We start from the raw sequence: 57671 nt of genomic DNA, 5'->3' as shown, positions 1-57671 counted from the left end.
AAGGAGAGTGAAGATATGGGGAAAAAGCGAATTTATGAACTCGCCAAAGAAATTAATGTCTCCAGTAAACAGATCATCGCGAAGGCCGAAGAAAAAGGCTTTCCGGTGAAAAACCATATGTCAACGCTCGGCGAGAACGAAGAACGTCAGTTACGGGCTGCTTTTCAACCGAAGCAGTCAGCCTCTAAAGCAACATCCTCGGCCAAACAACCCGTGAAAACGCAGGCTGCTCGGCCGGCTAACCACGGCAACGGTACCGGGAATCAGACAACCCATAAGGCAACTGCTAATGGTGGCAATAATAACCATCAGGGGAAGCCAGCCAATAGTCGGCAGCACAGCAACAACAGTAATAACAGTGCGGCCAATGGCAACCGGAATGCTAGTGGCAACAATAATCAACAACGCAACAACAATAAAAATAATGGCCAGACCGGCAGTAATCACAGTGAGCAACATAATACCGGTACCGGCAGATTTGGTGGAAGCTTGAATAATAATACAAATAATAGTAATGGTCGGCGGAGTAGCAACAACGGCAATAGCAGCAACAGTCGCGGGGGCCGGAATAACCGGAACAATCGCAATAACCGTCGCCGAAACAATAATAATAACAACCGTTATAAGAAGAACCAACGGATTAAAGACACGAACCAACACAAGGGCGCACCAGAACGTAAGAACAAGGCGTTACCAGAAGTCTTAGTTTATACGGATGGCATGAACGCTCAAGATTTGGCCAAGATCTTACACCGTTCTTCAGCTGAAATCGTGAAGAAACTCTTCATGTTGGGTGTCATGGTCAACCAAAACCAATCCTTGGACAAGGATACGATCGAAGTCTTAGCAGACGACTATGGTATCGAAGCACAAGAAAAGGTTGAAGTCGATGTGACCGACATCGACAAGTTCTTTGACGCCGAAATGGCTAACAAGGAACACCAAGTTACGCGGGCACCAGTCGTTACCATCATGGGTCACGTTGACCATGGTAAGACGACACTGCTTGACCACTTACGTCACTCGCACATTACCGATGGTGAAGCCGGTGGGATCACGCAGGCCATTGGGGCTTACCAAGTCCACTACAATGACAAGCTGATCACCTTCTTGGATACCCCAGGACATGCGGCCTTTACCGAAATGCGGGCGCGTGGTGCCGAAATTACCGACATCACTGTCTTGGTTGTTGCTGCCGATGATGGTGTGATGCCACAAACTATCGAAGCCATTCACCATGCGAAGGCTGCGGGGACGCCAATCATCGTTGCCGTTAACAAAATCGATAAGCCGGGTGCTAACCCGAACCACGTTATGGAACAATTGACGGAATACGAATTGATTCCTGAAGACTGGGGTGGCGATACCATCTTCGTTGAAATTTCTGCGAAGTTTGGGAAGAACATCGACGAATTGCTCGACATGATCTTACTTCAATCCGAAGTGCTTGAATTGAAGGCCAACCCTGTTCAAAATGGTGCTGGTAGTGTGATCGAAGCCCGCTTGGACCAAGGTCAAGGTTCCGTTGCAACCTTACTGGTACAACAAGGAACGTTGCACGTTGGGGACCCAATCGTAGTTGGGAACACCTTTGGTCGTGTCCGGACGATGGTCAACGAACGTGGCCGACGGATCAAAGACGCCGTTCCTTCTACGCCAGTTGAAATCACTGGGTTAAACGACGTGCCAGAAGCCGGTGACCGGTTTATCGTCTTCGATGACGAAAAGACGGCGCGGGCAGCTGGTGAAGAACGGGCCAAGGAAGCCTTGGTCAAGGAACGTGGGAACACTAGCCATGTGACGTTAGACAACCTCTTCGATTCCCTTAAGGAAGGCGAAATGAAGGAAGTTGACGTTATCATCAAGGCCGATGTTCAAGGTTCCGTTGAAGCCTTAGCTGGTAGCTTGAAGAAAATCGATGTATCCGGTGTTCGGGTCAACATCATTCACTCTGCCGTTGGGGCCATCAATGAAAGTGACGTTACTCTGGCGGAAGCCTCAGATGCCATCATCATTGGGTTCAACGTTCGGCCAACCCCACAAGCACGGGCTCAAGCCGATGGCGACAAGGTCGACATTCGCTTGCACAACGTCATCTACAACGCCATTGATGAAATTGAGACGGCGATGAAAGGGATGCTGGAACCAACCTACGAAGAAGAAATTATCGGTGAAATTGAAGTTAAGGATATTTTCCACGCTTCTAAAGTCGGTACGATCGTCGGTGGGATGGTGACTGAAGGCTACGTGACGTCAGATAGTGACGTTCGTTTGATTCGTGATGGCGTTGTCATCTACGAAGGTAAGCTGGGCAGTCTGAAGCGTTTCAAGGACGATGTCAAGCAAGTTAAGATGGGTTATGAATTAGGACTGACTATCGAGAACTACAACGACATCAAGGTAGACGACGTGATTGAAGCCTACGTGATGAAAGAAGTTCCCGTTAAATAAAGATTCGGAGGCAAAACGTCTATGGCACAATATCGAGTTGGCCGGTTGGAACAAGAAATCCAACGGGAAGTTACGGATATTTTACTAAAGCGTGTCCGCGATCCGCGGGTCGAGGGTGTCACCGTTACTGGTGTGGAAGTCACTGGTGACTTGCAGCAAGCCACAATTTACTACAGCATTTTGTCAGACAAGGCGTCTTCCGCTGAGAAGACCCAACAGGGGCTGAACAAAGCCACTGGTCTGATTCGCTCTGAATTGGGCTCACGCTTGAGCATCTATAAGACGCCAGAACTGGTTTTCGAACAGGATTCGTCAGTTCGTTACGGTAGTCATATCGATGAACTCTTAAATGAACTTCATCACCGCGAGTAATTGCGGTATACAAAAGGCATTGGTCGGTTATGATCAATGCCTTTTTTGTTTGCAGCGATAGTTACGTTGGAGGAGATTGCCGCACTCCGGCTGCCAGGGATTCCGCCTGCTGTGGGGACGCTCCGGACTATGGGGCGATCCTCCGACTCTGATTGGTGGCTTCAATAGAAATTGTTGGCTAACGTGCCAATGGTTTGAGCTACCAATGTTATGCGTGACAACTTTGGTGGTTGTTTTGTAGTGGCCTAACAACGTTTGTATAAGCCGAGAGAAGTGTACACTCGGTGATGGTTTGCAAAAATTCACGTCACACCTGTACTGTTTCAATTCGGTTGAATGGAGTGGGCAGGCCATCGTTCAGCCCAGGCTTGGGGAATTTTCCCTGTAGAAAGCCACCAGAGCTTGCCAAAGTAGCGATGAGACGGGAACTTGTGGTAAACTAAATGTTACGCCACGTGTGGGCACGTTTTTTAGTGGTCACTCGTGATCGAGACTGTCACTGAATTGTGAGTCGTGATGACGCATCGGCGACTCAGGTTTAGCGCGATAATTAAAATAATGATTAAAAGTAAAGAAGCGGAGGCTCCATCATGGACGGGATTATTCCCCTGTACAAAGAACGTGGCTTGACCAGTTTTGACTGTGTCGCTAAGCTACGTCACATTTTACACACGAAGAAAGTCGGTCATAGTGGGACGTTGGATCCCAGCGTCGATGGCGTTTTGCCTATCTGTATTGGTTCTGCGACGAAGGTTGTACCTTACCTAATGGGCTCCGGAAAAATGTACCGCGGGACCGTCACTCTGGGCTTGGCAACGACCACCGAGGACCTCGATGGGGATGTTATTGACAAGCAACCGCTGACGCAAGCGTTCACTTTGGACCAGTTGACGGCAGCAACTGCTAAACTGACGGGGACGATTCAACAGACACCACCGATGTATTCGGCGGTCAAGGTGAATGGTCGGAAGTTATATGAGTACGCCAGAGCTGGTGAATCGGTTGAGCGGCCAACGCGGACGATTACCGTGGAGCACTTTACGCTGGCAGACGCTGGGACGTTTGACGCCGACCCTGGTACGCAGACGGTGGCATTTGAAGTGGCGTGCTCGAAAGGGACCTACGTGCGGACACTGGCTGTCGACTTGGGCCGGCAGTTGGGTGTTCCGGCCGTTATGGCCTCTTTGACACGGCATAAGAGCGGTGGGTTTACGTTGGACCAGACGGTGACCTTGGCGCAAGTTGAAGCTGCGATGGCCGCCGATGACCTGAGCACGATTTTACGGCCCATCGACTACGCCCTGCAGGATTACCCGCATGTGGCGCTTTCCGACAAGTTGTGGGGACTGGTCAAAAATGGCGTCTTTCTAACGCCCGAGGAAATGGCTAGCACGGCACCAGTTGTCGCGTTGACTTATCAGGGCCAGACGAAGTGCCTGTACCAATGGGTGCCAGAAAAAAAGCAATATAAACCACTAAAAATGTTTACGGTTAATTAATTCTCAGTAAAGGAAGTCCACCATGGAAGTTATACGCATACATCATCCATTAGATTCACGTCAGATTCCTGATGAGCCAGTCGTCCTCGCCATGGGTTTCTTTGATGGCGTTCACTTGGGTCATCAGGCGGTCATTGAACGGGCAAAAACGATTGCTCAGGCCAAGGGGGTTAAATTAGCCGTATTGACCTACGACCATCATCCGGCGTTGGTCTATCGGCCACTGGAAGCCGATGACCGTAAATATTTAAGCACAACGGACCGTAAAATGCATCAACTGGATCGGCTGGGCGTTGACCGGGTCTTTTTAGTTAACTATACCGGTGAATTCGCTGCGCAGACACCCCAGGAGTTCGTTGACCACTATTTGGTTGGATTCCATACAATCGTGGCCGTGGCGGGTTTTGACCACACGTACGGGAAAAAGGACGTGGCAACGATGGCCCGTTTACCCGAATACGCGCAGGGACGCTTTGAGGTCGAAACGGTTGCCGAAGAGGCCAGTGACCACGAAAAAATCAGCTCCAGTCGGATTCGTCAAGCGATGAAGGCCGGTGACATTGATATGGTCAACCAGTTGCTGGGCTATACGTATCGGTCGACCGGCCTCGTCGTTCACGGTGAAGCCCGGGGACGGACGATTGGCTATCCGACGGCAAACGTGATGACGCCAGAAAATGAGTGGATTCCCGGAATTGGTATCTACACGGCCCGGTTAAAAGTTGGCGCCATCTGGTATCCGGGGATGGTGTCCGTCGGTCATAACGTGACCTTCGGCGATGACCGGCCAATTACGGTCGAAATGAATCTGCTCGACTTCCAAGGTAATCTGTACGGTGAGCCGGTCGAAGTGGAGTGGCACCATCGGTTACGCGGCGAAGTTAAATTCGCTGGCGTTGATCCCCTGGTAGCCCAATTGAAGCAAGATGAAGCTGATACCCGCGACTATTTCCAAGGCGTGGCCAATAAAATTTAGAAATGAGTGAAGTGATTGTCTTTGCGGCCGAGCAGGTCGGTGGAGATGGTCACTTTTTTTATGGAAAGTTATTGGTAGGCCCACTGATTCAATCAATAGGTATGGCTTAGAATATATAATTTTTACCCAGAACAAATTCAAATGCCAAAATAGGCTGTTTGATAGATTAGTGGCAGAATTACTGCCGGTTGGGTAGAATGACACCCCTGAGCTTCTAGAGCCTAGTTTATGCTCACGGATAGGGTTGTTGTAGGCCTAGCTAGAAAGTTTGAGCACACCCAGAATGCAAACTACGTTATGGAAAAAACAATCAGAGCCGTAGGAGGCCAGGGATGTAGCCGGCCGTGGTAATGTTGTTGGCTGGCGTTCTTTGCTAGCCTACAACATGGGCGACCTTGAAGATACGTGATTTTCGTCGCTTCAAATCGAGTCGGAGGACCGCCCCTCAGTCCGGAGCGTCCCTACAGCAGGCGGAATCCCTGGCAGCCGGAGCGCGGCTGTTTTAGTGTCTTTAATTGGAAATACCGCTAATTTCTCGCCAAACGAAACTTTTTTAGCACTTAATAGCAGAGATTGCTAAAAAGTCTACCAGATTTCTTGACTTCAAAACCGGGTTTTGCTACATTATATATGTGTCTTAGCACTTGTATTGTTTGAGTGCTAAAAAAGGGGTGATTGTGATGCTTTCAGAAAGACAAATGATGATTCTGCGAGCCGTTGTCCGCGACTTTACTAACACCGGGGTTCCGGTGGGGTCAAAGGCACTAGCCAAGCAGTTGCCCATCCACGTAAGCTCAGCGACAATTCGTAATGAGATGGCGGCGCTGGAAGAGTTGGGCCTGATTAAAAAGACCCACTCGTCTTCTGGTCGGATTCCTTCGGTCGAAGGCTACCGGTATTACGTCGACCATTTAGTCAAGCCGGATCCATTGCGGCCCAACGATATGGACGTGATTCAGTCGTCATTGGGTGGGGATTTTCATAAGATCGACGAAATTATTTCGCAGTCCGCGACGATTCTTTCCAACCTGACGAGTTACACGGCGTTCACCTTGAAGCCGGAATTAAAAGATAGTCGCCTCAGCGGGTTTCGTTTAGTCCCATTAGGGAAACGGCAAGTCATGGCCATCCTAGTCACCGACAGTGGTGACGTGGAGAACCAGACGTTTGACGTCAACGAGTCCGTCACCGGTGACCAGCTGGAAGCAGTCGTCCGCTTGATCAATGATCAATTGGTCGGCTTGACGTTACCAGAAGTGGTGAAGAAGTTACAGGCAGATATTCCGATGAAGATCGCCAATTATCTCCAGAGTCCTCAAGGGTTCTTGGATATCTTCGGTGATGTTTTGACCAGAGCAGCCCAAGAACGTTTCTACGTTGGCGGCCGGCTCAACCTGTTGAACTTCTCACAGGATAGCGATGTGGATTCACTGAAGTCGTTGTATTCGTTGATCGATAAGACCGACGACATTGCCAACGTCTTGGGCCGACCGGACGATAAAATTTCCGTTCAGATCGGTAACGAGATGACCAACGATGCGTTACGCAACTTTAGCTTGATTACCGCCACTTACGATGTGAACCAGCATGGCCGCGGCATGATCGCCATTCTAGGCCCAACACGAATGCCATATTCGCGAATGCTGGGAATTGTCGGTGCGTTTCGTGAAGAGCTCGCGAAAAAACTACTGGATTACTACCGGTTTTACGACGAGTAAAGAAAGGGAGGTTTTATCGTGGCTGACAAGCAACAACCGTCCACTGATGACCAAACGGCGACTAAAGCCGCCGCACAGCAATCCGCTGGCAAAGCCAAGGATGCGCAAGCAAAAGACCAACCAAAGACCGACTCGAAGGCCGCTACTGAAGCTGCTAAGCCAGTAGCAACGGCTGCCGAGGTCGCTGCACTGAAACAAAAGGCCAGTGACTTTGAAGATAAGTATCTCCGAGCCGAAGCTGAAGTGCAGAACATGCAGACCCGTTTCCAAAAGGAACAGGCCACGTTGATCAAGTATGATGGTCAGCAGCTCGCCAAGGACGTGCTTCCCGTGATTGATAATCTGGAACGCGCCTTGGCAGTGGAAGCAACGGATGAGACCGCTGCACAACTACAAAAGGGTGTTCAAATGACCTATGATCATTTGGAAGACGCTTTGAAGCGTAACAACGTGACGGAAATTTCCGCCATCGGTCAGAAGTTTGACCCCACCCAGCACCAAGCCGTCCAGTCGGTTCCCGTTGAAGACGGGCAAACGGCCGATACAGTGGTCAAGGTGCTCCAAAAGGGTTACCTATTGAAAGATCGAGTTTTACGGCCAGCAATGGTCGTCGTTGCACAATAAATTTATAAATAAACTATAAAAGAGGGAATTTTTGATGGCAAGTAACAAGATTATTGGGATTGACTTAGGGACGACTAACTCAGCCGTTGCCGTTCTTGAAGGTAGTACCCCGAAGATTATCGCGAACAAGGAAGGCGCCCGGACGACGCCATCTGTCGTTGCATTTAAAGACGGTGAAACTCAAGTTGGGGAAGTTGCTAAGCGGCAAGCTATCACCAACCCAAACACGATTTCATCAATCAAGAGTCACATGGGTGAAGCCGGCTACAAGGTGACCGTTGATGGCAAGGATTACTCCCCAGAACAAGTTTCTGCGATGATCTTACAACACTTGAAGGCCTTCGCTGAAGACTACATTGGTGACACGGTTGACAAGGCCGTTATCACGGTGCCAGCTTACTTCAACGATGCCCAACGGCAAGCCACCAAAGATGCCGGTAAGATCGCTGGTTTGAACGTTGAACGGATCATCAACGAACCAACGGCTGCTGCCTTAGCTTACGGCTTGGACAAGCAAGACAAAGATGAAAAAGTCATGGTTTACGACCTTGGTGGTGGGACCTTTGATGTTTCCGTCTTGGACTTAGGTGATGGTGTCTTTGATGTTCTGTCTACGAACGGGGATACCCATTTAGGTGGGGACGACTTTGACCAAAAGATCATGGACTGGTTAATTGCCGGCTTCAAGGAAGAAAACGGTGTTGACTTATCCAAGGATAAGATGGCAACGCAACGGTTGAAGGATGCTGCTGAAAAGGCTAAGAAGGACCTCTCCGGTGTGACTGAAGCCCAAATCAGCTTACCATTTATCTCCGCTGGTGCTAACGGCCCATTGCATTTGGAAAAGAGCTTGAGCCGCGCTAAGTTCAACGAATTGACCGCTGACTTAGTTGAAAAGACGCGGATCCCTGTTGAAAACGCCTTGAAGGATGCTGACTTACAAGCTAGCGACATCGACGTTGTCATCTTAAACGGTGGTTCAACGCGGATTCCAGCCGTTCAAGAAGCCGTTGAAAAGTGGACGGGTAAGGAATCTAACCACTCCATCAACCCTGACGAAGCCGTTGCCTTAGGTGCCGCCGTTCAAGGTGGGGTTATCACCGGTGATGTGAAGGATGTTGTTTTACTTGATGTTACGCCATTGTCCTTAGGGATCGAAACTATGGGTGGTGTCTTCACGAAGTTAATCGACAGAAACACGACGATTCCAACCAGCAAGTCACAAGTCTTCTCAACGGCCGCTGACAACCAACCAGCCGTTGATATCCACGTCTTACAAGGTGAACGGCCAATGGCTGCTGACAACAAGACGTTGGGTAACTTCCAACTGACTGACATTCCTGCTGCTCCTCGTGGTGTTCCTCAAATCCAAGTGACTTTCGATATCGATAAGAACGGGATCGTTAACGTTTCCGCTAAGGATATGGGAACGAACAAGGAACAAAAGATCACCATCAAGAGTTCCGACGGTCTTTCTGACGACGAAATCGAAAAGATGATGAAGGAAGCTAAGGAAAACGAAGCTGCCGACAAGAAGCGTAAGGAAGAAGTCGACACCAAGAACGAAGTCGACCAATTACTCTTCCAGACCGACAAGACGTTGAAAGACGTTAAGGGTAAGGTTTCCGATGACGAAATCAAGAAGGCTGAAGATGCTCGTGATGCCTTAAAGAAGGCTCAAGAAGCTAACAACCTTGATGACATGAAGACCAAGAAGGACGATTTGACGAAGATCATCCAGGACCTCTCCGTCAAGCTGTATCAACAAGCCCAACAAGCACAAGGTGCCCAGGGCGGTGCTGATGCGGGTGCTGCTGGCCAAGCTAGTGGCGACGCTAAGAGCGATGGCAAGGATGGCGACACCGTTGACGGTGACTTCCACGAAGTTAACGACGACGATAAGAAGTAATCCGTTCCATTGGCTTAAGAGAGTTCAGACAAGAAGTCAGAGTCCGTGGGGCTTTGGCTTTTTGTTTCGAGTATGCTATTCTTACTAGTAGCGAAAAATTTCGGAATGGATTGGGAGGAAAAAGATGGCGCAATCGGACTTATATGGCGTTTTAGGCGTTGCAAAAGATGCCAGCCAAGCAGAAATCAAGAAAGCCTATCGGCACTTGTCAAAGAAGTATCACCCAGATTTGAACAAGGCCCCAGACGCGGCTGAAAAATTCAAAGAGGTTCAGGACGCCTATGATGTCTTAGGTGACGAACAAAAACGGGCGAACTACGACCAATACGGATCAGCCGATGGCGCTCAAGGCGGCTTTGGCGGTTTCGGTGGCGGTCAACAAGGTGGCTTCGGCGGCGGCTTTAGTGGTGGCGGTTTCGATGACATTTTCAACCAATTCTTTGGCGGCGGTGGTGGCCAGCGGAATCCTAACGCACCACGGCCTGGTCGGGACCTTCAGTACCAGATGGACTTGAAGTTTGAAGAGGCCATCTTTGGGAAGAAGACCAAGATCAAGTACAACCGTGAAGCCCAGTGTCATACCTGTGGCGGTAACGGTGCCAAGCCAGGCACCACGCCGGAGACCTGCTCACGGTGTAATGGGTCGGGTTACGTGACGACGGTAACGAACACACCACTGGGCCGGATGCAGAGTCAACAACCTTGCCCGGTTTGTCACGGAACTGGTAAAGAAATCAAGGAAAAGTGCCCAACTTGTGGCGGTTCTGGTCATGAAGAAGAACGGCATGAAGTTGAAGTTACCATCCCAGCCGGGGTCGATGACGGTCAACAAATGCGGTTACAAGGTCAAGGTGAAGCCGGTCAAAACGGCGGTAGTTACGGCGACCTCTTCATCATTTTCCAAGTGGAACCTAGCAAGGACTTCCGGCGTGACGGCACCGAAATCTACTTTAATCAAGAGATTTCCTTCGTGCAGGCCACGTTGGGTGACGATGTGACGGTCAAGACGGTTCACGGTGATGTCAAGCTCAAGGTGCCAGCTGGTACGCAAGGCGGGACGACTTTCCGTCTGCATGGCAAGGGTGCGCCTCGTTTACGTGGTAATGGTAACGGGGACGAACACGTGACGGTCAAGGTCATCACGCCAAAGAACCTGAACAAAGGGCAACGTGACGCGTTACGTGACTTTGCGAAGGCTAGCGGCGAAAATGTCACAGGGAGTGGCAAAGGTAACTTATTTAACAAAATGCGCGATAAATTCAATGAAAATTAGTCCACAAACGAAAGTGCGATAATGACTAATCTATCAAGGCTGCTGAAGATTTTCAGCGGCCTTTTTTGTGTCCCACAAGTAATCCCGCATTTTTGAAAAGAAAAGAAAACGTTAAGGTTGAGTAGTGTTGTTTGCAATCCCTTGGTAGCAATGATAACCTCAGAACATAAGGAGTGTGGCAGGGGCCACAGAACTCCTCTTCAAGGACGGGTCATTCGTCGGGGAAAATGAGTCCCGGACTTGAGGATCGATCGGCAGCTAGCTTCGGGGGCGAATGAGCTAGCAAACTTTGGGGGTGAATTTCATGAGAGCAAAGTGGCTGGCTATTTGGCATCAGCCTGTGGTCGCGTTCATTGGCTGGACCGCGTTCTACTTTGTAATTTTGATGGCATTAGTTTATTTATACGGTTACAGTGGGTTAAACAACTCGACATTTATTTACAACGAGTTCTAGTTGTGGGGTCAACAACTAACCATGTAACCGAGGAGTCTTTGGGGGGGATAGATAATGATTAAAAACATGATCACGGCGATCGATGAAATCGCTGTACGTGATCCGCAGCGGATTGCTTATGATGATTTAGGACACACGAACACTTACGGTGAATTAAAACAACGTTCTGATGCTTTGGCAGCCCACTTAGACGGTTTGTCGTTGCCACGTGAAGCCCCGATTATGGTTTTCGGGGGTCAGACGTTTGATATGATGGCGACCTTTTTAGGGGTCGTTAAGAGTGGTCACGCATATGCGCCAATTGATACGCATTCACCACTGGAACGGGTAACGACGATCAACGAAATTGCGCAACCTGCCGCAGCAATTGCTGTGAGTGAGTTGCCAACCACTTTAGGGGCCACACCGGTGATCACGCCTAGCGCGTTGGCCGAAATTTTTGACCAGACCGTGGACTATCAGGTCGACCATGGCGTAACCGGAGATGAGAACTACTATATCATCTTTACGTCCGGAACAACTGGGAAACCTAAAGGGGTTCAAATTTCACACGCTAATCTGTTGAGCTACGTCAATTGGATGCTGAGTGATGACTTTGCTTTACCAGCAGCGCCACGGACGCTCTCACAGGCGCCATACTCGTTTGACTTATCCGTGATGGACTGGGGTCCAACGTTAGCTGCTGGTGGAACGCTAGTGGCGTTGCCAAAGGCCGTTACGGATAACTTCAAGCAATTATTTGAAACCTTGCCAACAATGGACTTAAACGTCTGGGTATCCACACCATCTTTCGTGGATATCTGCTTAATGGAACCGTCATTTGACGCGGCCCATTATCCAAACTTAAGCCGTTTTCTGTTCTGTGGTGAAGAATTAACGCACGCCACGGCGCAGAACTTACACAAACGGTTCCCAGCAGCCCGGATTTTCAATACGTACGGCCCGACGGAAACGACTGTCGCCGTAACGCAGGTGGAAATCACCGAACAAATCTTAGCCGATTACCCCCGGTTACCAATTGGGTATGCCAAGGGTGATACGGAAATTATGGTGGTCGATGACCAACTCAATCCAGTGCCTGTAGGAACTGAGGGCGAGCTGTTGATCTGCGGGCCATCGATGTCCAAGGGTTACCTGAACAATCCAGAGAAGACAGTTAAGGCCTTTGTACCACTAAACGGGCGAACCGTTTATCGGGCAGGCGACTTGGGTGTCCAATTGGATAACGGGTTGATCATGTATCGTGGGCGAACGGATTTCCAAATCAAGCTGCATGGTTACCGCATCGAATTAGAAGAGGTCAACCATTACCTGTCACAAGAAGATCATATTCAAGTGGGAGTGGCAGTACCACGGTATGACCGGAACCACAAGGTGAGTCAATTGATTGCCTGGGTCGTTCCGGCCGACCATAACTTTGATAGTGAATTAGCTTTAACTAAGGCGATTAAGGAAAATTTACAGGGCGGCGATATGATGGAATACATGATTCCACAGCGCTTCGTCTACAAAGAAAACCTACCGATGACTCCCAACGGCAAGGTTGATATTAAATCCATCATTGCCGAGGTCAATCAGTAATGTTGACGTTTGAACCTTACGGTAACCCAACGTATTTCGCCTTGTTGGGCGTGGCATTATTGCCACTGATGATTGGTCTCCTGTACGGCAAACGGTCACGCTTGTACGAAACGTTGATTTCAATCTTCTTCTTGGTCTTAACCTTCGGGGGTTCGAAATGGACCCAAGGGGTGGCCTTGATCATCTACATTTTGTATGAGGTGGGATTGACTTGGGGGTATGCCGTTTACCGGAGGCATAAAAATTCAGGACCGTTCTTCTACCTGATGGTCATTTTGGCCATTGCACCGCTAACCATTGTGAAGGTGACACCGGCTGTTGAAAATGGGCAGTCGTCGCTGATTGGCTTCCTGGGAATCAGTTATCTGACGTTCCGGGCGGTTCAGACCATTATGGAAACGCGGGATGGAACGTTAAAGAACTACAATCTGATGACGTTTCTGCAGTTTATGCTTTTCTTCCCAACGATTTCTTCAGGACCAATTGACCGTTACCGGCGATTCGAAAAGGATTACCGGTCTGTGCCAAGTCGTGAACAATATTTGGGAATGTTACAAAAGGGTATTCGCTATATTTTCGTGGGGTTCCTGTACAAATTCGTTCTGGCGTACTACTTTGGGACGATGCTGATGCCAAAGCTCCAACTGATGGCGATGCACTCACGGGGCGGGTTCTTGGACCTGTCCTGGCCAGTGGTCGGGTACATGTATGCATACAGTGCCGACTTGTTCTTTGACTTCGCGGGTTACTCGTTGTTTGCGGTGGGGACATCCTATATCATGGGAATTGCCACACCGATGAACTTCAATCAACCATGGCGGTCACCGAACATCAAAGACTTCTGGAATCGTTGGCACATTACCTTGTCCTTCTGGTTCCGTGATTTTATCTACATGCGCCTGGTCTTCTGGTTCATGAAGCATAAAATCTTTAAGAAGCCGACTACGACCGCTAACGTGACTTACATTATTAACATGTTAGTCATGGGGTTCTGGCACGGGGTGACATGGTACTATATCGCTTACGGCCTGTTCCACGGGGTAGCGTTAATGGTCAACGATATGTGGTTGCGTTACAAGAAGAAACATCGTAAGAGCATTCCACATAACGGGTTCACTCAGGTCTTCGCCATCTTCTTGACGGCTAACCTGGTCTGCTTTAGCTTCCTAATCTTTTCGGGGTTACTCAACAAATTGTGGTTCAACTAAATTAGGTTATTAATTTCATCGAGGGGGAAATTATTATGGATATCAAAGAAACTGTATTGGAAATTTTGAACGATTTAACGGGGAACGATGTTAGTGGCGCAATGGACGACAACCTGTTTGACAGCGGGTTACTCGACTCCATGGGGTCCGTTCAACTCTTATTGCAATTACAAAGTGAACTGGACGTTACCGTGCCAGTTTCTGAATTTGAGCGGTCAGAGTGGGACACGCCCAACAAGATCATTGCGAAAGTGGAAAGCCTGGCCTAGCCAATGGCAAAGCGACTTCTACGGATCTTTGGTCCGTTAATACTCGCGGCAATTCTGGTTTTTGCGGTGTTGGCAATGCCCGTCAAGTTAGGCCTCAGTAAGGTCAGTGCCAATCGGGAACGTCAAGCGGCCGTCTCACTTTCTCCGAATGTGATGAAGGGCAAGTACATCAAGGAAGCAGCGTTAAAGGGAAAATATGTGCCATTCTTCGGGTCATCGGAATGGTCACGGTTTGACCCACTGCATCCGTCCGTCTTAGCCCAGAAGTACAATCGAAGTTACCGACCATTTCTACTTGGTGCGCGGGGATCACAATCCCTTACCCAATACTTTGTGATGCAAAATATTCAGGGCGAATTGCGCAACAAGAAGGCCGTCTTTGTGATTTCGCCGCAATGGTTTGTTAAAGATGGGACGCGTAAGGATGCCTTTGGGTTCTACTACTCACAACTCCAAACGACTGAGTGGTTGACCCACTTCCGTCACGATGCCATAGATCAGTACGCGGCTAAACGGCTGTTACAGATGCCAGTGGCCAACTCGGATCACTTTATTTACCAGGCCTTACAACGAGTCGCAGCTGGGAAGAGTTTGACTAAGTATCAGCGGTTCTACTTGGAAACACGGAAGAACATGCTGACACATGAGGACCAATTCTTCTCTGGCATTGACTTACCATCGCAAAACCTGAACCGAGTCAACAAGCAGGCCGAGAAGTTACCCACTCATTATTCTTACTCGGCACTGGATGAACTCGGTGGTCGGATTGGGAAAGCGGAAACGGGGAATAACCCGTTCCGTATCAGTGATAAGTTTTACAATCACGGGTTGAAACAAGAATTGAAGAAGGGGAAGTTGAAGGATTTCCAGAAGAACTTGTCTTACACCGAGTCACCGGAATTCGCGGACTTCCAACTTTGTCTGGATCAATTTGCCCGGTTGAACACGAACGTCATGTTTATCATTCCGCCAATCAATGCTAAGTGGCAGAAGTATACCGGACTTTCGGCGTCGATGCTGAAACAATTTGACCAGAAGATTCACTATCAACTGCAATCGCAAGGGTTCAACAACATTGTTGACCTGAGCGACAAGGGAAACGTGCCGTACTTTATGACCGACACGATTCACTTGGGTTGGCGCGGTTGGCTGGCGGTCGACAAGCGGGTAAATCCGTTCTTGACCGAACAGCAACAACAACCAACCTACTCGATTAGTGATAAGTTCTACTCAACCAAGTGGCAAAATTTAGCGCCGTCTCAATTAAAGCAGTATGAAAATGATACGAAATAAACACGTTAAGTAAACGGGTTCCTGCCGATAGTGGTGGGAACCCGTTTTGTTAGGGGCTGAGTTAATGCAGGCAGGTTTGTCTATGGATGCTGTCGACTCTGGCTGCAGTGGCCATTTTCTCAAGTAATCTTAGCTACTTTAGGTTTTCCGATGAGTCTATGGCCCTCGTTTATGGGTCTGACCAATGTAAGCTGAGAGGCTGCCAGATATGGGCTCAGGTGCGTCCGCACCATTTCAGCCCATATCTGATGGCCGGTAAGTCGAAGGAGACAAAGCCAACCAACGTCAAGTTTGTACTTAGGGCGGCTGGTTTGGTATAATTGTCGAGACATGGCGTTTAAGAAAGTAGGAAATCAACATGGATCTTGAGAAATTAAAAAACCATCAAAAATACATTCGCAACTTTTCCATTGTGGCGCATATTGACCACGGGAAATCAACGTTAGCAGACCGTATTTTGGAGCTAACGGATACCATCTCCAAACGCGATATGCAAGATCAAGTGTTGGATAACATGGACCTGGAGCGTGAACGAGGCATTACCATCAAGCTTAACGCGGTGGAATTGACCTACCACGCAAAAGACGGTCACGACTATGAGTTTCATTTGATCGATACCCCGGGGCACGTGGACTTCTCGTATGAGGTCTCACGGAGCCTGGCAGCCTGTGAAGGAGCCATCTTGGTCGTTGATGCCGCTCAGGGTGTCGAAGCGCAGACGCTAGCTAACGTGTACCTGGCGTTGGACGACAATCTGGAAATTGTACCGGTCGTGAATAAGATTGATTTACCAGCCGCTGACCCCGAGAAGGTTAAGCAGGAGATCGAAGACGTGATTGGTTTGGATGCTTCCGATGCCGTATTGGCCAGTGCTAAGAAAGGAATTGGGATTCCAGAACTCTTGGAACAGATTGTCCACAAGGTGCCAGCACCAACCGGTGATTTGGACGCGCCGTTGAAGGCCCTGGTCTTCGATTCCGTTTATGATGATTACCGTGGGGTCGTGCTGAGTGTCCGGGTCTTTGAAGGCACCGTTCAGCCGGGCGATAAGATTCGCTTGATGAACAGCGGCAGTGAGTATGAAGTGACCGAGGTCGGCGTCAACTCACCTAAGCCGATTTCCAGAGACAATCTGATTGCCGGCGACGTGGGTTACATCACGGCTAGCATCAAGGATATCACCGACACCCGTGTTGGGGATACGGTCACCAATGCTGCTAAACCGGCCGAAAAGGCACTGCCAGGCTACCGGGAAATGAGTCCCATGGTGTATGCTGGGCTGTACCCAACTGACAATGCCAAGCTGAACGATCTGCGCGAAGCCTTGGAAAAATTGAAGTTGAATGATGCCGCGCTGGAGTTTGAACCAGAAGCTTCACAGGCGTTGGGCTTTGGGTTCCGATGTGGGTTCTTGGGGATGCTCCATATGGACGTTATCCAGGAACGACTTGAACGGGAATTTGATTTAGACTTGATCACCACGGCGCCATCTGTTACGTACCACGCGTACTTAACGGACGGTGGCATGAAGGAAGTTGAAAACCCAGCAGAAATGCCGGAAGCTTCCGCCATCAAACGCATCGAAGAACCCGTGGTCAAGGCCACGATTATGGCGCCTAACGATTACGTGGGGGCCGTCATGGAACTCTGCCAACACCGTCGGGGCCAATTCTTGACGATGGAGTACTTGGATGACTACCGTGTGAATATTATCTACAACATGCCGTTGTCGGAAATCATTTTCGATTTCTTTGACAAGTTGAAGTCCAGCACGCGGGGTTACGCGTCATTGGATTACGAAATGAATGGTTATCAAGCGGCCGACTTGGTTAAGATTGACCTGTTGCTAAACGGCGACAAGGTCGATGCACTGAGCTTCATCGCCCACAGAACGTTTGCGGCACAACGGGGTCGTGAGATTGCCTCTCGTTTGAAGAAAATCATTCCCCGTCAAAACTTCGAAATTCCAGTCCAAGCAGCCATCGGGGCAAAAATCATTGCCCGAACGACCATCAAGGCCTACCGGAAGGACGTTACCGCCAAGCTCTACGGTGGTGACCGTACCCGGCGGATGAAGTTGCTGGAGAAACAAAAGGTTGGTAAGAAACGGATGAAGGCTGTTGGGAAGGTAGACATCCCTCAGGAAGCGTTCATGGCCGTTTTGAAGACTGATGAGGATGAAACTGAGTAGTAGCAAGGGCTTAAGAAAACTGCTTCTTCGGTATCCGACCGTTATCCTACCTGTATCCGACGAATATTGTGAATTAATGTTAAACTTGAAAAATATTTTCAAATGGTGCACTGTCGTTTTCTTTAGGCAGTGTATTTTTTTGGAAAAATTGCGTACAAAATTGACACTTTTAGGATTGTTTCAGTAATCATTAGCAATCTATTTGTGCTGTTCATAAAAGACAAAATTAATCTTTTTACAAGAATAATACATGGAATTAATCATATGTTTACATAATCTCTGTATGCTAGTTCAAGTAGCAAAAAATATATAGATGGTCTTCATACGTAGCAATTATAAAGGGTCCCTTTACCATTTTTGTTTTAGAGAAATCGGCGTGTATATTTATTATTTGTACATGGACAATCAGACACAATTTATATTATTTGACAACTAAATTTATTAAAGGAGAAAGTATCTATGAAAGAAGATATCGTTCTTTATCCAGCCGTTTTTAGTGAAGATGGTAATCGTACTTTGATTCGAGTTCCCGATTTACAGGACAGCTATATGCAAGGTGCCAGTGTTGCTGAGGCTGTGACCATGGTAGAGTCTATGATTGGAAAACGGTTGGATAACGAGAAGACGTACCCGGAACCTTCGAGCCCCAAAGATATACAGTTACAGGAAGGTGAGAGCTTAGTTTACATTACTGTTAACATGGCTAGATTTAGAATTAAAAATTCGAGAACAGTTAAAAAGAACTTAACGATTCCAGAATACTTGAATATTATGGCACTAGAGAGAAATATTAACGTGTCACAAGTCTTAACGGAAGCATTACGTACTAAATTTGAGGTTTAGTTAAAGACATTTCCACTAGCTATTCGATACTTGGAATTTTACACAAACCATGAAGAAGATTTAATACATCTAATATTAAGTTGAATGATAAGATTCTTAATTTACTACAGCATAAATGATTGGGGCGTTACCGAACTGAGAATTTCAGTCTGATAACGCCCTGTTAAAAATAACAGATTTTCAACTATTACAAGAATTATAAACTAACTAAGAGTAGCTCTGGTACGTCTGTAAAAAGTGTTTGTCCGTTCATGAGCTCTGCCGTGACACTCGGAACCTCAGAATAATCGGCAGGGGTTACACTTATAATTTCGTTTATATCGCTTTCTGGTGAATAGATGTTACCGGAACCTTCGTTAGCTAAAATGCTATAGAATCCAGGCCTGATATCAAGACCAACTTTCCATTTTCCGGGAGTGAGTTTTCTTTGAAAGTGTCGCTTAATGATCGGATTGAAATCTAATTTTTGAATTCCAGAGATTTTTAGACGTTGATCAGTTTCTAGGTCAGTTGTATAAGAGCTAATTTCAAAGCTTTCTGGATGATGACTGAGAATAACGTTTATGTCATCACCTGTGAGATTGCCACTTCCTGCCGGTGCTGTGATTTTGTAACGGCCAGGCGTAATGTCTCTGCCAACAAAGTGGAGTCCAGTTGTTACGGAAAAAGGTCTTGCCAAAGGAGCGACGACAATATTAGCTTCGGTAACTGTTTCCGAAACTAACTGTATCTTCTTATCTTGGGGCGGGAACTCAACACTACTTTTGGGAAGATAGAATTTTGTTGTATCTACTGGTAGCAATGGCTCCTTTTCAGATGATTTGTTTCGTTCAGGTTTAGAGTCAATTCTTGTTGTGGTAGGTTGTTCCTGGTTCCATTTGGAGGCAGATGAGTCGCTACTGTTTTTCAGCAAAGGATTTCGTCGTTTAAAAAAGATAATCGTTTTATAAATGGCGAATACAATTATCAACCTTATAAGTATGAATAGGAAGTATTGCCAAAAGGCAAGCGCCACAGCTACGATGGCTACGGCAGATATATTCCAGATAACGGGATGTTTATCCAATATTTGGCATCTCCATTCTAGATTGTTCTCAGGTTATTTATGCACGATTTGACTTTGAGCCGGCTAGTTTAATATTGAGTATAAGAATGAACACTAAAATAGCAAAAGATTCAAAGTGAAAAATAGTCAGATGTACGTTTGATAGGCTGTCGTTCTAATTTTCCAGTTTCCTCTTTCACTTATTGTGTTTTTCTATATACACTTTTTATTTTAAGCGTATATACAGAGAAATTCTAGGATAATTGAGCCTGAACACCATAATCTATAAAGATTTAGTGGAACGAGATGTTAAAAAATAAGTAGCACTGTTTTCCTTGGAGAATTAGATGAGGAGTTACTAGTCGCATACAATTATTCCCAGTCCGTTAGTTCGTCAATTGCACTATCCAGACAAGAGTTATCCTGTGCATGGTCCTAACAGTAAATGGTAAGCTACCCTTATCAGTAGGACACCTGTGACTACTAAGGGGGAGTACCAATGACTAAAGGATTAATGTTTGCGTTTCATGGGGGACCGACGGCATTTATTAACCGTATCAACGATGTTGTTGATCAGCTTGATGATGTCGACTTGGATCTGCTGGAACGGCTGTGCGAATGGTCTAAGGACAATGGGTCCATTATTCCAATGGGGAGTCTTGAGCTGACGGTGGAGGATGTTCAATTTCGGTTAGATAAACTGGAAAAATTAGAGCTAATCGACTTTGGCGTCCGTATGTAGGCCAAGCAAAAAGGTCTGGGATTTTCCCAGACCTTTTGCGTCTCTAAATTTATATTGGTGCACTCTAGGATTCGCGTTCAACGTCTTCAGCCAGTTCCAGCCAAATCGTCAGTGGTGAGGGGATGTAGTCTGGCCAGACCTCCATCTTCTTCGCACATCGATCGAGTAGGTGACTCTGACCATCTTCGGCTAAGTCGGTGAAAACGGTCAACGCCTGGATGTTGTCTTCCAAATCAGTCATGAGTGTCGGGACGTTATGTTTCCATTCTTCAATCAAGTCTTGATAAATGACAATGCGGCGAGCCTGCAGAATCGTGTAGTCAACGCCCTCGACGTGTAGTCGTTTGACGAAACGGTCGTATTCATTGAATACCGCCGTTTGGGCACGTTGCCAGTCCGTCTTCGTAAATTCCGCTCGTTTTTCCTTCATGCTGTTCGACCTCTTTATCTCGTGCTTAATTTCCAAAAGTTTAATAAAATCTTTTCCCTATCTTTGAGAAATTGCATCTTTTATCAGTATAGCATTTTAACGAATAATAGTAAGGTATCTTTACATGTTGGCCAGTTGGCTAGTCGTAACGGCGCAAATTACTGGATACAAAAACGGGGAATCGATTTGCTCCCCGTGGTTGACGCTATTTTTCCCAACCGCACAGCTTGTAGTGGGTATGTTTAGCCCATTTCAGCGTGACGTGCTTCAGCTTGCCGGCATGATTCAAGCCCCGGCAGTGCTTGTCGTAGTGATACTTCTTGCCGTGGTTCGGCGCAATCCAAACTTTGGTGGCCTTGGCTTCGGCAGTCGTAGTCGGGGCGGTCAGTGGTTCGACCATCCCGCCAAGTGTAAATGAAACGGCAATCAGCGCCATGGCGCGACGTAATGTCTTCATAGTATCCTCCCTGGATATGTAATGGTGGCAGCTTTTTTCGTCTTCAGCAGTTGGACGATGACTTAGCTCGCTTGGCTATAGCCGGTCGCATAGTCAATGGTGTAACCGGGTTCGATGTTAAAAATATAAACGTTAAATCGAATGGCGTTTGAGCCAACGGATTGGGCCCGCATCTGGACACCGCGAGCCACCAGTTCATGGCCCTTAAAGACTGGCGTGACGGTGTAGCGAACGTAGTGACTCGAACTGGATTTCAGGTAAGTGGCCACGTCCATTTCGTTATGGAGCATGCTGGGATTGTTCAAGGTCCGCGTCCCAGTCATCAGGTTCTTGGGGTTATTGTTCTGCCCGGTAAATTGATAACCGATTAAATGGCTACGATTATACAGCCAACCATGATGGGTACGCTTGTTGTGCCAACCGGTGGGATCAAACGTCAAGGCCTCACGCTTGGCACTAGGCATCAGCGACCGATTCAGCAGAGCCGCTGCTCCAGTGACCCGGTTATACCCGTCTAGGTTGTGGTAAGTCTGCCACGGCCCTTTTTTCGTGGAAAGTTGCGCCTGACTAAAGTGGGGATTATTGTGGTCAATGGTAATCTCCTGTTGCCCACTGTAGGTTAACGTGGCCAGATTGGTCTTAGCCTTTGGGGTCGTTGAAGATTTTTTCACAACCTTTTTGGCCTTCGATTTGGTCGTTGCCCGCTTGTGTTCGTACGAAACTTGTTGCTGAGAAATATCGTCTTTTTGACTGGATAGACGTTCCTTTTCCGCGGCGTTGGCCTTCTCCAGCTTAACGGCCTTTTTTTCTGGTGAGTGGTCGTAGACGACCTTAGTATTCGTGGTGGTCTTGGCCGACGACTTAGTGGGGGCACAACCACTGACGCCGATAGCGAAGGTGCTGAACAATGCCAGCGTTAAAACTGTTATCTTTTTCATTAGCGTAATGCCTTTCTATAGCCGGCCGCCTTGGCCTGTGCTTCCGTTTGGAAGTAGACCGCGTTGCTACTATTCATGTGGTAGCCCGCTTGGTCCGGCGTATGATAAATTTTGGAATTCCGATTGCCAATGATTTTACCCGTTTTACGCGTGTCGAGGTCACCCTTGGCGTGAGACGATGTTGAGTGATGACTACTGCTACTGGCAGCCGCTGCCCGACTCGTGGACGTTGCTGCCGCTTGACTCGCCGCCACAGCGCGTTCCGATTCAACCTGGCGACTGGCACGACGACTCGCTTGCTGACTGGATTCTTCAGAACTTGCCTTAGATGAGGCGGCAGATGACGAACTGATCTTGTCGGCTAGGGCCATGCTGGCGTCGTCTTGATGACTGGCGGTGGCGGCTAATCGTTTGGATTCGGCCTTGGCTTTGGCCAGCCGCTGACTACCAACATGAATCGTTTTGGTGGTTACGATCGTCTGGGGCTTCGCGTTAGCCGTTCCAATCGCGTAAAAACCACCAGATAACACTAAAATAATACTGATAATACCCAAAATCAGGTGACGCCTTTGGTGCTGATGTGGTCGGCGAAAGGCCCAGTAAGCGCCGCCAGCCCAAACCAGCATCCACAGAATACTCCAAATAATAAGATGACCCCCTTCATCAATAGTTTTTCAGATTTAGCTGTGAACAATGAGCGGTAAGTAATAAACGCCCAACACTAATTTTATGGGGGAAGCCATGGTTTTGCAATGCCTACTTGTTCTTTTTTGGTAAAGAATGGTTGTTTAAAAAAATATTTGGACTATTTTTACGCACGGCTAATTTTGATGGCAAACAAAAAGGTCGCCCGCCAGGACAATGACCAGCGGGCGACCCACGAAGAGTCGGTTTATTTTTTCTCTTTTAACAAGTCTACAATTTCCTTGAGATAAACTTCTTCTTGCGAGGGGGCTTCATCTTCATCGGGTTCCTCAGGTGCGGTTGGAACCAGCTTATTGATAAATTTAATCAATAGGAAGACGACAAATGCGATGATCAAAAAGTTAATGACGGAGTTGATAAAGGCCCCGTATTTAAAATGGGCGCTGCCAATGGTCAAGACGAGATTGGAAAAATCAATGTTGCCAATGAAGATACCCAGCAGCGGATTGATCAGATTGTCGACCAGCGATTTGACGATGGCAGTGAAGGCGGCCCCAACGATGACCCCAACAGCCAAGTCCATGACGTTGCCCCGGGCGATGAATTCCTTAAACTCTTTTAACACGTGTGCTTCCTCCTTTAAATAACGATAACGGTTATCTTCTATTTTTAACGATTACGTTATAAAAAGCAACAAAAACGCTGACGAGAATTTCACGGGAATCTTAGCTTTTTACTCAGAAACTAAAAGGGAGTGTGCTATAATTGTAAGTGGTTTCAAAGTAGTCAATGGGTGTCTGAAATCCGTTACATTGGTGCCTAAAAAGTGGGCCTTAGCAAACGTTTTGCTTGCATTCCATTTCAAAATCAACTATTATCAATTATTGATACATTTTAACCCGTTTGGGACAACCGAAGTGGTTTTAAAATGTTTTGAGAACCGAGTAGATTGTCATTATAGGAGGTGATTACCATGCTGAGTCGAACCAAAGAGTTTTTACGGCAACATAACTATCGTTACGAAAAGTCGTATATTCGACCATTGATGGCGCCAGAGAGCGTTTATGTATTTAAATTCGGTCAAGATTCGCTCAATAATCGGGTAATCATTCGTTATGGTCATACGTGGACGGGCCGTCAGCGAATCAACGAGATTGATTTGCGACTGCACAAGCAAAAGCATCCACGCGTCTTTCAAAACGAAGCGGATATGCTAGATTATTTAGAATCGCACATTTCCCGCGAGCAGCGAGACCCTGACCACACGACCGATGCCGAAAAAGTTTAAGGCCGTTCTATCAATTCTTTAATTTAGCGAAGAGCTGGTGACAATTTGAGTTGTCATTAGCTCTTTTTCTATAGAACAGAGTGAGCTAGAAGGCGCTTAGCTGGTGAGCATTAAGGCTGATAGCTGAATAATCCCGGGTTTGGATTGTTTGGCTATCAGGTTTAAGCGGAGCCGGCTGCCTTTTAGCACACGTTTCGACAAGCTGAAATTCAAGGGTCAACCTGTTTTGTGACCGGCTATCATTGGCTCTTTTTCTATAGAAGCACTTAAATCGAGCTGTGACTGTTGCACTCCCCGCGGTCGACCTTTAAACTGATAATTAAAGGTTGAAAGTTCGGCCAGTCATTGCCGTATTTGCTAGGTTGTCGATTTGATGTGAGGGCTTCTCAAGTCTAAGGCCTGAGATTACGGCGTGGTTTGAACTCTGCCATGATAAACGGTTACTATGGGTTCGTCAGTGTCGACCGGTAAGGCGAATTGACCGCTAGTCTGATTTTATTACTTAGTAAATTAATTGAAAGAACCGTATTAATAAGGAGGAAACAAGTCACATGCAATGGACCGAAGTGAGTGTCATCACCACCAATGAAGCGGTGGAAGCCGTTAGCAACATTCTCCAAGAAGCCGGGGCCAGCGGCGTTAAGATCGACGATGCAGCCGACTACGACCATCTGAAGGCGGGAAAGTACGGTGAAATCGTCGATTTGAAGACGATTCCGCACCGCACCAGTGGGGCCGAAATCAGTGCCTACTATCCCGAAACGATTTTTGTTCCCGAAATCTTACCGACCATTAAGCAGCGAGTCAGTGATCTGACGAAGTTTGGTTTGGACCCGACTCCCGGAACTGTCACGACCAAGGCCGTCGACGATGTGAGTTGGTCGACCGCTTGGCAGAAGTATTACCATCCAGTTCGCGTGACGCGCTACCTAACCGTTAGCCCCAGCTGGGAGAACTATCAACCCGTTCAGCCCGACGAACACGTCATTCGCCTCGACCCGGGGATGGCCTTTGGGACCGGGACGCATCCAACCACGCGGCTGTCCATGACGGCACTGGAAATGGTAGTTCGTGGTGGCGAAACCATGTACGATGTCGGCACAGGTTCCGGTGTCCTGAGCATCGCGGCAAAATATCTGGGTGTGAAGCAGATCACGGCCTTTGACCTGGATGACATTGCCGTGCGTTCGGCCAAGACCAACCTGGACTTGAACCCGGTCGCCAAGGATATCGTTGCTAAGCCCAATGACTTGCTTAAGGGAATTCATCAGCCGGTCGATCTGGTCGTGGCTAACATCTTAGCTGAAATCATCTTGCCATTGATTCCCCAAGCCTGGGAGAATTTAAACGTTGGCGGTTACTTCCTGACGTCTGGCATTATTGCCGATAAATTGGACGAAATCGTGGCGGCACAGGAGAAGCAAGGCTTCATTATCGATAACATTTTACAAATGAAGGATTGGCGCGGGGTGATTGCCCACAAGCCAACGGAGGATGAATAGGTTATGCAACGGTATTTTCTAGAAACGGCGCACCAGACGGGCGACCACGTGGCGTTGCCTGCGCCGATCGCCCATCATTGGGTGACCGTCTTGCGAGCCGCACCGGGTGCTGAAGCGGAGTTCGTGGATAACACGGCCCACTTGTTTCACGGTCAGCTCGACGCGATAGAGCCCGCGACAGTCACGCTGACGGCCGTCACTACGCCAACCGTCGAGCTGCCGGTCGCGGTCACGATTGCATGTGGCCTGCCGAAGCAGGAAAAGGCGGAGTGGATCACGCAAAAGGCGACCGAGCTGGGCGTTGACCACATCATTTTTTACGCCGCGGATTGGTCCGTGGCCAAGTGGCAGCCTAATAAAGTTGCGAAAAAGTTAGCGCGCCTAACTAAGATTGCCCACGGCGCTGCCGAACAGGCCCATCGCTTGCGGCGGCCCGAAGTCAGTTTCGCCAAGAGCCTCAAAGAAGTCGTGGACCAGCCAGCCGATGTGAAGCTGTTGGCGTACGAGGAGTCGGCCAAGCAAGGCGAACAAAGCGCGCTAAACCAGCAATTGCAGACCATTCAGTCGGGACAGAGTCTGCTCGCTATTTTTGGTCCTGAAGGTGGCATTAGTCCGGCCGAGGTCCAAACGGCGCAGGCCGCGCAAGCCGTCTTAGTTGGGTTGGGGCCCCGCATTTTACGGACCGAAACGGCCCCGTTATTTCTTCTGTCAGCGGTTTCAATGGTCTTGGAACTGCAGCAACCGAGATAACAGGGTGAAATCTCATCTGAAACATGCTAAAATAATTGCAATATAAAGAGAGATAGGTGAGAGATAGATGGCAGTTTTAAATAAATTGGGGTGGCGGTACTGGCTCGTCGGTATCGTTATGGGCCTATTGCTCCCGGCAGTCGCAACCTGGCTGAATATTAGTCCGGTCATGCGATTTGGCGGTCTGCTTCTGTTAGTGAATGGTGGCTTGGCCATTTGGTTGGGGAGATTCATCTATCGGCACACGCAGCCCGGCTGGTGGCTCTTGATTTGGCCACTGGTCTACGTGCTGGGAGCCTACTGGTTCCTGCCACAGTATACATTGTACTTTGCCGTGGTTTACCTGTGCCTGTCCTACTTGGGATACGGGTTGACCCAAACGAAAATTGAAGTGAAATCATAATTTAAATCTAAGGGTGGTGGCGTCCAATATGACCAAAGAACGTGTCTGGACGGCTGAAGAAGTAATTGCCAGAGTCGGTAAATATATGAATGCGCAACACGTTGAAATGGTGGTCAAAGCCTGTCATTTCGCAACGGTCGCGCATAAAGACCAAACGCGACAATCCGGTGAGCCCTACATTATGCATCCCATTCAGGTGGCGGGAATTCTAGCCGACTTGAACATGGACCCCGAAACGGTTTCGGCTGGTTTCTTGCACGATATTGTGGAGGATACTGGCGTGACGCTGAGCGATGTGCAGGAGTTATTTGGCGACGACGTGGCCCTGATTGTGGATGGCGTGACCAAGTTAGGGAAAATTAAATACAAGTCTAACCGGGAACAATTGGCGGAAAATCACCGTAAACTCCTGCTAGCCATGTCCAAGGACATTCGGGTCATGATCGTCAAGTTGGCCGACCGCCTGCACAACATGCGGACGCTGGAACACCTACGACCGGATAAGCAGCGGCGAATCGCGAACGAAACGCTTGAGATTTACGCGCCGCTAGCCGACCGGTTGGGGATCAGCACCATCAAGTGGGAGCTGGAGGATATTTCCCTGCGCTACCTGAACCCGCAGCAGTACTACCGCATCGTCCATTTGATGAATTCGCGGCGTGACCAGCGGGAACAGTATATTGCGGGTGCCATCAAGGATATTCAGTCGTCCATTCAGGATCTCAAGCTGTCACCTGAAATCTATGGACGGCCGAAGCACATCTACTCCGTTTACCGAAAAATGAAGGATCAGCACAAGCAGTTTAGCCAAATTTACGACCTGCTCGCAATTCGGGTAATCGTTGATACCATTAAGGACTGTTACGCGGTGCTCGGGGCCATTCACTCGCAGTGGAAGCCCATGCCTGGGCGGTTCAAAGACTACATTGCGATGCCTAAAGCTAACATGTACCAGTCGCTACACACCACGGTCATTGGGCCAGAGGGCAAGCCGCTCGAAGTCCAGATTCGGACCAAAGAGATGCATGCCGTGGCTGAATACGGGGTTGCCGCGCACTGGGCCTACAAGGAAGGTGTCAAGGACAAGGTTCAAGAGACCAATTCCGGTGACAAACTGAATTTGTTCAAGCACATCATCGAACTCCAAGAGGACACGGATGATGCGTCGGACTTCATGGACAGTGTTAAGGGTGAACTCTTCGGCGACCACGTGTACGCGTTCACGCCCAAGGGGGATGTCTTGGAGCTACCTAAGGGCGCCGGGCCGTTGGATATGGCCTATGCCATCCACACCGAGGTCGGTCACCATACGACCGGGGCAACGATCAATGGTAAGATCGTACCGTTGAACTATGAGATCAAGAATGGGGACATCGTTGACATTCGGACGTCCTCGAGTTCCGCTGGACCCAGTCGTGATTGGATGAAATTAGTCTCAACACGGCGCGCGCGGAACAAGATCAAGCAGTTCTTCCGGCAAACGGATCGGGAACAAAACATCATTGCTGGTCAGGAAAGCGTCGAGCGGACGATTCGTGATTTGGGCTATGATCCGAAGTTATTGATGACCAAGGAAAACTTGGACCGCGTCACGGCGAAGATGCACTATCAACACGCCGATGACCTTATGGCTGCTATTGGTTTTGGCGACATGCAACCACGTGGCGTCGCCAACCGGTTGACGGAAGGCGTGCGGCAAGCCGCGGAAGACGAACGGCGCCGTCGTGAAGAGCGAGAATTGCTGGAAGAACACCAGACGATTAAGAACGATAATGATAATGACAAGAAGGATCGCAAGAACAAGGACTCCGATGGCGTGGTCATCGAAGGCGTTGACAACCTGTTGATTCGGCTGAGCCATTGTTGTTCACCCGTTCCTGGCGACGATATCGTGGGCTACATCACCAAGGGCCGCGGGGTCTCCGTTCACCGTAAGGATTGCCCGAACGTTCGCAACGCCGAAAAGAACGGCGAACGGATCGTGGCGGTTCGGTGGGGCAATATGGCTGGCGATAAGACCAACTATAACGCCGACATCGAGGTGCAAGGCTACAATCGGAATGGTTTGCTTAACGATGTGTTGCGGACCATCAACAACAATACCAAGTACCTCACGTCCATCAACGGGAAGGTCGACCACAACAAGATGGCCACCATTTCCATCAGCCTGGGGACGCGAAATCAATTAGAATTGCAACGAATCTTGGATAACATTAAAAATATTCCGGACGTCTACGTGGTCAAGCGGGCGTTCCATTAATTAGTCAGAAGGGTGAGTTAGCATGCGAGTCTTGCTTCAACGAGTCAGTCGAGCCAGCGTGGCCATTGACGGCCAAGTTCACGGTGCCATCGACCAAGGTTTTCTCCTACTGGTAGCTGCCGAGGATAGCGATACCAGTGAACAGGTCGACTATTTGGTGCATAAGATCAGTAAGCTACGGGTCTTTCAAGATGACGCGGACAAGATGAATCTGAGTCTAGCCGATGTGCACGGCAGCGTGCTGTCGGTCTCCCAATTCACGCTGTACGCCAACACCAAGAAGGGCAACCGCCCGAGCTTCGTGGCAGCTGGGGAACCTACACACGCTAAGGCTCTTTATGAAGAGTTCAATAAAAAATTAGCGGCAACGGGACTCACGGTCGCCACGGGGGTCTTCGGGGCCGATATGGAGGTCGACCTAGTCAATGATGGACCAGTGACGATTTGGTTCGACACGGACGCCAAATAAGATTAAAAATAGCGGGTAGCTTCTGTGATGGAAACTAGCCGCTTTTTAGGAGGAAAACCATGCGTTATCAGCAGTATTTTTGGGACTTTGACGGCACACTAGTGAACACGTATCCGGGAATGGTCACGGCCTTTGGGGAAGCTCTCGTGGCCTCCGGGGTCAACGACTTTGAAATCGACAGTGAAGAAATTTATAAAACGATGCGGCAACACAGTTTGGGGACGGCCCTGCAACGTTTCGCGGCAGAGTATCAGCTCGACCGGCAGCGTTTGGAAAAAATTTATCGGTTGCAAGCGGCGCCCAAATTAAAGGATGCGCAGGCCTTTCAGGGCATTGGTGAGCTGTTGGCACAGATCACAGCGGCTGGTGGCCGCAACTTTCTGCTGACGCATAAGGATCACCGGGCAATGGATCGGTTGGAGCAGTTGGGGCTCGCACAAGACTTCACGGGTGCCGTGACGGCGGATGACCACTATCCGCGCAAGCCCGATCCAACGAGCCTGCTGGCATTGTGTCGGCAATATCAGGTCGACCCGCAAACGGCAATCATGATTGGTGACCGGAATCTGGACGTCACGGTTGGCCACAGAGCGGGGATGGCCGGGGCGTTATTTGACCCTGAACACCTCATTGTTGATGAAAGCCAACCAGAGATTCGTGTGATCAATTACGACGAACTACGGGATTGGTTAATGACGGATTAATCGTTTAGAAATTCTGGTTGTTGTGTTGAAATTGAGCAGCCTAGTAGAGGTCATCGCCTTACCGGTCGACAGATATGGGCTGGAACGGTGCGAACGCAACTTGAAGCCTCGAAAGAACCGAGTCTATAAGCTTGGTTTTCTACTAAGCCAGCGGGTAAATTCACCCGCTAACTAAGTAGAACGACGCACCCGAGCCCGTATCTGCCGACCTCTCGGCTAACGTTGTTTTTTTGCGGCAACCGAGAGTGTAGCCGTGAAAGTCGTTATCATGTTGGACTACAACGTATCCCAGTTAAAAAAGGCTCATAGCAAGCTTTCCCGCATATTGGGAGTGCTTGCTATGAGCCTTTTTAATTTAGCCGCGAGATAAAATCTCGTTAACGGCGCCACCATACTCCTCACCAAAGAGGTTGAGGTGGGCTAATAAATAATAAAGTTGGTAGTGCGGTAATCGGTCGGCGTAGCCCGCGTCAAAGGGATAGCTGTCCTGATAACCCTTGTAGAAGTCGGCGCTGAAGCCACCAAAAATGGTGGTCATGGCAATGTCGAATTCGCGGTCACCATAGAGCACGTCGGGGTCGATCAAGGTCGGCGTGCCATCGTCAGTGAACAGGTAGTTGCCGGACCAGAGATCACCGTGGAGCAGCGAAGGCACGATATGGCGGCCGTCATTTTCGGTCAGAATGTTTTGGCGGACGCGGTCGTAGGCAGTTTGGCGTTGCTCGTTCCATAGGCCATGCTGCTGGGCCCGTTGAACCAGCGGGTCGAGGCGTTGCTGCAAGTAAAAGGTCGACCAATCGTCCTGCCAGTCGTTGTGCTTGGGCAGCTTGCCGACGAGGTTGTCTTGGTCAAAGCCAAATTGTGGGGCCGTGATGCGGTGGACCCGAGCGACGGCTTGACCGAGGTCGTATTGGCTGCCGTGACCGGTTTCCAGAAATTCCAAAACCAGGTAGGTGTCACCATCGATGCTGCCGGTCGCAAGGACTTCGGGCACGTTGACGGCCTGGCCTAACGCCTTGAGTCCGGCGACCTCATGACTGTAAAAACTAGCTGGCGTCTGTGGTTGAACCAGTAGGAAAGCCGGTCCCTCCGAAGTTGTTAAACGAAAGGCTAAGTTGATGTCGCCACCGGACACGGGGATTGCCGCCGTCACCTGTGGGAGCGGAAGTTGTGCTAACCATGCCGCTGTGAGTTCCATATGTTGTCGCGCTTCTTTCTAAAAATTAAGATGCTGACTTGAAGTATTGGCTGAGACCGGCAACAACACGGGTAGCCACGTGCTGCTGGTAAGTGCTATTGCGAATCTCATTGAAGTCTTTCTTGGTGTTGATGTAGCCCATTTCCAGCAGCAGGGATGGCCGGTTGTTGTCGCGAATGACCTCGAAATTACCGAATTCAACGCCCCGATTAGCGAGGGGGAGGTCATTCATTTGTGAATTGACAGCTTTGGCCAAGTCGTAAGACGTCTTGCGATGATAGTAGTAGGTGGTAGTCCCGGACCCCAGGTTGTCGCTAGGGGCCGAGTCAAAGTGAAAACTGATAAACGCACTGGCCTGATTGGTGTTGGCGAGTGCTGGGCGATCCGCCAGACTAACGGTCTTGTCGCTCGAACGCGTCATGATGACGTGCGCACCGCGAGCCCGTAAGAGTTTTTCTACTTTGGTTGCCAATTGCAGCGTGTAGGTCTTTTCGTCGTGTTTCTGGTCGATCGATAGGGCCCCTGAGTCGCTGCCCCCATGACCAGGGTCTAGGACAATCGTGGCTTCCGACAGGTTCGTGGCCCGTTTGAGATTGCCCGGATGATCAACTAACCAACTGGCAACCCAGCCAAAATGATTATGGCTATCGCGCACATGATACCAATTATTTTTTTCGCTTAAAATGGTTAAGCGGCTATTCTTTTTAACTTTATGGGTCACTTGGTAGGTCAGTCCCGGGCCGTCGCGCAAATTCAAATTGCCAACGGTAGCGGTGACGGCATTGTGCTGAGTAAAGGCAAAGAGCAGACCGCCAGCCACTAAGAGAATGGCGAGGCCGGTGACCAAGCCCACCCAGTTTTGAGGTTTAAAGTGCATACTGTGTCTCCTTCGTCAAATTAGAATCAATTATACCACGAAAGAAATTGCGACTTGGTTAAATTATGGCGGAAATGAGGCTAAAAGCGGGACGAGGACAGTGCGAATGGCGGTAGCGGGATTTTCGGTTCCAACACTTGAAGTGGAATCGCACAGTCAAAGCCAGATTTAGAAGTGGATGGGGCTTGTCAATTGACGGTCCACCCTGTATCTAAATCAAATAGTGACATTTGTCATATCGAAGTCATGACAAACGCGCCTACTGGCCTAACCGATAACTTGCTACACTAAGGTTATTCCATAGGGGAGGCAAGTAAAATGAAACCAATTGTTCAAGCAACGCAGTTACAGTTCGGCTACGGCACCCATGCTGTTCTAAAAGACGTTACGCTGTCGATTTATCCGGGAGAAATTATTGGTCTGATCGGCGAAAATGGGGCTGGTAAGACCACCTTACTTAATTTAATGCTCGGCCTGTTTCCGGCTAACCACGGACAATTACAATTGTTTGGTCAACAACCGGGGGCGCCAATCGCGAAGCAAAAGATTGGGGCCATGCGGCAAAATGATATGGTCATTCGCGGGGTTACCGTACAAGAGGTTTTATATTTAGCGGCGGCGCAGTATCCCGAAGCCTTAAACGTCACGACTATTTTGAAAAGTTTGGACCTGACCGCCATTGCCAAGCAACGCTTAACCGCACTGTCAGGCGGCCAATTGCGCCGGGTGACTTTTGCCCTCGCGCTAATCGGTAACCCGGACCTCCTATTTTTAGATGAGCCGACGGTCGGGATGGACACCAACGCGCAACAAGCCTTCTGGCGCCGAATTCAGCAATTAAAAGCCGCCGGTAAAACAATCGTGATTACCAGCCATTATTTACCGGAAATTCAGGCCGTTGCCGATCGAATTTGCTTATTACGGAACGGAAAGATTGCTTTTCAAGGCACGTTTCAAGCATTACAACAGCAGTATCAGCAGGTTGAAATCACATGTCAGACGGCGTTACCAGTTTCTTCTTTTAAAGATTTACCGGGGGTCACTGCGGTCACTAAAACGGGACCACAACTCCAAATTAGTAGCGAAGCGGGCGATGCCACGCTGCAGGCCCTAGCACCAATTTTAGCTGACCTACACCAACTCACCATTAATCGCGAATCATTAACGGATATTTTTGTCCATTTGACTAAGGGGGTCCTCGCATGAATGCCTGGTTTGAACGCTTTAAATTTGATGGTCGGCGACTGATTTTACGGAATTTTTCATTTCAATTCTTCTCCATCGTCATGCCCGCCGGTTTTTACTTGTTATTTACTAAGGTGATGGTCACCGGCAACGTTCCCGATAGCTTTAATGTAAAATACATGGGGAGCATGATTGTCTACAGTGGCACCATCAACGCGTTGTTTGGTATCGCCGCGTTTTTACAACGTGATCGCGAAGCGGGTGTTTTGCAGTGGTGCTGGCTATCTCCGGCTGGTATCCGCCCTTACTATTTGTCGATTGGGTGTTGGAGTCTACTCATGAACATGTTATCCGTCGTCGTCCTCGGTGGGATTGCCATCGGTGTCAATGGCGTGTCGTTATCAGTTGCGCAGTGGGGCGCAATTGCGGGGATTGCCATCTTGGGGCAACTGTCCACGATGCTACTAGGCGTTTTGATGTCCTTTGTTGAACGTACCGAAACGCTCAGCGTCTTAAGCAACCTGATTACCTTTCCAATGGCAATTATTAGTGGCTTGTGGTGGCCAATAGCTTTATTACCGAACTGGTTACAACCAATTGGAAAACTCATGCCGACCTATTTTATTAACGATTGGTTGGGGCGAGTCGCCACGCATGGTACAATGGTGCCAGCAGATATCTTGGGGACCGGTGCGTGGATGATCAGCTTGTTATTAGTGGTTATCGTCAGTGTCCGGTTATTACTAAAACGGAGTGATGGGGTTGTTTGGGCGTAAATGGCGACAAAAATTCAAAAGCTTAACGTGGTCCAGCTATATTTGGCTGGGCTACTTGCCGTATTCGATTGCGATGTACTTGCCAATAACCGGCTGGCAAAATGTGGTTTGGTTAAGCTTGATTGGATTGTTTTTAGTTCTATATATTCTGGTGATTGAACAGCCGGCGTGGCGACGTATCACAATGCCGTTAGAGTTAGTTGTCACGGGCCTCTTTTCTATCTGGGGTGCCAACAACTACATGATTATTTTCCCGGGGTGGCAAGTCGCGTTTATCTTAGGACGCGGGCCCAAAAAATATTTTTACCGATTCATCACGGGTTACTACGGGCTGATTTTGATTGGCATTATCTATGATATGGGCGTGGACCATCTGCTTTTTAGTTGGCAAAACGGGGCGGTCATGGGGTTAGTCTTCCCGCTGCTGTCCCCAATCATGGCTTACACGTTTTCACGGTCAATTTGGCGGCAACAGCAATTACGACAAACGAACCGCCGACTACAAGCCATTATTCAACGGGACGAACGGGAGCGGATTGCACGGGACCTGCACGATACCTTGGGTCAGAGCTTTTCGATGATTACGCTCAAAACGGAGCTAGCTAAGAAATTGCTGGAAAAGGCCCCCGAACGAGTCGCCGCCGAGTTGACTGATATTGAGCAAACCAGCCGGCAAAATCTACAGCTAGTCCGGTCGATCGTGAATGACTTGCACCAACAATCGCTGAGTGAGATGTTGCTCAATCAGAGTCGTAACCTAGTGGCAGCCAACGTTGGGCTAACAACCACTGGTGAGGCAGCGGCCACTCAATGGCCAACGAGTGTACAGGGCGTTTTTGCGGATACCCTCGTTGAAGCCATTACCAACGTCATTCGCTACGCACAGGCCCGTAACGTCTACTTGACCTTTCAGCAGACCGACCAGGGGTATGACGTTCAATTACAAGATGACGGCAAGGGTGGGAAGCTCAGTCGACCGAATGCAAACGGAATTCAGGGCATGCGGTCGCGCATGCTGAACGCGCACGGGACGTTTGCCATTGAAGCGCAACCCCATGGGACCTGTGTGACCCTGAGCTTACCAAAGGAGGAAACGGTTAATTGATTACGCTATATTTAGCCGAGGACCAAAGCATGTTGAACTCCGCGTTGACACAACTCTTAGAGCTAGAAGATGATTTACATGTGATCGGCAGTGCTCGTGATGGTAAGATGGCGTGGGCCGATTTGCAACGGTTACGGCCACAGGTAGCCATTTTAGATATTGAAATTCCGGGGATGTCAGGACTGGACGTTGCGGATCACTTGCAGGTCGCAGACTGGGAAACCAAGGTGGTGATCTTGACGACTTTCGCCCAGCAGGCTTATTTTGAGCGCGCCGTCAAAGCGCAAGTTGCCGGCTATTTGTTAAAGGATAGTCCGAGTGACGACCTAATTGATACGGTTCGGCAGGTCATGCAGGGCAAGACAATCTATGCACCTGAATTGGTGGTTAATATGTTTTCGGCCGCCACGAATCCATTGACCGATCGCGAACTGGCCGTTTTAACGGAAGCCGATAAGGGATTACCGACGAAGACGATTGCGGCTAACCTATACCTCTCTGCGGGCACGGTGCGCAACTACTTGTCAGCCATTTTCAGCAAACTAGGTGTCCACAACCGCTTAGAGGCGATTAAGATTGCAAAGGATAACAAGTGGTTAACCTGAAGGTTGCAAGATGAAATGCCTGTTTTATCCCAGTATCGGTAAGTATTCGCAACATTAAATTAGTGTGAATTTTCCGCACTCCGGCTGCCAGGGATTCCGCCTGCTGTGGGGACGCTTCAGCCTGGAAAAGCACCAGTCTTCTCGCTCGATTTGAAGCCACGAAGACCACGCGTCTTCAAAGTCGCCCATATTGTGAGCTAGCCATTGGCCAGCTCACAATATTACCACGGCTGGCTGCATCCCTGTCCTCCTCCGGCTCGATTGGGTTTTATCACGACAACAGTCGGAAAACATGGAAACTTAGCGCTTTCGGTCCAATCGATAGCGACTGTTACAGTCATTGCCTTCGTCGTTTAAGAGCACTGTGTAAGCCGAGAGGTCGCCAGATATGGGCTCAGGCGCGTCGTTCTGCTTGGTCGGCGATGTTTTTTCGCCGGCCTAGCAGAAGACCAACCTTGTAGACTCGCGCTTTTCGAGGCTTCAAGTTGCGTCCGCACCGTTCCAGCCCATATCTGGCGGCCGGTAAGGCGAAGGCCATACGCACGCATTTATAAGCAACATATTCTTCAAACAAACCAGTATATTTTCTTAGGACACCTTGACTTTTCAAGCCATTTTCAGTATTCTTAGGAAGAATAAAATAGATTGCCGATGAGAGAGAACAGTAGAAGAAAGCCCGTTTCTAGAGAGGTCGCGTAGCTGAGAGCGACTAACGGTGTGACTTTGAAGACACTCTTGAGGCTAATGACGCTTGTCGTCATTCGTTTGCAACGTTATCCTGCAGAGAACTTTATTAAAGGTGGTACCGTGCATACCTGCGCCCTTGTCAATTGACAGGGGCGTTTTTTATTTTCTGCAAACGAAGAGAGGAAGAATGCTCATGCGTTATCAACGACCAAAGGGAACGGCTGACATCTTACCAGGGACTTCCGAGACCTGGCAATTTGTTGAAGCCACTGCCCGTCAGTTGTTCGCTAACTACCGCTTCAAAGAGATTCGGACGCCAATGTTTGAAAACTTTGAAGTCTTTTCACGGACCTCGGGGGACACCTCCGACATCGTGACCAAGGAAATGTACGACTTTAAAGACAAGGGCGATCGGCACCTATCCCTGCGGCCTGAAGGGACTGCCGGGGTCGTTCGAGCCTTCGTCGAAAATAAGCTATACGGTCCAGAAACGACCAAGCCTTACAAGGTCTACTACATGGGACCGATGTTCCGTTACGAACGGCCACAATCCGGTCGGCAACGGGAATTCCACCAAATCGGGGTCGAAGCCTTCGGGAGTGACGCGCCAGAATTAGACGTTGAAGTCATTGCCTTAGGGATGAACCTGCTGAACCAATTGGGGTTGAAGCACCTGCGCTTGGCTTTGAACACGTTAGGTGATCAAGACACGCGGGCGGCTTACCGTCAGGCTTTGATCGACTTCTTGGAACCTCACTTTGACGAATTGAGTGATGACTCCAAGGTTCGGCTGCATAAGAACCCATTGCGGGTCTTGGACAGCAAGGACAAGCATGACCAAGAGCTGGTTGCCGATGCGCCATCGATTCTGGATTTCTTGACGCCAGAAGCCACTGCACACTTTGACCGGGTCAAGGCTAGTCTGGACGCCTTAGGGGTTGACTACGATGTCGACGCCACCATGGTGCGGGGGTTGGACTACTACAACCACACCATCTTTGAAATCATGGCGGATTCACCAGCATTGGGTGAAGGCTACACGACCGTTCTGGCCGGTGGCCGGTACAATGGCTTGGTTGAAGAACTGGGCGGTCCCGAAATGTCCGGTGTTGGTTTTGGACTAGGGGTTGAACGGCTGGTCTTACTGATGGAAGCTGAAAAGGTTGACATTCCCAATGATCACCCGTTAGACGTTTACGTTGTGGGTATCGGCGACGATACGTCATTAGAAACGTTGAAACTCGTCCAAGCCATTCGGACGGCGGGCTTAACGGCCGACCGGGATTACCTGGGTCGTAAGCCTAAGGCCCAGTTCAAGACGGCCAACCGTTTGGATGCGGCCTACACCTTGACTATCGGGGACCAAGAATTAGCCAACCAAACGGCTAACTTGAAGTCCATGGCCAGTGGTGAAGAAATCAGCGTGCCATTAGCTGACATTTATCAAGATTTCCAAAACGTCGTAACAACCAAGTTTACGGCAAAATAAGAGGGGAAAATAATGGAAAAGAATTTGAAACGGACCACATACGCTGGTTTGGTCGACGAACAATATCTTGACCAAACTATCGTCTTAAAGGGTTGGGTGCAAAAGCGCCGGAACCTAGGTGGCTTGATCTTTATCGACTTACGCGACCGCGAAGGCATCGTTCAACTGGTCTTCAGTGAAGAATACGGCAAGGATGCCCTAGACGTCGCTGAACACCTGCGGAGCGAATACGTTATCGAAGTGCAAGGCCAAGTCGTTGCCCGGGCACCTAAAGAAGTTAACCCTGACATGAAGACGGGGAAGGTCGAAGTCCGCGTTACGGGCATCAACCTGTTGAACAAGGCTAAGGAATTGCCATTTGAAATCAAGGATGGCGTCAACGCTTCCGATGACTTGCGGCTCCAGTACCGGTACTTAGACTTACGTCGGCCTGAAATGCAAAAGTCACTGTTACTGCGGAACCGGATCGTGCAATCCGTCCACAGTTACTTCGATAAGAACGGCTTTATCGATATCGAAACGCCAGACTTAACGAAGTCAACGCCTGAAGGGGCCAGAGACTACCTGGTTCCTTCACGGATCTACAAGGGCCATTTCTACGCCTTGCCACAGTCACCACAACTGTTCAAGCAGTTATTGATGGGTTCTGGCTTTGACCGGTACTACCAAATCGCTCGTTGCTTCCGTGACGAAGACTTGCGTGGGGACCGTCAACCTGAATTTACGCAGATCGACTTGGAAACGTCCTTCTTAACGGCTGAAGAAATTCAGGACCTGACTGAAGGCTTGATTGCCAAGGTCATGAAGGACACGTTGAACGTTGACGTTAAGTTGCCATTCGAACGGATGGACTGGGACGATTCCATGGCTCGCTTTGGGACCGACCAACCCGATGTTCGTTTCGGGATGGAATTAAAGGACCTATCTGCGATCATGGCCAACACCGACTTTAAGGTCTTCTCTGGTGCCGTTGCTGACGGTGGCCAAGTCAAGGCCATTGCCGTTCCTGGTGGTGCTGACAAGTACAGCCGTAAGGACATCGACAAGTACGGCCAATACGTTGAACGGTTCGGCGCTAAGGGCTTGGCTTGGATGAAGGTGACCGACGACGGCTTCAGCGGTCCTATCGCGAAGTTCTTCAAGGAAGGCGACTGGTTCAAGCAGATCGCCGAAGCAACTGGTGCTAAGAGCGGCGACTTGTTGCTGTTCGCTGCTGACTCCAAGCGCATCGTTGCCCAAACCTTGGGTTACCTGCGGGTTGCCATTGCCAAGGAACAAGACATGATCGACAAGAACAAGTGGGCCTTCCTCTGGATCGTCAACTGGCCATTGTTCGACTACGATGTCGACTTGAAGCGGTGGGTTCCTGCCCATCACCCATTCACGATGCCTGCTGAAGGGGATGCTCACTTCTTGAACGACGGCGAAGACCCACACAAGGCCTACGCTCAAAGTTACGACATCATCTTGAACGGTTTGGAATTAGGTGGGGGGTCTATCCGGATCCACACCCGCGAACTCCAAATGAAGATGCTGAAGGCCTTAGGCTTTACGCCTGAACGCGCCGAAAAGCAATTTGGGTTCTTACTAAAGGCCCTGGATTACGGGTTCCCGCCTCATGGTGGTCTGGCCATTGGGTTGGATCGGTTCGCTCGCTTGCTTGCTAAGCGCGACAACATCCGCGACGTGATTGCCTTCCCTAAGAACTCGAAGGCCACGGAACCAATGACTGAAGCCCCATCGACGGTTGCTGACAAGCAGTTGCTTGACCTCGACCTGTTGATTGCGGACGAAGACAAGCCTGAAGCTTAATTGAACGGACTTGGAAAATAGATAATTAGAGGTAGTCGTGATCGGCCGTTTGGCTGGTCATGGCTACCTTTTTGTTTAGAGCGGGATTGTGGAAAATAGGCCGCACTCCGGCTGCCAGGGATTCCGCCTGCTGTGGGGACGCTCCGGACTGAGGGGCGGTCCTCCGACTCGATTTTAAGCCACGAAAACCACGTGTCTTAAAAGTCGCCCATCTTGTTAGCTAGCCAGCGCCAGCTAACAAGATTACCACGGCTGGCTGCATCCCTGTCCTCCTCCGGCTCTGATTGTGCTTTACCATGACAGGTAATAACCCCAAAAATAGATGTGAACTTTCTGTTGAGAGCATAACGAGTCGTCCAGTTCTAACTCATTACTAGAACGTCGGCAGGTAGAAGTTAAGTGTGTCAATGGCTTCTAACGGATAGTTATCGACGGGCTAGGTCAAGAGTTAGTCTTTAGTTTTTGAGAGTACTCGGCAGTCACTAAAGATGTTGGTCAAGAAAATTTTAGTCTACAGAGGGGCTTGACGATAGCCCGAAAAAGTCGTGTAATTAATACATTAGAAAATGGAGTGATTATGATGAGTGAAATTGAAACGGCAACTTTTGCTGGCGGTTGCTTCTGGTGTATGGTTCGGCCATTCGATGAATTTCCGGGCATTAAAAAAGTGTTGTCCGGCTATACCGGTGGCTTTGTCACGAATCCGACCTATGAACAGGTCAAGGCACAGCGGACTGGCCACACGGAGGCCGTCAAGATTTGGTTTGATCCGGCAGTGGTCAGTTACGAGCAGTTGGTGGACCTCTATTGGCAGCAAACGGACCCGACCGATGATGCCGGCCAGTTTCAGGACCGCGGCAGCAACTATCGGCCAGTCATCTTCGTGAACAGCTTAGCGCAGGCCCAAACGGCAATGGCGTCCAGGGCCGCTTTACAGGAACGGGAACAATTTGACCAGCCCATCGTGACCAAAATTCAAGTCGCGCAGCCATTTTTCCCAGCCGAGGAACGTCATCAACAATTTTATAAAAAGAACCCGGAACGATTTGCCGCAGAAGAAGCCGGCGGTCGCGAAGACTTTGTCAAAAGTCATTGGCAGAAAGGTTAGAAGTCGATAAAACCCGGTATTTGCCGTGGCCGTGACGGCGATTAAATGCTATACTAAGCCGAGCATAGTATAAAGGATAATTAAAGATATAAGCGAGGTCGGTATTTAAATCATGGATGATGTGCAGCAGTTGTTAAAACGGCATACCTATACGGCGAAATTCTCCGTTGCCTTTTTCTACGGAGTCTTAGTGTCAATTGCGGTGAACTTTTTCTGGACGCCCGGTCATATTTATTCTTCCGGAGTTACCGGGTTAGCCCAATTGGTCAACAGTTTGACGGCTGGGTTGGGGGCGTTTCATATTACGACGGCCCTGGGTCTGTTTCTGATCAACATTCCTATGTTTTTCCTAGCCTGGAAGCAGATTGGGAAGTCTTTCACGGTCTTCACCTTCATTTGTGTTCTGTTTGCGTCGGTGATGATTCGGGTGATTCAACCGGTCCATTTAACCAGTGACCCCATTATCTGTGCGATTTTCGGGGGCGCGGTCAATGGGTTTGGGACAGGATTTGCGTTGAAAAATGGGATCTCGACCGGTGGGTTGGATATCATCGGCATCGTGTTACGGCGGAAAACGGGCCGGAGCATGGGAACCATCAACATTGCCTTTAACAGTTTGATTGTCATCAGTGCCGGATTCGTTTACGGCTGGCCATACGCGCTGTATTCTGCGCTGGGCCTGTTCGTCAACGCTAAGGTGATCGACATGACCTTTACGCGGCAACAGCGGATGCAGGTCATGGTCATCACCGACCGGCCGAAGACGGTGATCGATAGCATTCAAAACCACATGCGACGGGGAATCACCATCGTCCATGGGGCGGAAGGGGCGTATCGTCACGATGAAAAGACGATTCTATTTACCGTCATTACGCGTTACGAAATGGACGCCTTAGAAACGGCGATGGAAGAGGCTGATCCGAAAGCCTTCGTCAGCATTTCTGACACGGTTAAGGTTCTGGGCCACTTCTATGAGCCCAAATGGTAAGTGGTCAACAACAGGTTTTGCGGATGAATGCCGTAAAACCTGTTTCTTTTCGGGCGAATTTCCGCTGCGTTTCTTAAAGGTTCTTAAAAATCGCTAGGTTCTTTAAGGAGATGTGGTATAATTCTCGGTGTTATGGACAGCGAAAAATAAGTGATATTGGTGATTAACGTGAAAGAGATTTATTTATGGTTAGTACGACTAATGTCGCTACTGTGTGCGGGTCGTCGTCAGCGTCACGTGGTCTACCTGATGAGCTTCGGGGATAATCTCCCGTTCATCAAGGCGTTGGCTGCGGCACTGCCGGCTGACCGGACGTTGGTCGTTTTTTATCGTCCGGCATACGAAATGGCCGCACAAAAATTGGCTGCGGCGGGGATCACCGTTCATCCGTTTCGAGATGACCTGCAGTTTGTCTTCAAGGGGATTCCGACCATTATGCGGGCGCGCGTGTTATTTTGCGATAACTACTACGCTTTCTTGGGCGGACTCTATCACCCTAAGCACATGCGCATTGTGCAGTTATGGCATGCGGCCGGGGCAATCAAACGATTTGGTTGGGACGATCCGACGACGGGCCAACGGTCGCAGAGTGATCAACGACGGTTTCAGGCCGTGTATGATCAGTTCGATGACTACGTGGTGGGGGCCGCGGCGATGGGCCAGGTCTTTGCGAAGAGTTATCATGTCCCTGCGGACCGGATGCAGGTGCTGGGGTATCCGCGGTCGGATCGGTTGAACGATCCCGACTGGGTGGCCCAAGCGCAGGCTAAGGTTGCCCAGCGCGCTCCGGAGTTAACGGGGCACCGGGTCATCTTGTATGCACCAACTTATCGCGATGGCGTGACGTTTACGCCACCGACTGATTTGGCCCAGGCGTTGCGGGCAGATCCTGATGCGCGGGTGGTCGTCAAGCTCCATCCCGTGCTAACAGATCAAGCAACGACTTTGCAGTCGCAACTCGGTGAGCAGGTCGTCGTGGCCCAGCAACTGAGTACGGCTGACCTGCTAACGGTGGCGGAGACCGTGGTGACGGATTATTCCTCCGTGGCGTTTGACTATAGTCTGCTACCGAACGCGCACAGCTTACTGTTTTACCTGTTCGACCTGCCAACGTATTCGCAAGACCCCGGGGTGCAGGAAGATCTATTCGATTGGTTGCCGAGTCCGGCACTGACCGACAGTCAGCACTTGGCGGCAGCAATTGCTGCAGACGCGCCAACTGACTTTACACAATTCAATCAACATTGGAATAGTGCCAATGACGGCCAAGCGACGAGTCGTGTCGTGGCGCAGTACGTGGCGCTATTAACTGATTAATTAAAGGAGTGCAGTGCCTTGAAAGAGGTCATGACCTTATTCAAAGAACAAATTTCGAGTATCGGGATCATTTTCCGAATTTCCCGCTATGAGGATCAAGCAAGTTATCAGAGTCATTACTTAGGATTGGCGTGGGAATACTTATATCCGTTAATTCAAATCGCGATTTACTGGTTAGTCTTCGGTGTCGGGTTAAAACACGGTCAACCCTTAAATGGGGTCGGCTACCTGCCATGGATGGTTATCGGGATCACCCCTTGGTTCTTTATGAACCGGGCAACGTTGGACGCGTCGAAGAGTATCTATCAACGGGTTAACATGGTTGCCAAAATGAAGTTCCCAGTCTCAGCGTTACCAACGATTAAAGTGGTCAGCAATCTGAGTTCCTTCTGGACGATGATGGTCTTCTCCATCTTTATTGGTCTGCTGAACGGGGTCTACCCGAAGGTGTCTTGGTTCCAATGGATCTACTACTTCTTCGCCATGATCTGCTTATTGGTGGCGCTAGGGGTCTTAAACTCATGTATCAGTGTGCTGGTACGGGATTACCACATCTTGCTACAGTCCGTGATGCGGATGTTATTCTACGTGTCTGGCGTGCTGTTTAACTTCGTCACGACGTCATTCCCCGCACCATTTGTCCACTTACTCGAATTGAATCCTTACTATTACATTGTTAATGGGTTCCGGGAGTCCTTCATTGGGACCGGTTGGTTCTGGCAACACCCAATGTTGACGCTGGAATTCTGGATGTTTGTGTTCTTCGTATTACTGATTGGCTCGCACTTACACTACAAGTTCCGGTCACGTTTCGTAGATTTAATCTAATTGAAAGGAGCAACCTCAAATGGCGAATGGTTTAAGTCACATTATTCAGTCATTGAAGCTCGTTGCTCGCTGTGGGCTCATCGTGTTGAACGATGGGCTTATTTGTTTACCCATAAAGCGACGGCTCGTGATGTTTGAAAGTTTTAACGGCAAGGATGTCAATGACAATCCGGCGGCCATCTACCGTGAATTGGTCAAGACCCACCCAGAGTATGCGCAGACAGCTTACTTTAGCGTGAAACCGCGGGAATATACGGCGTTACAGGCGAAATACCCGGAGGTCAAATTGGTCAAACGCTTCACGCCACGCTGGGTTGGTCTGATGGCCCGCGCGGAGTTCTGGGTCTTAAATTCCCGGCTGCCCAACTGGTGGCATAAGAACCGCCGAACGCAAACGATTCAGACCTGGCATGGAACGCCGCTTAAGAAACTAGGCGCCGATATCGAACACGTCGCCATTCCGGGGACCTCGACGGCCGACTATCACCAGCAGTTCGTCACGGCCGCCAGTCGTTGGGACTACCTGATTGCGCCGAACCAGTATTCGCAGGATATTTTCAAGTCGGCGTTTGGGTTTCGCAATCAATTCTTGTCGATCGGTTATCCCCGTAACGATGTGCTCTATACGACCAGTGCCGAGCAGATACAACACTTGAAACAAAAATTACTGGGAGCAGTGACGGGGCCCGTCGTGACGTACGCGCCGACCTGGCGAGACGACATGGCGGTGCGGCCCGGTGTCTATCAGTTTGACCTGCCATTTGACCTGGGGGAGTTCTTTCAACACGTGCCAGCAGGGACGCACCTGATTATTCGGCCGCACTACTTGGTCAAGGACGCCATTGACACTCACGGCTTCGAGGACCGGGTGACGGTGCTGGCCGATACGGATATTGCCGAATTGTATCTGATTTCAGACCTGCTGATCACGGATTATTCCTCGGTCATGTTCGACTTTGCTAACTTAAAACGACCGGAATTATTCTTCGCCTATGACTTGGCCCATTACCGCGACCAGTTGCGAGGCTTTTACTTCGATTACGACCAGGAAATCCCGGGGCCACTGGTCACCACGGCGACGGCCTTTTACCAGCAGCTTGATGTTTGGCGAACCGCCGGTGAATTTGCCGATTATCGCCAGCAACAAGCGGCCTTCTACCATAAATTCTGTGAGTGGGAAAATGGAACGGCGAGTCAACGGGTCGTCCAGGTGATCGTTAACGGAAAGGAAGATTAAGATGGCAGAATTTTTAATCGGCTCACACGTTAGTATGAAGGGCAAGGACATGTTGCTGGGCTCGGCACGAGAAGCCGCCAGCTTTGGCGAAAATGTGTTCATGATCTACACGGGTGCGCCACAGAACACACGGCGCAAGCCCATTGACGAATTAAACATTGAAGCGGGCAAGGCATTTATGGCCGCGCACGACCAACGGGCCATCGTGGTTCATGCGCCATACGTGGTCAATTTAGGAAATACGGTGAAGCCGCAAAATTATGGCTTTGCCGTGGAATTCTTGACGGCAGAGGTCCAGCGGGCAGCGGCTCTGGGGGCGACACAAATCGTTCTCCACCCGGGCGCCCATGTTGGTGCGGGGGCCCCGGCGGCCATTGCGCAGATTGCCAAGGGTCTCGATGAGATTTTAAGTGCCGCGCAAGCCCCCGTCCAGATTGCCTTAGAGACAATGGCGGGTAAGGGCACCGAAGTTGGCCGGACGTTTGAGGAGTTGGCGGCAATCATGGATGCCACGGCGGCCAATGACTGCTTGTCCGTCTGCTTCGACACCTGTCACACCAGTGATGCCGGTTACGCGATCGCCGACGACTTCGATGGGGTGCTCAATGAGTTCGACCACGTCATCGGCATTGATAGGCTGAAGGTGATTCACCTGAACGATTCGAAGAACCCACAGGGTAGCCATAAGGACCGGCACACGAATATTGGCCTGGGAACGCTGGGCTTTGACGTGTTGAACCAAGTGGCACATCATCCCCAACTCACGGCAGTGCCTAAGATTATGGAGACGCCGGTGATGGGCCCCGACCGGAAGCACGGCGTCAATCCACATGGGTATGAGGTGGCCATGCTGAAGGCCCAGAAATTCAATCCGGATTTAGAGGCCGATGTGTTAGCTGAGAAACCGGTCGATGAGTTTTTAACGCGGTAATTAAGGGTTGAAAGATGAAACACCTGTAAATTAGTATGAATTGTCCGCACTGCGGCTGCCAGGGATTCCGCCTGCTGTGGGGACGCTTCAGCCTGGAAGAACACCAGTCTTCTCGCTCGCTTTTAAGCCGCGAAAACCACGCGTCTTAAAAGTCGCCCATGGTCTAGGCTAGCAAAGGACGCCAGCCAAGACCATTACCACGGCTGGCTACATCCCTGGCTTCCTCCGGCTCAGGTTGTGTTCTATTACAACAACTGCTAAAAGTTTTTGCGGAGGTCAATATCTTTGGTTCAATAACGATTTTACGCTTATCTTCCTAGTCGACAGAAAGTCACCGTGTAAGCCGAGAGGTCGACAGATATGGGATCAGGCGCGTCGTTCTACTTGGTCGGCGTTCTTGGCCGGCTTAGTAGAAAACCAACCTTGGAGACTCGCGGTTTTCGAGGATTCAAGTTGTGTTCGCACCGATCCAGCCCATATCTGCCGGCCGGTAAGGCGAAGGACCCACCAGGTTGCGCAGTTTTAGTCCCACTGTTGTTGCCAGAACAGGCATAGTTAGCACTTTGGAGCTTTCAAACTTTAGGCGAAAATTAAAAATAGGAGAAGTGCCTCGACCAATTTGAGTCGTGAGCACTTCTCCTATTATTTTTAGTGGTTAATCAGCTAAAGGATGGGGAATTAAATCGTAATCCACGCTTTCCATGATTAACGTGGCCGTTTCTTCAATCGACTTATTTGAAACATCGATGACTAAACAACCGATTTTTTTATAAAGTTTAGCAGCGTAGTCGAGTTCTTCCGTAATTTTTTGGGTATCGGAATAGGCACTGTCGGCGGGTAAGCCGTAAGAAATCATTCGTTCCTGCCGAATTTTACGTAAAATTTCTGGGCGGTTGGTCAGGCCAAAGATACGTTTCGGGTCGACCTGCCAAAGCTCTTGCGGCAATTGGGTCTGCGGCGACAGCGGTAGGTTGGCAACACGCAGGTTCCGGTTGGCCAAGAACAAGGACAAAGGTGTCTTGGAGGTCCGTGAGACGCCCAAAATGACGATGTCAGCCTTTAGAAGGCCGGCGGGGTCCTTGCCATCATCGTAGGTCACGGCGAACTCCATGGCGGCAATGCGGTCGAAATACGTGTCATTTAGATTATGGACCAATCCAGGCACGCCCTCGGGGTCTAATCCCGTGGCATTGTGGAGGACGGCCATAGCCGGTTGGATGCAATCAAACTGTTGTAATTGGTTGGCGGCCGAAAATTCGCGAACGTGTTGACTTAATTTTGCATTAACTAAAGTATGAAAAATCATGGCGCGTTGCTTCTTAGCTAGGTTTAGGATCCCTTCCAGGATGGAATCGGTTTGAATGAAGGGGAACCGTTGATAGCTTGCTTTGACGCTAGGAAACTGGGAAACAGCAGTCTGGGCAACAGTTAGCGCGGTCTCACCAGATGAATCAGATATGACGAAAATATTGATTTGCGGCATGTGGGCAACTCCTCTGACGTTTTCTTCTAGTTTAACCCGTAGACGAAAACGGTTCAAATTTTATTTGCTGGCATTATTGACGTACTTTGGGTGTTTATGTATAATAGTTAAGAACCGTTACGCCGGTGGACAAATTCCAACCGACGTTATTACTTGTGCTCGGAGGGAGGGAATTTTATATGGCAAAGACAGTCGTTCGCAAAAACGAGTCTTTTGACGACGCTCTTCGGCGCTTCAAACGTACGGTTTCCCGTAGCGGTACTTTACAAGAATACCGTAAACGTGAATTTTACGAAAAACCAAGTGTGAAGAAAAAGTTAAAATCAGAAGCTGCGCGTAAGCGTAAAGCTAAGAAGAAGCGTTTCTAAGCTCTTTTTGCAATTTAACTAAAGAAACTCAGGACATTTACGTGTCCTGAGTTTTTTTATGCGCTTATTTTTCATTAGTTAAAACGACTTTACCGATCATCCGGTTGGCTTCGACCAGGGCGTGGGCCGCCCGGAGATTGGCGACGTTGATGGGCGTGAAGGTCTTGGTCAACGTTGACTGTAATTTACCAGCGTCCAGTAGCTCACGAACCCGTTCGAGAATGTCGTGCTGGGTGATCATGTCCGGAGTCTCGAAGAAGGACTTGGTGTACATCCACTCCCAAGCGAAGGTTGCCCGCTTTTGTTTCAGCGCGCGCAGGTCGATGGGGGTCTCGTTCCCGGTAACAGAGACGATGGTCCCACTTGGTGCGATTAACGAGACGATTTCATGCCAATGCTGATTGAGATTACTGAGCTCTAAAATGTAATCGACGGTGGGGTGGCCGAGCGCCTGAACCTGGGGAACCAGGTCCTCACGATGGTTGACGACCGCATCCGCCCCGTGGTCCTTTGTCCAGGCAATAGTTTCTGGTCGCGAAGCCGTGGCAATGACCGTCAAGCCGGCGAGATGCGCCAGTTGGGTCGCCATGGAGCCGACACCACCAGCCCCGTTGATGACGAGCAGCGTCTTGCCAGAATTGGCGGCAGGGTCATCAAATGACAGGTGCATTTGCTCGAATAAGGCTTCCCACGCCGTCAGTGAGGTTAGCGGCACCGCAGCGATTTCCGCGGCCGTTAAACGAGTGGGTGCGTGGCCGACGATTCGTTCGTCGACTAGGTGATACTCGCTGTCCGTTCCCGGACGTTTAAAGGAGCCCGCGTAAAAGACCCGGTCGCCGGGATGAAATAGCGTCACGGCTTCCCCAACGCCATCCACGACACCATAGGCATCCCAGCCAATCACTTTAGGTGTCGCCAGGGCTTGCTGAGTGCCCCGCCGCACGCCGGTATCGACCGGATTGACCGAGGTCGCAATCACCTTGACGAGGATGTCGTGGCCGGTTGGCGTGGGTTTGGGTTCAAAGAATTCGATGAAACTTTTTTCGTCTGTAATCGGTAAATTCTGGGTAAAGCCAATGGCCCGCATATCGGTCATAATAGGACTTCCTTTCTTGATTAAGGCAAGCGTAACCGATTCGGCCGCAAAAGACAATCATGGACTATTTGTTAGTGACTAACCGGCTTGTTAGTACGAGTTGAGAAGCGGATAATTAGGCGAAGGAGAGATACTATTTGCCACGCTTTAGCGTCTGATGATTATATTAAAGGATGAGAGTAAGAGTGTCTATGACACGACAAATTTACGACTGCACAGAGGGATGTCTGGTTGAGAGCCATGGTAGCCGCAGTGCGGCCAATTTAAATCAACTTTACCTGACGACTACGGAGATTAGGTGTAAACTAAATAGTAACCATGATTTTTTAGGAGGAAATGAAATGAGTTTAGAAACCCAACTCAACACTGATTTAAAGACGGCCATGAAGGCCCACGACAAGTTGTCATTGAACGTTATCCGGATGATGAAGGCTGCTTTGACCAACGAAAAGGTCAAGCAAGGCCATGATTTGACCCCTGACGAAGAATTGACGATCGTTTCCCGTGAATTGAAGCAACGTAAGGAATCCATGGAAGAATTCGCTAAGGGTAACCGCGATGACTTGGTTGAAGGCGTTAAGGCCGAAATTGCCATCGTTGAAAAGTATGCGCCTAAGCAAATGAGCGAAGACGACGTGGCTAAAATCGTCGCTGACAGCATTGCTAAGGTCTCCGCGAGTGGCATGGGGGACTTCGGTAAGGTCATGGGTGTTGTGATGCCTCAGGTTAAGGGCAAGGCCGATGGTGCCGTTGTCAACAAGACCGTTAAGGCTCAGTTGAACAAGTAAGCTAACAAGAGTGGGACAAAGGGCGATTAGCTGGTGAGCATTAAGGCTGATAACTGAATAATCCCGAACTTGGATTGTTTGGTTATCAGTTTTAAGCGGAGCCAGCTGCCCTTTGGCGCACGTTTCGACAATGTAAACTGAGAGACGCGAAAAGCCTGGGGGTGTCCCAGGCTTTTTTTGACGAAACGAGGAGAACGCTAATGGCATTAACCTATCAAAAAGTGACGACCCCGACGGCCGAACAGCAACAGCTTCTGCTATTAGCAGACCCCAGTCAGCAATTGATTGCATCGTACTTACCGCACAGCACAACATATGCGGCCAGTGACGTCAGCGGATTGGCCGGTATCGTGGTGTTGTGTCCGCGGTCCAAACGAGTCGTCGAAATTATGAATATCGCCGTTTCTCCAGCAAAGCAACGGCGCGGTTATGGCCGCCAGCTCCTCGAATTTTCCCGGGAGTGGGCGATCGAACACGGCTATCGGACCGTACGAATCGCTACGGGGACGACCAGTTTGACCCAACTCTACTTGTATCAGCAGGCCGGCTTTCGCGTGGTGGCGGTCGAGCCCGACTATTTCCCGACCAACTATCCGCAGGTCATCATTGAAAATGGGCTGACGTTGCGGGACCGACTCGTCTTGGAACTGCCGATCACGTTGCCCGATTTACCCGCTGATTAAGCCGTAATTGTCGGCGATTGGCGGAAAAAGGCGTCACTCGCCGGCTTTTCGCGTCGAATCCTTTTACAATCCGCGGCAGTATGCTAAAATTTGACTATCAGTATACCTAAATAAAAATAAAGGAGCCACCGTATTTGACTGAAAACACAACGATTGAAAAAGAATATATCTTGGAACGACCAGAAGATGAAATTGGTCTGCTGGGCGCACAAGATCAATTTGTGACCATCCTCGAAGAAGGACAACAGGTGACCATCAAGCCTTTCGGCAATTCAATCAAAGTCTCTGGGGCCGCGGATGCGGTTGACCACACGCTGGCCATTTTACGGAACATGAGCGACTTACTTGCTAAGGGGATCAAACTGAACAGCGCCGACGTGATCAGTGCCATGAAGATGGCTGATAAGGGGACGTTGACGTACTTTAAGGACTTCTACACGGAAACCTTGATCAAGGACGCCAAGGGCCGCGCTGTGCGGGTCAAGAACTTTGGCCAACGCCAATACATTGACGCCATCAAGCACAACGACATTACCTTTGGCATCGGCCCGGCCGGTACAGGGAAAACGTACTTGGCCGTTGTCATGGCGATTGCGGCGTTGAAACACGGGGATGTTGAAAAATTGATCATTACCCGACCAGCCGTTGAAGCCGGTGAAAGCCTGGGGTTCTTACCCGGGGACTTGAAGGAAAAGGTCGATCCTTACTTGCGGCCAATCTATGACGCCTTGTACGCCATTTTAGGGGCGGAACACACGACTCGTTTGATGGACCGCGGCGTCATTGAAATTGCGCCGTTAGCCTACATGCGTGGTCGGACGTTGGAATCGGCCTTTGTCATCTTGGATGAAGCGCAGAACACGACGAACATGCAGATGAAGATGTTCTTGACGCGACTGGGCTTTGGGTCAAAGATGATCGTTAACGGGGATATCTCGCAAATTGACTTGCCACACAACGCCAAGTCCGGGTTGATTCAGGCCCAACACATTTTGCAAAACGTTCAGCACATCAGCTTTGTGACCTTTAATTCTGATGACGTGGTCCGGCATCCAGTCGTAGCCAGCATCATCAACGCTTACGAAGCCAACGATACTACACCAAATGGAGCTAAAAAATAATGGATTTAGAGATCTACGATAAGACTAAAGATGGCGTGCCAGCGAAGCACGTTGACATGATCAAAGACGTTTTAGAATATGCCGGCAAGTACCTGGAGTTGGCGGAGAACACGGAAATGTCCGTGACCCTGATGAATAACGAAGATATTCATCAGATCAACAAGCAATACCGGGGGGTTGACCGGGCGACCGACGTCATCAGCTTTGCCATCGAAGACGATGAAGACGCCGACGATGACTTCCCCTTAGTGATGGACGAAGAAATGGCGGCCGAGATTCCCGAAAACATCGGTGACATCTTCGTTTCCATGGACAAAGTTGAAGAACAAGCGGAATACTTGGGCCATTCCTACGAACGGGAATTAGGTTTTCTCGTGGTCCATGGCTTCCTGCATCTTAACGGCTATGACCACATGAAGCCTGAGGACGAGAAAGTCATGTTCAAACTTCAGGCCGACATTTTGGATGCCTATGGCCTTAAGCGATAAAACAAAACAAACGGGGAAAAATCGCGCCTTTCGTCAGTCATTGGGCCACGCGTGGGATGGCCTGCGGGCGCTGTTTCGTTATGAACGTAATTTTCGTAAGCACTTGGTCGTGGGCACCCTGGCAGTCATTGCCGGGGCAATTCTGCGACTAACGTTAAATGAGTGGCTGTGGCTGGTGCTGGCCATATTCTTGGTGTTGATCGCCGAAACGTTGAATACTATCGTGGAAGCGGTCGTTGACCTTATCGTGGGCGAAACCTATCACGATTTGGCGAAGCGTGCCAAGGATATTGCGGCCGGTGGTGTCTTAATGGCGGCGATTTTTGCCGTAATCGTCGGGGCGTTGGTGATGTTGCCAGCCCTCGGCCGTTGGTTCTAGGAGGAAAAAATGGATAATCCAAATTATAAATCAGGGTTCGTGGCCATCGTTGGTCGCCCTAACGTTGGGAAATCAACGTTTTTAAACCGCGTGATCGGGCAAAAAATTGCCATCATGTCGGATACGGCACAGACGACCCGGAACAAGATTCAAGGCATTTACACGACGGATGAAGCACAGATTGTGTTCATCGATACCCCAGGGGTTCATAAACCCAAGAGTAAACTGGGCGACTACATGGTGCAGTCAGCGATGTCCGCACTAAACGAAGTCGATGCCGTTCTGTTCATGATCAATGCGGCTGAAAAGCGCGGGGCCGGTGACAACTTTATCATTGACCGCTTGAAAGGTATCAAGGCACCGGTGTACTTGCTGATCAACAAGATCGACCAAGTCAAGCCCGATGACATGCTGCCAATCATGGAACAGTACAAGACGGCCTTGCCATGGAAGGCTGTTTACCCAATTTCTGCGTTGGAAGGTAATAACGTCGACGAACTCCTTACGGGATTGGTCGATGCGATGCCGAATGGACCACAGTACTATCCCGAAGATCAAGTGACCGATCACCCAGAACGATTCGTGGTTAGCGAATTGATCAGAGAAAAGATCTTCATGCTGACGCGTGAGGAAGTGCCACATTCCGTTGCCGTTGAGATTGAAAGCATGAAGCAAAAGGACGAAGATCACGTCCACATCGAAGCGACGATCATTGTGGAACGGCCAACGCAAAAGGGCATCATGATCGGTAAGGGCGGCAGCATGCTCAAGAAGATCGGGACGATGGCACGCCGCGATATTGAACACTTGTTAGGTAGCAAGGTCTACCTACAGTTGTGGGTCAAGGTCCAACCAAATTGGCGTGACAAGGCGACCCTATTGAAGTCCTACGGGTATCGGAAAGACGATTTATAAACAACAGAAGGTGGGGATGAGCCGTGGCACGTAATGTGACTGATTTTCACGGCATCCTCCTTTTTCGTCGGGACTATGCCGAACGCGATTTCTTGATTAAATTTTTAACGGCGGAGTTCGGAAAAAAGATGTTTCTGGTGCGGGGCGCCAAGAAGCGCGGCTTTAAAATGGTGGCGGATATCTTGCCGTTTACCATGGGGAGCTACGTGGGCGACATTGCGGACGATGGGTTGTCCTACATTCGCACGGCCCGCGAGACGGCTCAATTTCAAAACATCAGTACTGATATCTTTAAAAATGCCTATGCGACGTATATCATGAGTCTGGTCGATCAGGCGTTTCCGGATAGCCAACCGCTGCCGGACTGGTATCACCGAGTCGAACGGGCGTTGACACTGATCGATGACGGGGTCAATCCCGCCATCGTGACGAATATCATGGAGATTCAGCTGATGCCAGCTTTCGGGGTGGCCCCCCAGTTACAAGGGTGTGCCGTGTGTGGTCGAACGGACTTGCCGTTTGATTATTCCGAAAGTTATGGGGGCCTGTTGTGCCAGCAGCATTGGCAACTCGATCCCCGGCGCTTACATTTGAATCAGCGGACGATTTATTACTTGCGGCAGTTCTCCGTGCTAGACTTAGACCGGTTACACACGATCAACGTCAAGCCGCAGACGGAGCACGCGTTGCGCCAGCTGATGGATGAAATCTATACCAGCCAGATTGGTGTGCACCCGAAGAGTAAACGGTTCTTGGATCAGATGCAGTCCTGGTCGGCGCGGTTGATGACGCCACCGACGGATGATTCGCCAGAAAAATAGGGCATTTAAAATGCAGTTCAGGCCTACTCGTTGAGAGGGGTCTGGACTGCATTTTTATGTAGCGATTAATTGGTTTTAATGTCGCCCCACCAATCAGGAAGGAGTGACCCGAGCGTGACCGTTCGTCTGGTGCCGTAGTCCGCCATGATTTGCGTGTTGCGGTTGTTGGTTGAGAATTGGAGCAGTGCTTCGCGACAGACACCGCAGGGCATGCCAGTAATGCCGGTTGGTGGCGCGTCTCGAAAGGCAATGAGCCGTTTGACCTCGGTTTCGCCGCTGGTCGTGTACATGTTAAGTAGTGCGACCCGTTCGGCACAGAGATTGAGGGTGCCGGAGAGGCCTTCGATGCAAAATCCCGTGTAGATTTCGCCAGACTTGCTTTGTAACGCGCAAACGACATTGTGAGCGTAAATAAAATCGTTGACTTCTTCCGGATGGTAAAGCGGTTTTGCTGCTTGGTAGAGCTGTTCCCAAATATCCAAAAAGATCACCTCCAAGTAAAATTAAAATTGAGTTTAGCACAAATTATTTCGAATAGCAGCCTAATTAGTGAAGTTAATATGATAAATGGTCACTTGGTGGGACATGACAGGAGACGGTTTTTTTAGCGTGTTCTTTTCAAAAGATAAATCTGAAATTTTCACAAGCTTTCAATTCAAAGACACGGTAGGAAATCGAATCGCTGCTTTCAAAACTAAAATGCTAGCTGTATGATTAGTTTTGTTGGAAAGGAACTGAGGTCGTGTGAAGACACACTTGTATACGAAAGATGTCAAATTAGTTTTAGCTGCCAGCTTTTTCTTCCTGATGAGTCCTATGTTGGTCAATCCGATCATTGCGGGATTCTCAAGTAATGTTGGGGCAAACAGTGTTTTAGCCGGAATCGTTGCTGGAATGATGAACCTAACGTCACTGATTTTGCGGCCACTAGCCGGCAATTTGACCGACCGCTTCTCGAAGTATCGGTTGAGCTCAATCGGGGCTAGTTTTATTTTAATCGCTTGCATTGGGTACGGGGTTTCGACGGCAGTGCCTTTGATCATGCTTTGGCGCGTCGTCAACGGAATTGGGTATACGTTGTGTTCCGTTTGCATGGCCACCTGGATGGCGAGCTTACTGCCGGCCGACCGCATCGGTGCCGGCATGGGCATCTACGGCATCGCCAACGCGCTGGGGATGGCTATTGGTCCTGCCGTTAGTGTGTTTCTCTATCATCGGTTCGGCTACCGCAGTGTTTTCTGGGTGGCGACCGGCTTTATTATCCTCCTGCTGATCACGATTCAATTCGTCGGGGATAAAAGCGTGCCGCACCCGGATTACCGGAAAAATAAGGCGGAACATCCCAAGATGCGGTTGGTGCAGCCCAAGGTGGTGCCGGTCGCGGCCATTCTATTGCTCTTTTCGTTGCCTTACTTTGCGACGCAGACCTATATCGTTAGCTACGTCTTTCACCGGGGATTTGCGATCCCAGCCGGAGCCTTCTTCCCAGTCTATGCGCTGGTCTTACTAGCGATGCGACTCATCTTGCGCGATGCCTTTGACCGGGTACCGTTTAAAAAGTTTTTCTGGATTTGTCTCGGCTGTAATCTGATTGGCATCATCGGTCTGACCGACATGGATAATTGGCTCATGCTAATTGTCGGTGCGGTCGGTCTCGCTGCCGGGTATGGCCTGATGTTTTCCATCTGTCAGGCGAAATCGCTGACGTTGGTACCCAAAGCGGACCGCGGATTGGCCAACAGTACTTTCTACATTGGAATCGATCTCGGGATGACCCTGGGACCGATGCTGGCAGGGGTTATCACGACGTACCTGCCGTGGGCATGGCTTTACCCCGTCATGGCGGTCACACTACCGGCAATCGTGGTGGTCTACTGGAAGAATCGCCGGGGACTTGCCTAAAAAGTTTGAAAAGATACCGTATAATCAATGACAATACTGGCCTGACCGAATAATTGGCTCAATGATACTAGTCGTGGTAAACTAATTTCATATCATTTTCTAATTAAAATCTTATTATTTTACAATGAATAGGAGCGACTACATATGAAGTATCGGCAGTTAGGTCAGTCAGGGTTAAAGGTTAGTGAATTGGCGTTGGGAAGTTGGCTAACGGATGTTAGTGATACCGCTAAGCAGGAGTTGGCAGCGCAGAGTGTTCAACTCGCCTATGAGAACGGCATTAACTATTTTGACTGTGCGGACGTTTATAGTGGCGGCGGTGCTGAACGGTTCTTGGGTAACGCACTCCAACAATTTCCGCGGAAAGAGTTGGTCGTCTCAAGCAAGGTCTACTTTCCATCCGGCAAAGGCGTTAATGACCGAGGGCTATCGCGAAAACACATCACGGAATCAATCGATCAGTCATTAGCTAATTTACAAACGGATTATTTGGACCTGTACTTCTGTCACCGGTTCGACACCCAGACGCCCTTAGCGGAAACGCTAACGACGCTGAGCGGGCTGGTCGACCAAGGGAAGATTCTGTATTACGGGGTCAGCGAGTGGACGCCGGTTCAGATTTTAAAGGCTGAGTTGATCATTCAGGAGCGCGGGCTACACCCAATCACGGTGGTCCAACCGGAATATAACATGTTTGACCGTTACATTGAACATGAGCTATTGGACTTATGTGGCGAACTTGGGTTAGGCGTCGTGCCATTTTCACCGTTGGCCCAGGGCTTGTTGACCGGAAAGTATCGTCAAGGGCAACCCGTTCCTGCTGGGTCCCGGGGAATCTTCCAACCGGACCTACAGGCGCAACTGGTTCCTGAGAATCTCGCCAAGGTTGAGGAATTATCTAAGATGGCGGCGGAGCTGAATACGGACCTGGCGACCTTCGCTCTAGCCTGGGACAAGCGTGATGCCCGTATCTCCAGTTTGATCATCGGGGCCAGCAAGCCCGAACAGTTGCAGAATAACTTGAAGGCCGTTGATTTGGAGATTCCAGCAGAATACGAAGCTCGAATCGATAAGCTATTTGGGTTTAAGAAGTTTTTCCGCGAAATTTAATTATTTTGGCTCTTTGTCAACGGGTGTTGATGAGGGGAATTTGAGAGGTTCAATTCATTTTCGAATTGGGCCTCTTTTTT

At 49.5% G+C, this 57671-nt stretch carries 56 protein-coding genes; 45 read left to right on the top strand and 11 right to left on the bottom strand.

Annotated elements, in window-relative coordinates; translation table 11 throughout:
* Nucleotides 1–15: 15 nt before the first annotated feature.
* From infB to JUF10_RS11240, 15 genes are all read left to right on the top strand, one after another.
* A complete protein-coding gene (infB, locus tag JUF10_RS11310; protein WP_203642342.1) occupies nucleotides 16–2451 on the top strand; it encodes a translation initiation factor IF-2 in 2436 nt (811 codons plus the stop codon).
* Between the two features lie 21 nt (nucleotides 2452–2472).
* On the top strand, nucleotides 2473–2823 hold the full coding sequence (gene rbfA / locus JUF10_RS11305) for a 30S ribosome-binding factor RbfA (RefSeq protein ID WP_203642340.1): 351 nt from the start codon (nucleotides 2473–2475) through the stop codon (nucleotides 2821–2823).
* A 590-nt stretch (nucleotides 2824–3413) separates the two neighbouring features.
* Nucleotides 3414–4322, top strand: a complete 909-nt coding sequence (truB, locus tag JUF10_RS11300; RefSeq protein ID WP_203642338.1) for a tRNA pseudouridine(55) synthase TruB — start codon at nucleotides 3414–3416, stop codon at nucleotides 4320–4322.
* Between the two features lie 22 nt (nucleotides 4323–4344).
* Nucleotides 4345–5298, top strand: a complete 954-nt coding sequence (gene ribF, locus JUF10_RS11295; protein WP_203642336.1) for a riboflavin biosynthesis protein RibF — start codon at nucleotides 4345–4347, stop codon at nucleotides 5296–5298.
* Nucleotides 5299–5978: 680 nt separating this feature from the next.
* Nucleotides 5979–7016, top strand: a complete 1038-nt coding sequence (gene hrcA / locus JUF10_RS11290; RefSeq protein WP_143463134.1) for a heat-inducible transcriptional repressor HrcA — start codon at nucleotides 5979–5981, stop codon at nucleotides 7014–7016.
* A gap of 18 nt (nucleotides 7017–7034) precedes the next feature.
* Entirely contained in the window at nucleotides 7035–7640 is a 606-nt protein-coding gene (gene grpE, locus JUF10_RS11285; protein WP_203642334.1) for a nucleotide exchange factor GrpE, read from the top strand.
* Nucleotides 7641–7674: 34 nt separating this feature from the next.
* The gene (gene dnaK / locus JUF10_RS11280) at nucleotides 7675–9549 is read left to right on the top strand and encodes a molecular chaperone DnaK (protein WP_203642332.1); all 1875 of its coding nucleotides are present in this window, start codon (nucleotides 7675–7677) and stop codon (nucleotides 9547–9549) included.
* A gap of 124 nt (nucleotides 9550–9673) precedes the next feature.
* On the top strand, nucleotides 9674–10822 hold the full coding sequence (gene dnaJ, locus JUF10_RS11275; protein WP_203642324.1) for a molecular chaperone DnaJ: 1149 nt from the start codon (nucleotides 9674–9676) through the stop codon (nucleotides 10820–10822).
* A 304-nt stretch (nucleotides 10823–11126) separates the two neighbouring features.
* Entirely contained in the window at nucleotides 11127–11276 is a 150-nt protein-coding gene (locus JUF10_RS11270) for a teichoic acid D-Ala incorporation-associated protein DltX (RefSeq protein WP_048735932.1), read from the top strand.
* A gap of 54 nt (nucleotides 11277–11330) precedes the next feature.
* Nucleotides 11331–12857 (top strand): D-alanine--poly(phosphoribitol) ligase subunit DltA, encoded by a 1527-nt coding sequence (dltA, locus tag JUF10_RS11265; RefSeq protein WP_203642322.1) that lies wholly within the window; start codon nucleotides 11331–11333, stop codon nucleotides 12855–12857.
* A complete protein-coding gene (gene dltB / locus JUF10_RS11260; RefSeq protein WP_203642314.1) occupies nucleotides 12857–14065 on the top strand; it encodes a D-alanyl-lipoteichoic acid biosynthesis protein DltB in 1209 nt (402 codons plus the stop codon). Before dltA ends, dltB begins: the two co-directional genes overlap by 1 nt.
* A gap of 35 nt (nucleotides 14066–14100) precedes the next feature.
* Nucleotides 14101–14334 carry a D-alanine--poly(phosphoribitol) ligase subunit DltC gene (gene dltC / locus JUF10_RS11255; RefSeq protein WP_143463128.1) on the top strand — a complete coding sequence of 78 codons (234 nt, stop codon included), beginning with the start codon at nucleotides 14101–14103 and terminating at the stop codon, nucleotides 14332–14334.
* A 3-nt stretch (nucleotides 14335–14337) separates the two neighbouring features.
* Entirely contained in the window at nucleotides 14338–15627 is a 1290-nt protein-coding gene (gene dltD, locus JUF10_RS11250; protein WP_203642311.1) for a D-alanyl-lipoteichoic acid biosynthesis protein DltD, read from the top strand.
* Nucleotides 15628–15985: 358 nt separating this feature from the next.
* Complete coding sequence (gene lepA, locus JUF10_RS11245) at nucleotides 15986–17818, top strand: translation elongation factor 4 (RefSeq protein WP_203642303.1); 1833 nt, start codon at nucleotides 15986–15988, stop codon at nucleotides 17816–17818.
* A 459-nt stretch (nucleotides 17819–18277) separates the two neighbouring features.
* The gene (locus tag JUF10_RS11240; protein ID WP_236008214.1) at nucleotides 18278–18661 is read left to right on the top strand and encodes a type II toxin-antitoxin system HicB family antitoxin; all 384 of its coding nucleotides are present in this window, start codon (nucleotides 18278–18280) and stop codon (nucleotides 18659–18661) included.
* Nucleotides 18662–18857: 196 nt separating this feature from the next.
* On the opposite strand, the gene JUF10_RS11235 is transcribed toward JUF10_RS11240, so the two are convergent.
* Entirely contained in the window at nucleotides 18858–19727 is an 870-nt protein-coding gene (locus JUF10_RS11235) for a hypothetical protein (RefSeq protein ID WP_203642294.1), read from the bottom strand.
* 478 nt (nucleotides 19728–20205) lie between these two features.
* Between JUF10_RS11235 and JUF10_RS11230 the strand changes: the two genes are divergently transcribed.
* Complete coding sequence (locus tag JUF10_RS11230) at nucleotides 20206–20448, top strand: hypothetical protein (protein WP_203642292.1); 243 nt, start codon at nucleotides 20206–20208, stop codon at nucleotides 20446–20448.
* Between the two features lie 64 nt (nucleotides 20449–20512).
* Here the strand turns inward: JUF10_RS11230 and JUF10_RS11225 are convergent, their stop codons facing one another.
* The 5 genes from JUF10_RS11225 to mscL form a co-directional block, all read right to left on the bottom strand.
* Nucleotides 20513–20878, bottom strand: a complete 366-nt coding sequence (locus JUF10_RS11225) for a hypothetical protein (protein WP_203642290.1) — start codon at nucleotides 20876–20878, stop codon at nucleotides 20513–20515.
* A 205-nt stretch (nucleotides 20879–21083) separates the two neighbouring features.
* Nucleotides 21084–21335 (bottom strand): hypothetical protein, encoded by a 252-nt coding sequence (locus JUF10_RS11220; RefSeq protein WP_048735943.1) that lies wholly within the window; start codon nucleotides 21333–21335, stop codon nucleotides 21084–21086.
* 62 nt (nucleotides 21336–21397) lie between these two features.
* Nucleotides 21398–22273, bottom strand: a complete 876-nt coding sequence (locus tag JUF10_RS11215; RefSeq protein ID WP_203642288.1) for a DNA/RNA non-specific endonuclease — start codon at nucleotides 22271–22273, stop codon at nucleotides 21398–21400.
* On the bottom strand, nucleotides 22273–22899 hold the full coding sequence (locus tag JUF10_RS11210; RefSeq protein ID WP_203642286.1) for a sunset domain-containing protein: 627 nt from the start codon (nucleotides 22897–22899) through the stop codon (nucleotides 22273–22275). The genes JUF10_RS11215 and JUF10_RS11210 overlap by 1 nt, the downstream gene beginning before the upstream one ends.
* A gap of 266 nt (nucleotides 22900–23165) precedes the next feature.
* The gene (mscL, locus tag JUF10_RS11205; protein WP_203642284.1) at nucleotides 23166–23543 is read right to left on the bottom strand and encodes a large-conductance mechanosensitive channel protein MscL; all 378 of its coding nucleotides are present in this window, start codon (nucleotides 23541–23543) and stop codon (nucleotides 23166–23168) included.
* A 348-nt stretch (nucleotides 23544–23891) separates the two neighbouring features.
* Between mscL and JUF10_RS11200 the strand changes: the two genes are divergently transcribed.
* The 7 genes from JUF10_RS11200 (at nucleotide 23892) to JUF10_RS11170 (ending at nucleotide 30294) form a co-directional block, all read left to right on the top strand.
* The gene (locus tag JUF10_RS11200; protein WP_203642282.1) at nucleotides 23892–24206 is read left to right on the top strand and encodes a hypothetical protein; all 315 of its coding nucleotides are present in this window, start codon (nucleotides 23892–23894) and stop codon (nucleotides 24204–24206) included.
* A 551-nt stretch (nucleotides 24207–24757) separates the two neighbouring features.
* Nucleotides 24758–25708 (top strand): 50S ribosomal protein L11 methyltransferase, encoded by a 951-nt coding sequence (gene prmA / locus JUF10_RS11195; RefSeq protein WP_203642280.1) that lies wholly within the window; start codon nucleotides 24758–24760, stop codon nucleotides 25706–25708.
* Between the two features lie 3 nt (nucleotides 25709–25711).
* On the top strand, nucleotides 25712–26458 hold the full coding sequence (locus JUF10_RS11190; RefSeq protein WP_203642278.1) for a 16S rRNA (uracil(1498)-N(3))-methyltransferase: 747 nt from the start codon (nucleotides 25712–25714) through the stop codon (nucleotides 26456–26458).
* Nucleotides 26459–26525: 67 nt separating this feature from the next.
* Nucleotides 26526–26861 carry a hypothetical protein gene (locus JUF10_RS11185; protein ID WP_203642276.1) on the top strand — a complete coding sequence of 112 codons (336 nt, stop codon included), beginning with the start codon at nucleotides 26526–26528 and terminating at the stop codon, nucleotides 26859–26861.
* A gap of 28 nt (nucleotides 26862–26889) precedes the next feature.
* A complete protein-coding gene (locus tag JUF10_RS11180; RefSeq protein WP_203642274.1) occupies nucleotides 26890–29121 on the top strand; it encodes a RelA/SpoT family protein in 2232 nt (743 codons plus the stop codon).
* A gap of 22 nt (nucleotides 29122–29143) precedes the next feature.
* Nucleotides 29144–29590, top strand: a complete 447-nt coding sequence (gene dtd, locus JUF10_RS11175; protein ID WP_203642272.1) for a D-aminoacyl-tRNA deacylase — start codon at nucleotides 29144–29146, stop codon at nucleotides 29588–29590.
* 59 nt (nucleotides 29591–29649) lie between these two features.
* A complete protein-coding gene (locus tag JUF10_RS11170) occupies nucleotides 29650–30294 on the top strand; it encodes an HAD-IA family hydrolase (protein WP_203642270.1) in 645 nt (214 codons plus the stop codon).
* Nucleotides 30295–30649: 355 nt separating this feature from the next.
* Here JUF10_RS11170 and JUF10_RS11165 read toward each other — a convergent pair whose 3' ends face one another.
* Nucleotides 30650–31492, bottom strand: coding sequence for a fructosamine kinase family protein (locus tag JUF10_RS11165; protein WP_203642268.1), 843 nt, complete (start codon nucleotides 31490–31492; stop codon nucleotides 30650–30652).
* A 25-nt stretch (nucleotides 31493–31517) separates the two neighbouring features.
* Nucleotides 31518–32369 (bottom strand): N-acetylmuramoyl-L-alanine amidase family protein, encoded by an 852-nt coding sequence (locus tag JUF10_RS11160; protein WP_203642260.1) that lies wholly within the window; start codon nucleotides 32367–32369, stop codon nucleotides 31518–31520.
* 318 nt (nucleotides 32370–32687) lie between these two features.
* Between JUF10_RS11160 and JUF10_RS11155 the strand changes: the two genes are divergently transcribed.
* The 12 genes from JUF10_RS11155 to JUF10_RS11100 all read left to right on the top strand — a co-directional run bounded on the left by JUF10_RS11155 (nucleotide 32688) and on the right by JUF10_RS11100 (nucleotide 46437).
* Nucleotides 32688–33575: an ABC transporter ATP-binding protein gene (locus tag JUF10_RS11155; RefSeq protein WP_203642258.1), complete on the top strand. Its 888-nt coding sequence runs from the start codon at nucleotides 32688–32690 to the stop codon at nucleotides 33573–33575.
* Complete coding sequence (locus tag JUF10_RS11150) at nucleotides 33572–34330, top strand: ABC transporter permease (protein WP_203642256.1); 759 nt, start codon at nucleotides 33572–33574, stop codon at nucleotides 34328–34330. The genes JUF10_RS11155 and JUF10_RS11150 overlap by 4 nt, the downstream gene beginning before the upstream one ends.
* The gene (locus JUF10_RS11145; protein ID WP_203642253.1) at nucleotides 34311–35435 is read left to right on the top strand and encodes a sensor histidine kinase; all 1125 of its coding nucleotides are present in this window, start codon (nucleotides 34311–34313) and stop codon (nucleotides 35433–35435) included. Before JUF10_RS11150 ends, JUF10_RS11145 begins: the two co-directional genes overlap by 20 nt.
* Nucleotides 35432–36040 carry a response regulator transcription factor gene (locus JUF10_RS11140; protein WP_203642251.1) on the top strand — a complete coding sequence of 203 codons (609 nt, stop codon included), beginning with the start codon at nucleotides 35432–35434 and terminating at the stop codon, nucleotides 36038–36040. The genes JUF10_RS11145 and JUF10_RS11140 overlap by 4 nt, the downstream gene beginning before the upstream one ends.
* Before the next feature lie 880 nt (nucleotides 36041–36920).
* Nucleotides 36921–38216: a histidine--tRNA ligase gene (gene hisS, locus JUF10_RS11135; protein ID WP_203642249.1), complete on the top strand. Its 1296-nt coding sequence runs from the start codon at nucleotides 36921–36923 to the stop codon at nucleotides 38214–38216.
* Between the two features lie 24 nt (nucleotides 38217–38240).
* On the top strand, nucleotides 38241–40028 hold the full coding sequence (aspS, locus tag JUF10_RS11130; protein ID WP_203642368.1) for an aspartate--tRNA ligase: 1788 nt from the start codon (nucleotides 38241–38243) through the stop codon (nucleotides 40026–40028).
* Between the two features lie 580 nt (nucleotides 40029–40608).
* Nucleotides 40609–41136, top strand: coding sequence for a peptide-methionine (S)-S-oxide reductase MsrA (gene msrA / locus JUF10_RS11125; RefSeq protein WP_203642247.1), 528 nt, complete (start codon nucleotides 40609–40611; stop codon nucleotides 41134–41136).
* Nucleotides 41137–41248: 112 nt separating this feature from the next.
* On the top strand, nucleotides 41249–42124 hold the full coding sequence (locus JUF10_RS11120) for a YitT family protein (RefSeq protein ID WP_125575863.1): 876 nt from the start codon (nucleotides 41249–41251) through the stop codon (nucleotides 42122–42124).
* Between the two features lie 201 nt (nucleotides 42125–42325).
* Nucleotides 42326–43441 (top strand): CDP-glycerol glycerophosphotransferase family protein, encoded by a 1116-nt coding sequence (locus JUF10_RS11115; protein WP_203642366.1) that lies wholly within the window; start codon nucleotides 42326–42328, stop codon nucleotides 43439–43441.
* Nucleotides 43442–43459: 18 nt separating this feature from the next.
* Nucleotides 43460–44269, top strand: coding sequence for an ABC transporter permease (locus JUF10_RS11110; protein ID WP_125685832.1), 810 nt, complete (start codon nucleotides 43460–43462; stop codon nucleotides 44267–44269).
* Nucleotides 44270–44288: 19 nt separating this feature from the next.
* On the top strand, nucleotides 44289–45506 hold the full coding sequence (locus JUF10_RS11105; RefSeq protein WP_203642236.1) for a CDP-glycerol glycerophosphotransferase family protein: 1218 nt from the start codon (nucleotides 44289–44291) through the stop codon (nucleotides 45504–45506).
* A gap of 1 nt (nucleotide 45507) precedes the next feature.
* Nucleotides 45508–46437, top strand: coding sequence for a deoxyribonuclease IV (locus tag JUF10_RS11100; protein WP_203642235.1), 930 nt, complete (start codon nucleotides 45508–45510; stop codon nucleotides 46435–46437).
* 655 nt (nucleotides 46438–47092) lie between these two features.
* On the opposite strand, the gene JUF10_RS11095 is transcribed toward JUF10_RS11100, so the two are convergent.
* Nucleotides 47093–47920 carry a pyruvate, water dikinase regulatory protein gene (locus tag JUF10_RS11095; RefSeq protein ID WP_203642234.1) on the bottom strand — a complete coding sequence of 276 codons (828 nt, stop codon included), beginning with the start codon at nucleotides 47918–47920 and terminating at the stop codon, nucleotides 47093–47095.
* 179 nt (nucleotides 47921–48099) lie between these two features.
* On the opposite strand from JUF10_RS11095, the gene rpsU reads away from it, so the two are divergent.
* Entirely contained in the window at nucleotides 48100–48288 is a 189-nt protein-coding gene (rpsU, locus tag JUF10_RS11090; RefSeq protein WP_011667518.1) for a 30S ribosomal protein S21, read from the top strand.
* A 64-nt stretch (nucleotides 48289–48352) separates the two neighbouring features.
* On the opposite strand, the gene JUF10_RS11085 is transcribed toward rpsU, so the two are convergent.
* The gene (locus tag JUF10_RS11085; RefSeq protein WP_203642364.1) at nucleotides 48353–49375 is read right to left on the bottom strand and encodes a zinc-binding alcohol dehydrogenase family protein; all 1023 of its coding nucleotides are present in this window, start codon (nucleotides 49373–49375) and stop codon (nucleotides 48353–48355) included.
* 350 nt (nucleotides 49376–49725) lie between these two features.
* Between JUF10_RS11085 and JUF10_RS11080 the strand changes: the two genes are divergently transcribed.
* The 7 genes from JUF10_RS11080 (at nucleotide 49726) to recO (ending at nucleotide 54579) form a co-directional block, all read left to right on the top strand.
* Nucleotides 49726–50172, top strand: coding sequence for a GatB/YqeY domain-containing protein (locus tag JUF10_RS11080; protein ID WP_203642233.1), 447 nt, complete (start codon nucleotides 49726–49728; stop codon nucleotides 50170–50172).
* Nucleotides 50173–50372: 200 nt separating this feature from the next.
* The gene (locus JUF10_RS11075) at nucleotides 50373–50855 is read left to right on the top strand and encodes a GNAT family N-acetyltransferase (protein WP_203642232.1); all 483 of its coding nucleotides are present in this window, start codon (nucleotides 50373–50375) and stop codon (nucleotides 50853–50855) included.
* A 134-nt stretch (nucleotides 50856–50989) separates the two neighbouring features.
* Nucleotides 50990–51976, top strand: a complete 987-nt coding sequence (locus JUF10_RS11070) for a PhoH family protein (protein WP_203642231.1) — start codon at nucleotides 50990–50992, stop codon at nucleotides 51974–51976.
* On the top strand, nucleotides 51976–52464 hold the full coding sequence (ybeY, locus tag JUF10_RS11065; protein WP_203642229.1) for an rRNA maturation RNase YbeY: 489 nt from the start codon (nucleotides 51976–51978) through the stop codon (nucleotides 52462–52464). The genes JUF10_RS11070 and ybeY overlap by 1 nt, the downstream gene beginning before the upstream one ends.
* Entirely contained in the window at nucleotides 52442–52843 is a 402-nt protein-coding gene (locus JUF10_RS11060) for a diacylglycerol kinase family protein (RefSeq protein ID WP_373301340.1), read from the top strand. The genes ybeY and JUF10_RS11060 overlap by 23 nt, the downstream gene beginning before the upstream one ends.
* A 9-nt stretch (nucleotides 52844–52852) precedes the next feature.
* On the top strand, nucleotides 52853–53758 hold the full coding sequence (gene era, locus JUF10_RS11055; RefSeq protein ID WP_203642227.1) for a GTPase Era: 906 nt from the start codon (nucleotides 52853–52855) through the stop codon (nucleotides 53756–53758).
* Nucleotides 53759–53781: 23 nt separating this feature from the next.
* Entirely contained in the window at nucleotides 53782–54579 is a 798-nt protein-coding gene (recO, locus tag JUF10_RS11050) for a DNA repair protein RecO (protein WP_203642225.1), read from the top strand.
* 65 nt (nucleotides 54580–54644) lie between these two features.
* On the opposite strand, the gene JUF10_RS11045 is transcribed toward recO, so the two are convergent.
* A complete protein-coding gene (locus tag JUF10_RS11045; protein WP_203642223.1) occupies nucleotides 54645–55061 on the bottom strand; it encodes a cytidine deaminase family protein in 417 nt (138 codons plus the stop codon).
* Nucleotides 55062–55323: 262 nt separating this feature from the next.
* Between JUF10_RS11045 and JUF10_RS11040 the strand changes: the two genes are divergently transcribed.
* A complete protein-coding gene (locus tag JUF10_RS11040) occupies nucleotides 55324–56481 on the top strand; it encodes an MFS transporter (RefSeq protein WP_203642222.1) in 1158 nt (385 codons plus the stop codon).
* A gap of 144 nt (nucleotides 56482–56625) precedes the next feature.
* Complete coding sequence (locus JUF10_RS11035) at nucleotides 56626–57591, top strand: aldo/keto reductase family protein (protein WP_203642221.1); 966 nt, start codon at nucleotides 56626–56628, stop codon at nucleotides 57589–57591.
* Nucleotides 57592–57671: the final 80 nt, after the last annotated feature.

This window comes from Levilactobacillus andaensis (assembly GCF_016861695.1).
Lineage (GTDB): Bacteria > Bacillota > Bacilli > Lactobacillales > Lactobacillaceae > Levilactobacillus > Levilactobacillus andaensis.
Note: the sequence above shows the minus strand (reverse complement) of the source record. Positions and strands in the feature narration are given on the sequence as shown.

Excerpts from the sequence above, each read along its gene's own strand:
- infB (WP_203642342.1), top strand. The coding sequence starts at position 16 with ATGGGGAAAAAGCGAATTTATGAACTCGCCAAAGAAATTAATGTCTCC.
- ybeY (WP_203642229.1), top strand. The coding sequence starts at position 51,976 with ATGGATTTAGAGATCTACGATAAGACTAAAGATGGCGTGCCAGCGAAG.
- JUF10_RS11240 (WP_236008214.1), top strand. The coding sequence starts at position 18,278 with ATGAAAGAAGATATCGTTCTTTATCCAGCCGTTTTTAGTGAAGATGGT.
- lepA (WP_203642303.1), top strand. The coding sequence starts at position 15,986 with ATGGATCTTGAGAAATTAAAAAACCATCAAAAATACATTCGCAACTTT.
- JUF10_RS11100 (WP_203642235.1), top strand. The coding sequence starts at position 45,508 with ATGGCAGAATTTTTAATCGGCTCACACGTTAGTATGAAGGGCAAGGAC.
- hisS (WP_203642249.1), top strand. The coding sequence starts at position 36,921 with ATGCGTTATCAACGACCAAAGGGAACGGCTGACATCTTACCAGGGACT.
- JUF10_RS11165 (WP_203642268.1), bottom strand. The coding sequence starts at position 31,492 with ATGGAACTCACAGCGGCATGGTTAGCACAACTTCCGCTCCCACAGGTG.
- dtd (WP_203642272.1), top strand. The coding sequence starts at position 29,144 with ATGCGAGTCTTGCTTCAACGAGTCAGTCGAGCCAGCGTGGCCATTGAC.
- JUF10_RS11105 (WP_203642236.1), top strand. The coding sequence starts at position 44,289 with ATGGCGAATGGTTTAAGTCACATTATTCAGTCATTGAAGCTCGTTGCT.
- JUF10_RS11120 (WP_125575863.1), top strand. The coding sequence starts at position 41,249 with ATGGATGATGTGCAGCAGTTGTTAAAACGGCATACCTATACGGCGAAA.
- JUF10_RS11115 (WP_203642366.1), top strand. The coding sequence starts at position 42,326 with ATGTCGCTACTGTGTGCGGGTCGTCGTCAGCGTCACGTGGTCTACCTG.
- JUF10_RS11225 (WP_203642290.1), bottom strand. The coding sequence starts at position 20,878 with ATGAAGGAAAAACGAGCGGAATTTACGAAGACGGACTGGCAACGTGCC.
- rpsU (WP_011667518.1), top strand. The coding sequence starts at position 48,100 with ATGGCAAAGACAGTCGTTCGCAAAAACGAGTCTTTTGACGACGCTCTT.
- JUF10_RS11185 (WP_203642276.1), top strand. The coding sequence starts at position 26,526 with ATGGCAGTTTTAAATAAATTGGGGTGGCGGTACTGGCTCGTCGGTATC.
- JUF10_RS11035 (WP_203642221.1), top strand. The coding sequence starts at position 56,626 with ATGAAGTATCGGCAGTTAGGTCAGTCAGGGTTAAAGGTTAGTGAATTG.
- JUF10_RS11220 (WP_048735943.1), bottom strand. The coding sequence starts at position 21,335 with ATGAAGACATTACGTCGCGCCATGGCGCTGATTGCCGTTTCATTTACA.
- dltA (WP_203642322.1), top strand. The coding sequence starts at position 11,331 with ATGATTAAAAACATGATCACGGCGATCGATGAAATCGCTGTACGTGAT.
- dnaK (WP_203642332.1), top strand. The coding sequence starts at position 7,675 with ATGGCAAGTAACAAGATTATTGGGATTGACTTAGGGACGACTAACTCA.
- JUF10_RS11215 (WP_203642288.1), bottom strand. The coding sequence starts at position 22,273 with ATGAAAAAGATAACAGTTTTAACGCTGGCATTGTTCAGCACCTTCGCT.
- JUF10_RS11095 (WP_203642234.1), bottom strand. The coding sequence starts at position 47,920 with ATGCCGCAAATCAATATTTTCGTCATATCTGATTCATCTGGTGAGACC.
- prmA (WP_203642280.1), top strand. The coding sequence starts at position 24,758 with ATGCAATGGACCGAAGTGAGTGTCATCACCACCAATGAAGCGGTGGAA.
- JUF10_RS11230 (WP_203642292.1), top strand. The coding sequence starts at position 20,206 with ATGACTAAAGGATTAATGTTTGCGTTTCATGGGGGACCGACGGCATTT.
- JUF10_RS11170 (WP_203642270.1), top strand. The coding sequence starts at position 29,650 with ATGCGTTATCAGCAGTATTTTTGGGACTTTGACGGCACACTAGTGAAC.
- JUF10_RS11060 (WP_373301340.1), top strand. The coding sequence starts at position 52,442 with ATGCCTATGGCCTTAAGCGATAAAACAAAACAAACGGGGAAAAATCGC.
- dltC (WP_143463128.1), top strand. The coding sequence starts at position 14,101 with ATGGATATCAAAGAAACTGTATTGGAAATTTTGAACGATTTAACGGGG.
- JUF10_RS11080 (WP_203642233.1), top strand. The coding sequence starts at position 49,726 with ATGAGTTTAGAAACCCAACTCAACACTGATTTAAAGACGGCCATGAAG.
- ribF (WP_203642336.1), top strand. The coding sequence starts at position 4,345 with ATGGAAGTTATACGCATACATCATCCATTAGATTCACGTCAGATTCCT.
- JUF10_RS11085 (WP_203642364.1), bottom strand. The coding sequence starts at position 49,375 with ATGCGGGCCATTGGCTTTACCCAGAATTTACCGATTACAGACGAAAAA.
- JUF10_RS11155 (WP_203642258.1), top strand. The coding sequence starts at position 32,688 with ATGAAACCAATTGTTCAAGCAACGCAGTTACAGTTCGGCTACGGCACC.
- JUF10_RS11270 (WP_048735932.1), top strand. The coding sequence starts at position 11,127 with ATGAGAGCAAAGTGGCTGGCTATTTGGCATCAGCCTGTGGTCGCGTTC.
- JUF10_RS11075 (WP_203642232.1), top strand. The coding sequence starts at position 50,373 with ATGGCATTAACCTATCAAAAAGTGACGACCCCGACGGCCGAACAGCAA.
- dltB (WP_203642314.1), top strand. The coding sequence starts at position 12,857 with ATGTTGACGTTTGAACCTTACGGTAACCCAACGTATTTCGCCTTGTTG.
- JUF10_RS11160 (WP_203642260.1), bottom strand. The coding sequence starts at position 32,369 with ATGCACTTTAAACCTCAAAACTGGGTGGGCTTGGTCACCGGCCTCGCC.
- JUF10_RS11210 (WP_203642286.1), bottom strand. The coding sequence starts at position 22,899 with ATGCTGGTTTGGGCTGGCGGCGCTTACTGGGCCTTTCGCCGACCACAT.
- msrA (WP_203642247.1), top strand. The coding sequence starts at position 40,609 with ATGAGTGAAATTGAAACGGCAACTTTTGCTGGCGGTTGCTTCTGGTGT.
- dnaJ (WP_203642324.1), top strand. The coding sequence starts at position 9,674 with ATGGCGCAATCGGACTTATATGGCGTTTTAGGCGTTGCAAAAGATGCC.
- JUF10_RS11180 (WP_203642274.1), top strand. The coding sequence starts at position 26,890 with ATGACCAAAGAACGTGTCTGGACGGCTGAAGAAGTAATTGCCAGAGTC.
- dltD (WP_203642311.1), top strand. The coding sequence starts at position 14,338 with ATGGCAAAGCGACTTCTACGGATCTTTGGTCCGTTAATACTCGCGGCA.
- truB (WP_203642338.1), top strand. The coding sequence starts at position 3,414 with ATGGACGGGATTATTCCCCTGTACAAAGAACGTGGCTTGACCAGTTTT.
- rbfA (WP_203642340.1), top strand. The coding sequence starts at position 2,473 with ATGGCACAATATCGAGTTGGCCGGTTGGAACAAGAAATCCAACGGGAA.
- JUF10_RS11200 (WP_203642282.1), top strand. The coding sequence starts at position 23,892 with ATGCTGAGTCGAACCAAAGAGTTTTTACGGCAACATAACTATCGTTAC.
- JUF10_RS11190 (WP_203642278.1), top strand. The coding sequence starts at position 25,712 with ATGCAACGGTATTTTCTAGAAACGGCGCACCAGACGGGCGACCACGTG.
- hrcA (WP_143463134.1), top strand. The coding sequence starts at position 5,979 with ATGCTTTCAGAAAGACAAATGATGATTCTGCGAGCCGTTGTCCGCGAC.
- era (WP_203642227.1), top strand. The coding sequence starts at position 52,853 with ATGGATAATCCAAATTATAAATCAGGGTTCGTGGCCATCGTTGGTCGC.
- JUF10_RS11150 (WP_203642256.1), top strand. The coding sequence starts at position 33,572 with ATGAATGCCTGGTTTGAACGCTTTAAATTTGATGGTCGGCGACTGATT.
- JUF10_RS11145 (WP_203642253.1), top strand. The coding sequence starts at position 34,311 with ATGGGGTTGTTTGGGCGTAAATGGCGACAAAAATTCAAAAGCTTAACG.